This window comes from candidate division Zixibacteria bacterium HGW-Zixibacteria-1 (assembly GCA_002838945.1).
In the GTDB taxonomy this organism is placed as follows: domain Bacteria; phylum Zixibacteria; class MSB-5A5; order GN15; family PGXB01; genus PGXB01.
This window is the reverse complement of record PGXB01000021.1, coordinates 1-56,126: the sequence shown is the minus strand read 5'-3', so window position 1 is coordinate 56,126 and position 56,126 is coordinate 1. Positions and strand designations below refer to the sequence as shown.

Here is a 56,126-nt window from a genome sequence, read left to right as displayed (position 1 = left end):
AGAAAATGTCTGGACTTTCAAACACCGTCTGAAGTATTTTTAGAGCAATTGTTGCACTTCAAATGTGAATCCACCTTCCCGCCTTCGCGGGAATGACAAAAATGGGGCAGATGTGGACATCTGCCGCCCACAGTAATATGAGGCCGGCGGTAGAGTCTGTCGCCCACCGTGGATCACGGGTTTTGCGGGGTTGATAAAAGTTGCGATAAAAAAACCGCCGGGGAGATGCCCGGCGGTTACATAGTGCATTGCAGTATTAGCTCTATTTCTTCGCGGCTGCTTTAGCTTCGTCTTTTTTCTCTTCTTCGCCCGTTTCGAAGGGGATGCCCATAACGTACTTATGAATACCGCGGGCCGCGACTTTGCCGGCGCCCGCTGCCAGAATCACCGTGGCGCCACCGGTTACAATATCGCCTCCGGCGAATAAACCGGGCCGGGAGGTCATCATGGTCTTGGGATCGACCTGGATATTGCCCCACTTGTTGGTCTCCAGACCGGGAGTCGTCTGAGGAATGAGCGGGTTGGAAGAGTTGCCGACCGCTACGACAACCGTATCGACCGGGATGACAAAATTGGAGCCTTCCTTCGGGACCGGGCGGCGGCGTCCGGAGGCATCCGGCTCACCCAGTTCCATCTCGATACACTCCATCGCCTTCACCCAGCCGTTTTCATCGCCGATGTATTTGACCGGGTTGGTGAGGAACTTAAACTGGACACCTTCCTGTTCGGCGTGATGAATCTCATCTTTTCTGGCCGGCATTTCATTGCGGCTGCGGCGATAGATGATATAACCATTTTCGGCGCCGAGACGGAGGGAAGTCCGGACCGAGTCCATGGCGGTGTTACCGCCGCCGAGGACGGCGACATTCTTGCCGGCGAAAATGGGCGTGTCGTGATTCGGAAAATCATAAGCGGCCATCAGGTTGGAGCGCGTCAAAAATTCGTTGGCCGAATAAATGCCGTTGAGATTTTCGCCCTCGATCTTCATGAAGTTGGGCAGACCGGCGCCGGTGCCGATAAAGACGGCATCGAAACCCATCTCGGTCATAAGCTCATCAACCGTGTCGAGTTTGCCGACGACATAGCTGGTCTTGACCTCGACCCCCATTTTCTTGAGATAATCGACCTCGGATGCCACAATCACCTTGGGCAGACGGAATTCGGGAATGCCGTAGATAAGCACGCCGCCCGGTTTGTGGAGCGCTTCGAAAATAGTCACCTTGTGACCCATCAGGGCCAGGTCGGCGGCGACGGTCAGTCCGGCCGGGCCGGAACCGATGACGGCTATTTTCTTGCCGGTTGACGGCGGTAATTTGGGAACCTCAACCGTACCATGCATACGCTCCCAATCTGCGACAAAGCGTTCGAGGTTGCCGATGGCGACCGGTATGTATTTTTTGGTGAGAACGCAAACCTGCTCGCATTGCTCTTCCTGCGGGCAGACACGTCCACAGATGGCGGGCAGGGCATTGGTTTCTTTTATTTTTCGGGCCGCACCGGAGAAGTCACCCTCCATGACCAGTTTTATAAATCCGGGGATATCGACTTCGACCGGGCATCCGGCGACGCAGAGCGGTTTCTTGCAGTCAAGGCAGCGCGAGGCTTCGATCTGGGCCAGCTCCGGCGTCAAGCCATGCGGGACTTCCAGGAAATTTTTGACCCGTTCTTCCGGTTTCTGTTCCGGCATCGGCTGCCGGGAAACAGTCAGCCTTGCCTTTTTTTCCAGTGGCTCTTTCTTTTTATATTCTGACATGATATCATCCAGGTTTATTGCTTCATGGTTTTGACTTGCTTGCCGAGTCGGCATTTTTCTTCATCGAGAAATTTCTCATAAGAAATTTTCTCGAACCGGGCATACATCTTCAACCGCTTGGTCATTTCATCAAAATCGACTTCATGTCCGTCGAAATCCGGCCCGTCAACACAGGCAAACTTGGTTTTGCCGCCAACCGTAACACGGCAGGCGCCGCACATACCGGTACCGTCAACCATAACGGGATTAAGACTAACGAAGGTCTTTATTTTGGGTTCAAGCGTGGTCTTGCAGACCGCTTTCATCATCGGGACCGGCCCGATGGCAATGACCATTTCGATTTTTTCGCCATCATCGATCATTTTCTGAAGAATGGTCGTGACGAAACCATGAGTACCGAAAGAGCCGTCATCAGTGGAAATTTTGAGTTCATGCGAGGCCTCGGTCAGCTCCTTTTCAAAGATGAGAAGGTCCCTGGTGCGGGCACCGATTATGGTAGTTACCTGATTGCCGGCTTCTTTAAGGGTCTGGGCAATGGGGTAAATCGGCGGAATGCCGACACCGCCTCCGATACAGACGCAGTGGCCGAATTTTTCGACATGTGACGGCAACCCCAGCGGGCCGACGACATCGGTAAAATAATCGCCGGTCTTCATGCGATTCATCGCGGCCGAAGTTTTGCCGACTTCCTGAATGACAATAGTCAAAATTCCGTTTTCCCTGTCCAATCCCCCGATTGACATCGGAACCCGTTCGCCCAATTCATCTTTGCGAAGAATCACGAATTGCCCGGCTTTGGCCTTCTTCACAAGATGCGGGGCCTCGATCCTGAACTGGTGGACTTTTTCACACAGTTCCCGTTTGTCAAGAATCTTGAACAATTGTACTCCTTGCTAATTATTAAAACTATTTATTGCTCAGTTTCTCTACAATTTCCTCAGTATCCCGGGCAATAACCAACTCCTCATTAGTAGGAATAACAAGCGTTCTTACTCTTGAGTTCCTCGATGAAATGTCGATTTCTTTCCCTTGGGCGGCGGCATTGACTTCTTCATCCAGTTCAATGCCGAGATATTTAAGCTCCTCACAGGTCATTTTGCGGACGGTGGCCGAATTTTCGCCGACACCGCCGGTGAAAATGACGGCGTCAAGTCCGCCCATGGCGGCCGAATAGGCCCCAATGTATTTACGCAGACGATAGCAGTATATGTCAAGGGCGAGTTTGGCATTGCCCTGACCTTTGACGGCATTGGATTCGATTTCCCGCATATCGGAAGAGATGCCGGAGATTCCGATCAGGCCGGAATGTTTGTTCATAAGAGTATTGGCTTCATGAAGCGTTAATTCCTCACGTCCCATGATATGCAGGATAACGGCCGGATCCATATCGCCGGTGCGGGTGCCCATTAACAGGCCCTCGAGAGGCGTGAAGCCCATCGAGGTGTCGATCGAAATGCCGTTCTTGATGGCGGTTATGGAAGCGCCGTTGCCGAGATGACAGGTGATTAGTTTAAGTTGTTCACGAGGCTTGCCCATCAATTCGGCGCATCTTTCGGAAACATAGCTGTGCGAGGTTCCATGAAAGCCGTAACGGCGAATCGAATATTTTTTGTACATGACGTACGGCAAGCCATAGATATAGGCCATGGGCGGCATCTTGTGATGGAAGGCGGTGTCGAAGACGCTGACCTGCGGGATGCCTGGAAGGTTGGCCATGCAGGCCTTGATGCCGGTGATATTATGGGGATTATGCAGCGGGGCCAGGTCGATCAGGCTGCGCAGCTCCTTCATGACCTCATTGGTAATCAGGGCCGAAGAAGTAAATCTTTCGCCGCCGTGAACCACGCGGTGTCCGACCGCATGAATCTCCGAGACATCCTTGATGACGCCATGATTTTCGGATGTCAAAATTGAAATAACGTATTGAATGGCAATTATATGATCCAGAATTTCGCCGGTAACTTTGACCTCGTCGCGCCCATGAGGGCGGTGAGTCAGAACCGCGCCGGACATGCCTATGCGTTCCACCAGTCCTTTGGCGACCGCCGTTTTTTTGTCCATGTCGAAGAACTGATATTTGACCGACGATGATCCGCAATTTATGACCAGGATGTTCATACTTGACCCCGCTCTGCGTCCACAAAAGGCGTTTCGCCTTTGATGCGATTGCCTTCCTTGTCGTACTTAAAGAAACCCTGTCCTGTCTTTACGCCGAGATAGCCGGCCCGAACCATTTTGCGAAGCAGGGGACAGGGATTGTATTTATGCTCGGAAAGTTCCTCGAGCAGGTTTTCCATCTGGGACATGACCACGTCGAGTCCCATCATATCGGCCAAGGCCAGCGGGCCGACGGTGAAACCGAAGCCGAGCTTCATGGCGGTATCGATGTCCTCGGCAGTGGCGACACCTTCCATCAGCACATGCATGGCTTCGTTCAGCAGGGGCATGATTACGCGCGTCGTAACATAGCCGGGGTATTCATAGACCTGCACCGGGGTTTTGCCGAGATGATCGGCAAACTGGCGCGCAATTTCATAGGTGTTGTCGGATGTCTTCAATCCCCGGACGATTTCTATGACCGGGATTTTCGGGACCGGACTAAGGAAATGCATCCCGATCACACGATCTTCGCGGTTGGTCACGGAAGCCAGTTCGGTGATGGACAGGGTAGAGGTGTTGGTGATGAAAACAGTTTCCTCGGGGCAAAGATCATCGAGCCGCTGGAACAGTTCGCGTTTTTGCCGCAGTTTTTCCGGGATGGCCTCGACAATCAGGTCGGCCAGCTTGGCGACCTGAAGGTCGGTCGAAGGAACGATGCGTGACAGGATAGCTTTCTTATCCGATAACGTGAGCCCCCATTTATCGATCTCATGATCGATATTTTCACCGATTCGCTCGATTCCTTTTTCCGCCAGTTTGGCGGTACGATCGAGCAGAATGACGTCGGTTCCGGTCGTGGCGATAGCCTCGGCAATGCCCTGTCCCATGACTCCCGCTCCGACCACCACTATTCTATTTAAAGCCATATTAAACAACCTTAAAATATGTGAAAAAAGTAACAAACTATTCGCTAAATATATGCAATTGTTGCGGTCAGGCAAGTCTTTTTTGCCCGGATCGTCAAGATAAAACGGCAAAATCAAGATTTTGCCGATCCGTTTATTTCCCTTGACCTTAGCGGTATGCCCCGGTATTATAATCAGGACAATTGTCAAATAAATTCCAAAATCAGAATAATCGATTATTATGGTCGATAAAATCCTGAAATGTTGAGACGGAGGGAGATCATGAACCGAAAAAATCTTGTCATTGGAGGGATAGGGATGCCCGGTCGACCGGTCGTTGTTGGTGAAGGATGAATTGTCAATGCCTGTAAATCAATTGGGGAAACTCCTGGTTATATTCGGCGCGATGGTAATCCTTGCCGGATCAATTCTCCTGTTTTATGACAGAATTCCATTCCTGGGTAAACTTCCGGGTGATTTGCATTTCAAAAAAGGAAACATGCATATCTACTTTCCGATCGTTACCAGTCTTGTTTTGTCGGTAATTCTAACGATTATATTGAACTTATTCGGGCGGGGGAAATAGAAGGCCCCCTTATCTATGATGGCGTGCCTGTAAAATCGGGATGATATACCGGGATCTTATCCTATTCGGGGCAGGTGGGTGCGGGCCCCTGTTTATATAGGTATTTTATCAGATAAGTAATATCGAGCATGTTGAGGCCGGGTCGGCCATCCACATCAGCCGAATTAAACGGGTCCGGTTCGGGTCCCCATTTGTACAGAAAATTTATTACATAAAGGATGTCCAGCAGGTTCAGGGCGCTGCTGTGATCGGAATCGCCGCAGATAAAAAGCCCGGGGTCGGAATCGAGTGTCAATATCGCGGAATGGGCTCCGATGACGCCGGATTCGACAGGAATCAGGACATAGTCATAGTTGGAGATATTATCCACCAGGCTGTCGATATAAAAGCTGTCCGAAACACCTGAATTTAAAAGAGAGCCGGCGGGATCATCGATACGGAAAAAGGAACCGCCCGACGGTGCCGTTCGGCGATAGACACGATAAGAAGTATTTTCCGAGGCTGTCCAGTGCAGATAGACAGTCGAATCGGTCCGGGCCTCGCCGGCGAATCCGGCCGGGGCCGGGGGCCATGAAATAATTTCGAGCTGAATATTTTCCTGCTGAAAGGAATTGTCGGGAATAAGATCGGAAAGACCGGCGGCTTCAAGGTTGGCGATATTAAAGAAGTGATAATTATAGGGATTGCCGGGAGATTCTGTCAGGTAATTCTGAAAATCATCGAACCAATTGCCGGCATCATAACCGGCGCCAATGCAGCTCTCGAGGTGGATTTCATCATCCGTGCCGTCAAGATATCCGATAAACAGAATCTGGCCGCTGTCGGGAACCGATAGATTGGAGCTGGTCACAGTGCCGAAAATCGAACCCTGGCCATGGGCGGAGGGGCATAAAAATAGGGCCGGAAGGGCAATAAGCAGATAAAAGACTGTTTTTGCGCAAATTTTCATAGGTCAGATTTTTTTCCAGTGTCAAACGGCAGTAATCAGTCGGACATATCTTCTCGTTTCAATATAATTCGCTACGACCGTTTCCCCAAATGTTTTATCGGCATTTCCGGCCGCTCTTTATCAAATTACGGTTTCAAATAGCGCGTATATAAGACGCAAAGAGTTTGGCGGCGGCTAATATTTTCCTTGACAGAATCGATAAATATATATATTGTTAAGGCTTGCAAGAATTGCAAAGAGATTGAATAAGACGATAAGGAGAGGGCGATTAGCTCAGTTGGTTAGAGTGCTTGCTTGACATGCAAGAGGTCACTGGTTCGATTCCAGTATCGCCCACCATTTTCTGGCGGGACATAGATCGGAACTAATCCGGTTTATGCCCGCTTATAGTTATTAGATGTATAGACATGAGTGAAGTTAAAATAAAATTTCCGGACGGATCGGAGAAGGCTTTTGCCAGGGGTGTAACCGGCCTTGAGATCGCCAAGTCGATATCGCCGCGCCTGGCCAAGGAGGCTTTGGCGGTGAGGGTCAATGGCCATATGCGCGATCTATCCTGTAAGATCGAGGAGGACGCGCCGATCGAGGTGCTTACTTTCGATTCGCCGGAGGGAAAATTTGTCTTCTGGCATTCCTCGGCTCATATCATGGCCCAGGCAGTGACCGAGCTGTTCCCCAAGGTCAAGCTGGCCATCGGGCCGCCGATCGAGGAAGGTTTCTACTATGATTTTGAGGTGGAAAAACCGTTCTCGCCGGAAGATCTTGAGAAGATAGAGAAGCGTGTCCAGGAAATAATAAAAGAGAATGCCGAATTCGAGCGGGTCGAGACTGATCGGAAGGCGATGCTCGATAAATATAGAAAAGAGCACGAGACCTATAAAGTGGAGATGCTCGAAGAGGATATTCTGGACGACCGGGTGACGGTTTATAAACATTCTTCATTCGAGGACCTTTGCCGCGGGCCGCATATTCCGAATACCGGAATCGTCAAGGCTTTCAAATTGCTGGCGTCATCGGGCGCCTACTGGCGCGGCGATGAGAAGAAAACGATGCTGCAGCGTATTTACGGGGTTTCGTATCCCAAGAAAAGCATGCTGGACGATTTTCTTTATCGCCAGGAGGAAGCCAAAAAGCGCGATCACCGGATGCTTGGCAAGCAGCTGGAATTGTTCCATATCACCAATGAAGTCGGTGCCGGGCTGGTGATGTGGCTTCCCAAAGGGGCGATAATCAGAAACGAAATCGAGAATTTCTGGCGCGAAGAGCATCTGAAAAACGGCTATGAACTGGTTTTTACGCCGCATATAGCGAATCTTGATTTATGGCACCGCTCAGGGCATACCGACCATTATGTCGAAAATATGTATCAGCCGGTTCTCGTTGACGAGGAAAAATACCAGCTCAAGCCGATGAATTGCCCGTTCCATATTATGATGTATAAGTCGCGGCGATGGAGTTACCGCGACCTGCCGTTGCGGTGGGCGGAACTGGGTACGGTTTATCGTTATGAGATGCCGGGCGTGCTGCATGGTTTGATGCGGGTGCGCGGTTTTACGCAGGATGACGCCCACCATTTTGTCTCCCCCGAGGGGATGGAAGACGAATTGGTCTGGCTGATCAAGTTCTGCCTGCATATTCTGGATCCATTCAAATTCCAGGAGTACGATATTTATCTGTCAACCCGGCCGGAAAATGCCATCGGCGACCCGGAGGACTGGGTCAAGGCCGAAAACGGCTTAAGACGGGCCCTTGATATTCTGGGTCTGAAATACGCTGTCGATCAGGGCGGGGGCGCTTTTTACGGGCCCAAGATAGACATAAAGATAAAGGATGCTCTCGGCCGGAGCTGGCAGTGTTCGACGATTCAATTCGATTTCTCTCTGCCGGACAGATTTGAGATGAGCTATGCGGACAAAGACGGTAAATTAAAACGGCCGTTTATGATTCACCGGGCCCTGCTGGGCTCGATTGAGCGCTTTTTCGGTGTTTTGATCGAGCATTATGCGGGCAAATTCCCGCTCTGGCTGGCGCCGGTTCAGGCAAAGATTCTGCCCATAACGGATGATTTCAACGACTACGGGCGGGAGATTCAGGAGATTCTCAAAAAGAGCGGATTTCGGGCGGAATTGGATTCCCGTTCCGAAAAAATTGGACATAAGATTAGAGAATCGGAGTTGCAGAAAATCCCGTATATGCTTATAATAGGGGCCAAGGAAAAAGAAAGCGGCTCCGTTTCGGTCAGACTTCACGGCATCGGGGATAAGGGGACTTTTAAGTTGGAAGCTCTGATTGAATTAATGAAAGCCGAACGAGACGAAAAAGCTTTGCAGTCGAAATTGTTGTAAAGGGAGGATAATATAAAGAAGAAGACAGACCGGGTGCGGGTTAACGAGAGGATTACCTCGACGCCGATCAGAGTCATTGACCAGAACGGTGAACAAATTGGTATATTACCTGTAAATGAAGCGTTGGCCAGGGCCCGTGCCGTGAATCTTGATCTGGTCGAAATAGCTCCTAATGGTCAGCCGCCGGTTTGCCGAATCATGGATTTCGGCAAATTCAAGTACCAGCAGGCCAAGAAGGAGAAGCAGGCCAAGAAGAAGCAGCACACGGTACAGATGAGGGCAATGCGGTATCGCCCCAAGACCGACGAGCATGATTATCAATTTAAGACCCGGCATGTTCGCGAGTTTCTTGAGCAGGGAAGCAAAGTAAAGGTATTTGTCATGTATACCGGGCGCGAGATGGCCCGTATCGAACTGGGAAGAAAGATTTTAGACAGAGTCGTAGAGGACCTGCAGGAAATTTGCACAATTGGCCAGGAACCGAAGTTGGAAGGGCGACGACTGACGATGGTTCTGAACCCAAAACTACAGAATGTGAAAGCAAAACAGAAGAGGACCGAAAATGCCAAAGATCAAGACCAACCGGTCAGCAGCCAAGCGGTTCAAGAAGACGGCGACGGGTAAGATCAAGCGGAAAAAGGCTTATCATTCGCATATTTTGACAAAGAAATCGCCGAAGCGGAAAAGGAATCTTCGCAAGTCGGGTCTGGTGAGCGATGTCGATGCCGGACGCGTGAAGAAAATGATTCCTTATTAAACTGAATGATTAATTATTTGGATCAGGAGTAGAGAAATGCCACGCGCAATGAACAATGTAGCCGCGCATAGAAGACATAAAAAAGTTCTTAAAAAAGCCCGCGGAAATTACGGAGCCAGGTCAAGACTGTATCGGACGGCACTGGAGACGGTTCACAAAGGGATGACATATGCTTATCGGGATCGCAGAAACAAAAAGCGCGAATTCCGCAGTCTCTGGATTGTCCGTATCTCCGCCGCCGTCAAGCAACATGGGATGAATTATTCCATGTTTGTCAGCGGTCTCAAGAAGGCCGGTATCGGTCTGGATCGCAAGGCTTTGGCGGATATCGCCGCTACTGACGGTGCCACTTTCGGCCGCCTGGTGGATATGGCCAAGGCCGGCTGATTCCGAGGCTGGCTATGTCCGGATTAAAAGATCTTGACGCCATAAAAGCCGAGGCCATGGCCGCCATCTCTTCGGCTTCATCTCAAGACGACCTGAATAATATCAATATTAAATATCTCGGTCGTAAAGGCGTCATTACGTCTGTTTTAAAATCCTTAAAAGATCTTCCCATTGACCAGAGAAAAACTATCGGGGCCGAAGCCAATATATTGAAGACGGAGCTTGAACAGCAGATCAAGCAGGCCCTGGATAAATACAGCCTTTCAAAAGTCAAGGCGGGCATCGATCCGACTCTACCAGGGATCGCCCAGCGTCTGGGAGCGATTCATCCGATCACACAGGTCATCGAAGATATGTGCCGCACCTTTCACGGCATGGGCTTTGCCATCGAGCGCGGCCCCGAAATCGAGACCGATTATTATAATTTTGAGGCGCTGAATTTTCCGCCCGATCATCCCGCCCGTGATATGCAGGATACTTTTTACGTTGAGGGAAATAATCTGGTTTTGCGGACGCACACGACCCCGGTTCAGGCGCGGGTCCTGGAGACCTGCACGCCCCCGGTCAAAGTGATTACACCCGGCAAGACTTACCGCAACGAAGAAATATCGACCCGGTCATACTGCGTTTTTCATCAGGTTGACGGTTTTCTGGTCGATGAGGGTGTGACCATGGCCGACCTGAAAGGGGTCCTGGTCGCTTTCTGTCGGGATTTCTTCGGCAAGGGATTAAACCTTCGTTTCCGGCCCAGCTTCTTTCCCTTTACCGAGCCGTCGGTCGAAGTCGATATTTCCTGTTTCCTGTGTCGAGGTGAAGGGTGTCAACTGTGCAAATATACCGGCTGGCTCGAAATACTCGGCGCCGGCATGATTGATCCCAACGTGCTTAAGATAGCCGGAATCGATCCCGAAAAATACAGTGGCTATGCCTTCGGCATCGGTGTCGAACGCATCGCCATGCTTAAATACGGGATCAATGATATCAGGCTGTTTTACGAAAATGACATTCGCTTTATAAGGCAATTCATATAATGCAGGTTCCCTACAGCTGGATTAAAGAGTTGGCCGACATTCCGTGGTCGGCCGAGGAACTGGCCAACAGGCTGACCCTGAGCGGCGCCGAAGCCGAGGTCGAAAGGCTGTTTGGTTCGGAGTTTGATAATATCTGTATTGGAAAAATAGTGGAACTGGAGCCGATCGAGGGAACCGATCACCTGAAGAAGGCGATTGTGGATTCCGGTGACGAGAAGCTTCAGGTCGTCTGCGGCGCGCCCAATGCCGCCAGCGGTCAGAAAGTGGTGCTGGCCAAAATCGGCGCCGTTCTAAAGGAAGGCTTCAAGATAAAGAAGGCCAAGCTGCGTGGTGTCGAATCCAATGGTATGATTTGTTCCGAGCGGGAGCTGGGAATCAGTGATGATCACAACGGTATCATTGTTCTAGATGACGACGCCCCCATCGGTGCGCCGGCGCTCGATTATTTAAACCTGCAGGATCCGGTAATAGAACTCGACTTAACACCCAACCGGCCGGATATGCTGTCGGCCATAGGGGTGGCGCGCGACTGCGCCTGCCTGGCCGGAACGAAATTAAAAAGACCGGAATACACTCTGGAAGAAGCGGCCGAAAAAACGGCTGATTTTATAAAAGTTTCGATAGATGATCCCGATGCCTGTCCGCGCTATGCGGCCAGAGTAATCCGTAATGTCAAAATCGGGCCGTCACCCTGGTGGATTAAGCGAAAATTGATATTGTGCGGTATTCGACCGATTTCGAATGTGGTCGATATCACCAATCTGGTAATGATGGAATACGGCCACCCGCTTCACGCTTTCGATTACAATTTGTTCGACCGGAAGGAAATTCTGGTCAGGCGGGCGCAAGAAGCGGAAGAATTCACGACGCTTGACGGAAAACCGCATGTGCTTGACCCTTACATTCTTTTGATTACTGATGGGGAAAAGGGTGTTGCGGCGGCAGGAGTCATGGGCGGGCTGGAGACGGAGGTATCCGAGAAGACCACCGACATTCTTCTTGAGGCGGCTTATTTCAACCCGATTACGATTCGAAAGAGCCGGATAAAGCTGGGACTGATTTCGGAATCCTCGACCCGATTCGAGAAAGGGGCCGACCCTAATGTGGTTCCGGCCGCGATCAATCGGGCGGCCTATTTGATGAATAAATATGCCGGTGGGGAGGTGCTTGCCGGTATTGTTGATTGTTACGCGAAAAAGATTAACCCGGTTGAGATTGAGCTGCGACCGGAACGCGTCAATGCCTTTCTGGGAACTATGATTCCTGTGGAGCGCATGGTTAAGATATTGCGGGACTTGGAATATACTGTGTCTGGTGAAGAAACACTTAAAGTGCTGGCACCGACTCATGCGACCGATGTAACGCGTGAAGTTGATTTGATTGAAGAGATTATTCGGATCGAGGGTTATGAATCGATTCCGTTTATCGACAGGAATTCGGGGCCGCTGGTGGCCGCGACCCGGATCGATGATTTATTTCGGGCCGGTGTCAGGCATGTTATGACCGGGCAGGGTTTTGATGAGACATATAGCTCGGGATTGGCTGATGCGAGACTTCTGGCCCAGATAACCGGTGATCAGCCCCAATTACAGATTTTAAATCCAATAGCGGAAGATTTATCGGTATTGCAGAATAGTGTTATATATTCGCTCTTGAAATCAATTTCGCATAATTTATCCCGGCGCAATATTGACCTGCGGCTGTTTGAACTCGGCAAGGGCTTTCTGCCCGGGGAGCCGCATCAAGAAATGGAACAATTGGGTATGGCGATAAGTGGGTCAACTTCGGCCGACTGGTATGCCAAGCCCAGACAATATGAGTTTTATGATTTAAAGGGTGCGGTTGACGCCCTGATATTGGGCTGCAGGCTGCCACAATTTGAATTCGTGGCGAACGACAGCGGCCTTTATGTGGAGGGGCTGTCATTCGTGCTGCGGCACAATGAGATAATTCTGGGCCACGCCGGGATGATTCGTCCCGATATTGCGAAGGCCTTTGATATAAAGCAAAATGTTTATACGGCCCTGTTCGAATTCGATAAAATTATGAATTTGCGCGGCGACATAAGCAGTTTCAAGCCGTTGCCACGCTATCCGGCGTCGCCCAAAGATATGGCCATGGTGGTTGACGATGAAATCAGAATGGGCGACATAATGGCGGAGATTCGCAGGGCGGGCGGGCCGTTGCTGGAGGATGTCAGATTGTTTGATCTTTATCGGGGTAAACAGGTTCCCGAAGGCAAAAAATCACTGGCTTTCGCCATGGTTTACCGCTCAGACAAAGGTAATCTTGAGAACAAGGAAGTTATTGACTTGCACAACAAGATTGCCGATCATTTAAAGAAATGCTTTAATGTTGAGATTAGAGAAGGTTAAGGTTAAATGGATACGCTCGAAAAGCTTGAGGAAAAGATTAACAGGGCGGTCACTCTGATTGAGAAGCTGTCCGGCGAGAATAAAAATTTGAAAGAAGAGAACATTCGGCTCAAGACCCAGTTGACGGAATCGGAAACGAAATTGACGGAAATTGAGAAAAATGAGTCTGAGCGGTCTGAAAAAATGAAGAACAAGCTCGGCAATATTCTTGATAAGCTTGGTTCGCTTGAACAATTCTGACCCGTTTAATGTTCTTGACAAAGGAAATTGAGAATTATAAGTTTTGTTTATTAGACGATTTGATATAAATTATTTAGTGATATAAGAAGAAGAGATTTTTAGGACCAGAGGATAATAGTTTAAAATGCCTGATATTTCTAATAAAGAACAGGTTGTAAAAGTGGTCATATTTGGTGAGGAATATCCCATACGCGGTCATGCCGATCCGGATTACATTCTTCGTGTGGCCGAATATGTTGATAGAAATATGCGCGATATCGCGCTTCGCTCAAAGAACCGATCGCCCCAGAAGATAGCGGTTTTGGCGGCCCTGAATTTTGCCGGCGAACTGCTTGAATTAAAGGAAAAAAACAAGGGCGAGTTGGACGAGGCCGAAATCAAGGCGAAAAACCTGCTGGAGTTGCTTGACAGCACCCTGCCGGATTCCGAATAAAATTATTATCCGTCCGTCAATCTATTTCTCCTTCCATATCATTAATTCTTTGCACATAGATGGCTCCTTTTTGTAAGGGGCGAGGAGGACGTATGAATGATATCATTTTGTTAGTACTTGTTGCATTGGTATCAGGACTGGTGGCCTTTGGCGTAGCCTGGATGATCTTGCGCCGTATCGGCGACAAAAAAATTACCGGCGCCGAGGAGACCGCCAAAAAGCTGATTGCCGAGGCCGGCAAGGAAGCAGAGATAAAGAAAAAGGAAGCTCTTCTGGAGGCGAAGGAGGAATGGTACGGCGTCAAATCCAATTATGAGCGGGAGCTTCAGAATAAAAGAAATGAAATTCAGAAAACCGAAAGAAGATTGTCCGATAAAGAGACTTCGGTCGATCGAAGGCTGGAGTCGATTAATAAGAAGGAAAAAGAGGTAACCTATCGCGAGCGGACCATCACCGGCCGCGAAAAGGGCATTACGCTTCGAGAACAGGAACTTGAGAAGATGCTTCAGGCCCAGAATGAGCGGCTGGAGCGGATTGCCGGAATGACTGCTGAAGAGGCCAAGCAGGAGCTGAAGGAAAATTTGATCGGCATCGCCAAAATCGAGGCTGCCGCCAAAATCAAGGAAATAAAAGACAATGCCGAGCGCAATGCCGAGAAGGAAGCCCGCGAAATTATCATCCAGGCCATTTATCGATGCGCCGCTGACCATGCGGTGGAATCGACCGTTTCGGTTGTCAACCTTCCCAATGAGGAAATGAAGGGGCGTATTATTGGGCGCGAGGGCCGCAATATTCGCTCTTTTGAGACCGCCACCGGAATTGATGTTATTGTCGATGATACGCCGGAAGCGGTGATTCTCTCCGGTTATGATCCTATCCGGCGTGAAATAGCGCGGATGTCACTGGAGAAGTTGATTGCCGACGGGCGGATTCATCCCACCCGCATCGAAGAAGTGGTTGCCAAGACCGAAAAAGAGATGGAGATGATTGTCCGTGAGATCGGCGAGCAGGCCTGTTTTGATGTCGGTGTCCAGGGGCTGCATCTCGACATAATCAAGCTTCTGGGCAAGCTCAATTACCGCAGCTCTTACGGCCAGAATGTGCTGCAGCATTCCAAGGAAGTTGCGATATTGGCCGGTCTGATGGCCGCCGAACTGAGCCTTGATCCCAATCTTGCCAAGCGCGCGGCGCTTCTGCACGATATCGGAAAGGCCATCGACCGTGAGACCGAAGGGACGCATACCGAGATCGGCGGCAATTTTCTGAGCCGTTATAATGAAGATCCGGTGGTTATTAACGCCGTGGCGTCGCATCACGGCGACATTATTCAGGAGACAGTGTACTCGGTGCTGGTGCAGGCGGCCGACGCCATCTCAGGGGCCCGTCCCGGCGCCCGGAGAGAACCGCTCGAAGCCTATATCAAGCGTCTGGAAAAACTGGAAGAACTGGCTGATTCGTTTAAGGGTGTGGCGAAGGCGTTTGCTATACAGGCGGGCCGTGAAGTGCGGGTCATCGTGGAATGTGAAACAGTCGACGATCTGGCGGCGTCCATTCTTGCCGGCGATCTGGCCAAGAAAATCGAGCAGGAGATGGAGTATCCCGGTCAGATCAAGGTGACGGTCATCAGAGAATCAAGGGCGACTGAATTTGCCAAATAGGAAGTTATGAAGTCTCATATAAAAATTTTGTTCTTTGCCGACCTGGTCGGCAAACCGGGGCGCTTTGTCGTCTCGCAAATGTGTAGGAATCTTAAGGAGAAATTCGCGGCCGATTTTGTGGTTGCGAATATCGAAAATGCCGCCGGTGGTTTCGGGATTACGCCCGAGATGTCCAGAAAAATTTTTTCGTATGGGGTTGACTGCCAGACATCGGGCAATCATATCTGGGACCGGATGGATATCCTGAAGTATCTGGATGAGCAGCCGAAATTAATTCGCCCGGCTAATTTTCCGGCCGGCTGTCCCGGTTTCGGGCATTATATCGGCGAAGCCGACGGAATTAAGATTGGGGTGCTCAATCTGATGGGACGCACCTATATGAAGGATATCGACTGCCCCTTTCATGTGGCGGATCGCGAATTGAAGATAATCAGGGAATCGACCGACATCATCATCATCGATTTCCATGCTGAAGTCACTTCCGAAAAGCAGGCGCTGGCTTATTATCTCGATGGCCGGGTGTCCGGGATTATCGGAACGCATACACATGTCCAGACCGCCGATGAGTCGGTTTCGGAACGGGGCACCGCTTATATTACCGATGTCGGCATGACCGGGCCTCATGATTCGATTATCGGGATGGCCAAGACGCCGTCGCTGGACAGATTCCTGACCGGGATGCCGAAACGGTTTTCGTGCGCCAAAGACGATGTCAAAATCAGCGGGGTCCTAATTTCGATCAGCACCGCCGATGGGGCGGCCGAGGCAATCGAACGGTTCAAGATCGACTACAGCGGGGCCAATGATTCGGATTTATTAGATGAATGAGGGAGCCATGGAAGCAAAAATCATTGACGGAAAAATAATCTCCAATGAAATAAAGGAAGAATTGAAGCTGCGCGTTGACCGGCTCAGGGATAAGGGTATTACGCCCGGGCTGGCCGCCGTTTTGGTGGGCGAGAACCCGGCGTCGCAGATATATGTCCGCAGCAAGGCCAAAGCCTGTGAAAAGATCGGCATCTTTTCCGAAGTAATGATCCGGCCGGCCGATATCTCTCAGAAAGAGCTGGCCGGTATCGTCGATGACCTGAATCATCGTGACGATATCGACGGCATCCTGGTGCAATTGCCGCTGCCGGGCCATATCGACGAGATGGCGATTACTCTGCGGATAGATCCGGCCAAGGATGTGGACGGTTTTCATCCGCATAATGTCGGCATGATGCTACTGGGGCATCCGACCTTCCTGTCATGCACGCCATATGGTATTGTCGAGTTAATGCGGCGCTATGATATTGATCCGTCGGGCAGGGAAGTGGTTGTTCTCGGCCGGTCGAATATCGTGGGCAAACCGATCGGTGTCATGCTGATGCAAAAGGCAAAAATGGCCAATGCCACCGTGACTTTCTGTCATTCAAGAACGGCCAATCTGGAAGAAGTCTGCCGCCGGGCGGATATTCTGATCGCGGCCATCGGAAAAGCGGAATTTGTCAAGGCGGATATGGTCAAAGAAGGCGCGGTCATCATCGATGTGGGGATTAATCGGGTTGACGATGCTTCTGCCGACAAAGGTTATCGCGTGGTCGGTGATGTCGATTTTGCCGCCTGCAGCAAAAAAGCCTCGCACATAACGCCGGTTCCGGGAGGGGTCGGGCCGATGACGATCACCATGTTATTGACGAATACGGTGCAGTCGGCCGAGGCCAAGGCCGAAAGAATGAGCAAGGCCTGATTGCATATTGTTGCGCAAAAACGGCAACGACATGCACTATAAATTTCATTATTATGTTTTTTTGAAATTCTGCTTTTCGGCGCTTCCACCTTACCTCCGATAAGAAATTATTTCCCATTGTTATGTTGTTGACTATTATTGGCTTGTGAATATTTTTCCGCCCTCGATCAGGCCGGGAAAAATAGATTGAAAATCTTATCCGAAAACCCATTTGGGGCATCCGCTTTGCTTTTTTTAATTCAGTTATAGAAGATTGGTATGAGAACTGATAAACTAACATTTATAGTCCTGTTTCTCCTTTTTTGGGCATTTCCGCTTTCGGGAAATTCGGTCGAAATAGAATTTGGCCTTCCTGATTCACTTCAGGGGCTCAATTTCTGGGACGGCGAAGGCGAATTTGTCGGAGAAAAAGCGACTGTTCTTTGTCCCGATATTCCCCTGATGGTCGTAACCCCGGAATCAGGACTGGTGGACAGCCTCACGGAGTACACTATTGATCTGACCCTGCCGAGTGTCGGTGTTCCCAAACTGGGTGGCGTGGCTTTCGCCTTTCCTATTGGCTTCGGTCTGAATCGAATTGTCGATATTATCTATTCTGATGATTTTGAGGGATACGATCTCGAAATTCGGCGGGCCTATATTTTCGGAAGCAGCATAGTCATATTTTTCAAATGGGGCATTTCGCCTCCCGAAGGTACTGTCATCTCGTTAAAATTTATTTCCATAAAGAATCCAAAGATTGCCGGTTCATATAGAGTGGCCGGGCTTATATTCAACAAATGGTTTCGGGTCGAGGCCGGCCCCGGTTTTTCCGAAATTTTTGAAATATTCCCGGACCAGCCGATCAGCCTAAATATTTATCCGGACAGTGCTCTCACGCTAAAAGCCGGGACCAATCAGCTTTTCGAGGCTGTGGCCATCGACCGTTTCGGCAACAGAATTTGGAATCTTGACTACCAATGGTCATTATCGGATCAATATGATAATATCGGCATCATTTCAAACGGAAATCTGTTTGCGACCACGGTCGGGACCGGTAAAGTTGTGGTAACTTATGAAGAGTTATTTGCCGAATCGGGGCTGATAACAGTCGGGCCGGGCGATCCGGCGCGTCTTGCCGTTACCGAATATCCTCCTATCGTTACAGCCGGTGAGATTTTTCCCTCGCCGGTGATGGTTTTCGTCTATGACGCCTTCAATAATATCAAGAGCGACTATGTCGGTCAGGTATATTTTACATCAAGCGATCCGATGGCGCAATTCACGTATGATGAGACCAATCGTTATCAGTTCACTATCATTGATGCCGGGCAGCATACTTTCCCCGGAAGCCGCTTTCAGTTGATGACGGCCGGGCAGCAGACCCTGGCTGTTACCGACGGAACCATCAGCAGCCAGCCGGTCATGATCCTGGTGGGCGGCGGGACGATTGCTTCGTTTGATCTCGAGTATGATGCCTCCGTTATGGCGGGCAAACCGTTTGTGGTGAGAGCGGTCAATGCTGTCGATCAGAACGGTGACCCGGCAAACGGGTTGATTATGATGACGTTAATCGAAGGCGGCTCCTCACCGGACGGCTTCGAGCCGGTTGTAAATCCGATCGTGGTTCAGAACGGGTCGGGTGAGTCGAACCAGTATTTGTACAGGACCGGCGCGGCTATTTTAAAAGCGACCTTCGGGTCAATCGAAAAAGAAATAACCTTTGACGTTTTGCCCGCTAATCTGGGTGATCTGGCACTGGATATAAGCGAAACGCAGTTTGTCGGCAATCCGCTTATTGGCGTTGCGGAAATTACCGCGTTTGATAAATATGGCAATATCAAGACTGATTTCGATGTCTCGCAGTCACCGGTGACTTTGATGGTCGATGAGGGGGAATTGAATCCGAGCATTCTGGAAAGTGTTGATGACTTTATTGGCGGCATTGCAAATCTTATAGAGAGAAATATAGTATATTCCGGGCCTGCCGGCGATATAAGCATGTCATGTTTCTCCGGTGATGTAACTTCGAATATTGCATTATGTGTATTTAACGGAATAACTTTCCATCCGGTTGGTGGTTTTCCCTCCCGGATATATATTCACCAAGGTGTCCCCATCGTTTTCAGCGCCCTCGCTCTCAACGATGGGAATCTGGCGCCACAGGAGCCGATAATTTACACCTCTTATTTTGCCTCATGCCTGGAGCCCTGCCTGAAAGAACAGAACCTGGAGACCATAATACCCGGAGATTCGACCAGCTTCGCAGCCCATTTAATTACGGATGGACTTGGAGCGCTCAGTACAGATACCATAATTATTGTCATGGAGGCGCAATATCTCTATGACGGCGACGCTATAACAGTGCGCACTATTGTAACAAGCCCGGTTGATGTAATCGGGCAACTGGATATCGAATATATAGAAAACTCCCTGACGGTCGATTCGCTTCTGGCGCCATCGATTCTCGGTTCATTGTCATTAAAGCTTCGTTTGCCTGAGTGTCCAGATTATTCATCATCCTGGTTCAAGGTGGAATTATTGGTCGAATCGGAAGATGTCTGGCGGATGCTGTTTCCCGATGAGAGCGGCTATTCACTTGACGGGAATATTCTCACCGTCAGCTTATACGGATTGGATGTCCCGGATTATCGCTGGTGGGACAATATGCCGGACGGCTACCGTAATTTGAGGATCGAAGGCTATATACACACGGGGGAGACATCCTATTCAATAAGGCCGCTCGATAATTTTGACTCTGTCTTTGTCGCTTATCCATCCGTTGTCTCGTACCAGTCGGGGACATTATCCCCGGTTATTGCCGGTGCGGGAGCGGGACAGATATTTGAATTTAATATCGGTCTGGATGGTTTTACGACAATATTGCTGGATCCCTGCCAATCCCGATTTGAATTATATATTGACGATATATTCATCGCCGATGCCTGTCTTTTAAATGCATATCCGTTGGTTCCGGGAATCACGCATATCATGACCCGCGAGGTTTATATTCCCGACAGCCTGATGAACATGACCCTGGCACCCGCTCTTGTACTGAAGGGCAAAGAGATTTATTATCCCAGAACGGACCGGCTTTCTTTCGAGGGCGAGACGATTCATGTCACCGATATGCCCCGGATAAAGGTGGCATCGGCCGATCTTATCACCGTTAATCCGCCTTATGTTAATCAGAATCAAGCCTTTTCGATTTCGGTCGGGGTGGAGAATTTATCGGAGACGGAAATATCGGGCGTTTCGGTTATTATCAAATCGGAGGACGGGTCGGAGACATATGCCCGGTCGGATGATTTGCACCTTCTCCCGAATGCCACGTCCGAGTTTGTTCTTGATCTGACGGCCCCGGCACAGGCGACACCGATCAAGATATATAAAGCGGTCCTTGTGGCCGGCGGGGCGGCGATATTGCTGGCGGAGGATAATACCGTGGCGGTGGTAGTCCAGAAACCGGCCGAGATATCGCTAATGTTCGAATTGCATGATGCGTACAACGGTATTGTCGATTTTGATCAGCCGTTTTATATCATTGCCAGGATGAAAAATCTCGGCGAAGCCAAGGCCGGATCAGGCGAGGTTTCGCTCTTGACGGACGGGGTTGATTTTGGCATTCCCGATTCATCAGCCATCCGAATCGAAACCGACAGCTCGGGCATATTCAGACTGACGGCACCTTCGGAAGCAATCGAGGCTGACATGAGGCTGAAGATTACCGATCCCCCTATAGATTTAAACACCGGCCAGCCGGCGCTGATAAAAACGGGAGCGACAACGTTCACCATAAAAGTGGAGCCGAGTTTTGCCGAGCTGGTTGTCAACGGAGTGGTCGGGCGCTCGCCGCTAATTGTCGAAGGAAGCAGCCGCGAACTGTTCCGGCTGGAGCTATTCAATAATACCGAAAATCCGGTCAATGCGGTCGGCATCAGGTCGATCATTATCCGGTTGACTGACCGCGACGGGCAGGCCCTTTCGCCGGATCAATTACTTTCGCCCGAAGAATCCGGTTTTTATCTGGATAATGAAATGATATCGGCCGGTGTTGCCGATGAGAATCTTCTGAGGGTCGTCTTCGACGACGATTATGTCATATATCCCGGCGAGGAGGATACAATCACCTTCCGCGCCCGGTTCAACGAAGATATTTCGGTCAGTGGTTTCAGCATGTCAATCGACAGCCGCGATATCCGGGCCGTTTTTATAGCCGGGCCCAGGGCGAACCAATCGGTGCCGGTCCGCGGGAAACTAACCGACAGCTTCAGGATCGGCGGTAATTTCGCCATTACCGTTCCGGGGCTGGAAAATTCGCTGACGACACGCAACAACCCGTTTAATCCCAAGGAAGGTCCGGCCGAAGTGGCCTATATCCTCGAACGGAGCACCGATGTTGTATTGACAATCTATACCCTTACCGGCGAAAAAGTTTATGAAAAGATGATGCCGTCGGGATCGAGCGGTGCGGCCGAGGGACAGAATTATATCAGTTGGGATGGGACCAATGATGAAGGGAAGATGGTGGTCAACGGTATTTACATCATGCTATTCAAACCGGCCGACAGTGATAAAACGGTCAAACTGAAAGTCGCCGTATTGAAATGAAGTATCTGATGCGGACATATTTGCCGGCAGTCTTGCTGGCCGTGATGATCGTCGTACCGGTCTTTGCGGGTGATGCCGGGCATGAGTCCCAATTTTCAATCGGGTCGGGCGTCCGCGCGCTTGGCATGGGGGGCGGTTATGTCGGTCTCGCGGATGATGCTTCGGCCGTTTTCTGGAACCAGGCGGCGCTGGCGCTTTTGAATGAGCAGGAATTCAATTTCATGCATGCGGCGCTTTTTGAAGGGACCATGTATGATGTCGCCGGTTATGTTTATCCGCACCCTCGACTGGGCGGTTTCGGTGTCTCTCTGATGCGGCTCGGGACCGAGGACATCGTCAAACGGGTTGACTGGAATGAGAGCGGCGATTTCGGATATTATATTGCCCAGATGATGCTGGCATATGGCCGAAAAATGGGCGGGAATATTTATCTCGGATCGGCACTGAAGATTGTCAACCAGTCGATGGATAATAATTCCACGTACGGGGTCGGACTGGATATATCATTGTACATGCCCGTTTACAGGGAATTGACGGCCGGATTACTGTTTCAGGACATTATCTCTCCGAGGCTTCGGCTGCAGAATGATCAGGAAACGCAACCGCGAAATGTTATCGCAGGGATCGGATATCGGAATTTGTCACTGGTTAAGGATTTCAAACACAGTATTAATATCGGCTTGGAGATACCGGAGGAAAGATCTGCAAAGTTGCATGCCGGCATGGAGACAAATTACGCGGACCGCATGGATTTCAGGATGGGTTATGACCGCGACAATCTGTCGTTCGGGCTGGGGATCATTCTTGGCCGGGCCAGATTTGATTATGCTTACAAGATTATGGACGGCATTACCGACTCACACCGGATCGGCCTGTCGCTCAAATTCGGAATGTCGGTCGAGGAGAAGTTGGAGCGTGAAATCGACCTGCAGAATGCACGCGGCAGTTATCTTGTTATGGATGATCGCCGCAAACAGTACGAGTACTACAAGGACCGCGGCGACTGGTATCTGAAGCGTGACAATCAGGATTCAGCTTTTGTATTTTATAACAAGGCTCTGGCATATCGTGAAGGCGACCACTATGTATTGGAAAAAATTGATGAAATCAAGAGCCTTCGCCTCAAGCTGGTGGAACAGGAAACGCCGGTTGTTACCGAGGAAATGCTCAAGCGGTCGATCCTCGACGGTTACTATGTTCAGGCCGGGGAAATGTTGACCAACAAGGAATATCTTGCCGCAATGAATATCGTCCGGCTGGCCCGGGAACTGGATGATACCGATCGAAGATTCGCCGGACTTGAACGGCGTCTTTTGGCCGACATCGACAGCAGTATCGTCAAGCTGCTTAACGAGGCCGAATCGGCGGAGAAAGCGGGCCGTCTGACCGATGCCATTTCGGCTTACGACAAAATACTTCTGTTGTCCCCTGATGATGTTGCGGTCAAGGAGCTTAAAGGGCGGGTCGGCAAGGCGGTCAATATGGCGCGACTGATCAGCGATGGAGTCGAATCTTTTTATCTGGGCCGTCTGACGGCAGCCGAACAGAATTTCAATAATGTCCTGAAGCTCTCGCCGGGGAATATCGTCGCCAATGAGTATCTCAATAGAATCAGCGGCTTGCGCCAGAAACCTTCCAGCCAGACCGAGCTTGAAAAGGATGAACATGTCTGGAAGATATACCTCAATGCGCTGGAATATTATCGCAGCGGCGAATATGAGAACGCGATCGAACTCTGGCAGGAGGTCCTTAAATATTATCCCGGAAACGAGCAAACCCTGAATAATATTACTCAGGCCAGACTTCGCCTGCAGTCCAAAGAATAATTACTTCTTATTTTTACCGGGGCAATTTTTGTTGTTATTACCCGCTAAAAGATTAATATTAATACCATGTTCCGGAAACCGGTCAGAGAAATAAACGGCGAATACCAGGCCAGCGAGAAATCATTGCCGGTCATTCAGGATATGGTCAGGGAAACCTGTATCAATGCCGGCATGTTGCGCAAGAATGTCAACGCCGTCATTTTGGCCATTGAGGAAGGCATCACCAATATAATCCGTCATGCCTATTTATATGAGCCCGGGACAATTCGAATCCGAATAGTTGTTTTCAAGCGACGGGTCATATTTTCCCTGATCGATCATGGCCGCTCATTTCAGCCCGACAGCGCCGGACGCCTCGATTTGAAGAAGCTGGTGGAATCGGGCCGCAAGGGCGGGCTCGGGTTTTACATGATCAATAAGATTATGGATTCGGTCGAATACCTGTCCACGCCCGGTTTCAACGAACTGCGCATGACCAAGCTGATTTCGCATCAGCCGGAAAAGACCCGGTTGTTTATGGGCCGGATGTTTACCATCAGGGTCAAATTTTCGGTCTATACTTTCCTGATTATGTTGACAATTATCGCCGGGGCCTATCTTTTTATCGACAATCGAACCACCAAGAATATTCATCAACATCTGACCGATAAGGTTTCATCGCTGTCCAAAACCATCGCCGACCAGGCCGGCGGGTATATTCTTAACCGGCGGTCCGATGTCGAATTCGATGAACTTGTCAGAAGTTATGTGCGGGCGAATCCCGAGCTGAATATGGTAATTCTGGTTGATACCCTCGGCGATATCCTGGCCGACTCGCGCGATATCAGGAATCTTCATCAGGAATATATTAGGCCGCCCGCCATTTCGGTGGGCGAGGTGGGCATCCCTCAGGTCTATCAGACGGAGCAAGGCAAGCTGATTCATTTGAGCCATAACATTGTCAACGGCGGCCGAAGGATCGGCATGGTTCATATTGCCTACACCGACCGGAGGCTGGCCGAACAGATAAATGTCGAACGCCGCAAGATTATTATTTTGACCATCATCGGTCTGGCTTTCGGCGTGGGCGGAATTTATCTGCTGTCCAATTATTTTGTCAGCCCGATTGTCCGCATAGTCGAAAGGGTTCGCAAGTTTAGTTCGGGTGATATCGAAACCGAACTGCCGCTGGAGGGAGTCGAGGAATACTTCGAAATTTCCAAGGCGCTTAATGAGATGATGAGTCGTCTGCGCCGGGATCGGAAAAACATTATCGAGAGAGAGCGGGTAGCCAAGGAAATCGAAGTGGCGGGGCAGATTCAGAAAACACTTTTGCCGAAAGAGCTGCCGAATATTCCGGGCTTGAGCCTGGACGCATTCTATCGCGCCGCTTCCCGGATAAGCGGGGATCTTTATGATGTCTTTCGCATTGATGACACGCATTTTTGTCTGGTCGTGGCTGATGTGGCCGGCAAGGGCATTCCGGCCTCGCTGGTGATGTCGGTGCTTCGAACCGTCATCAGAATCCTGGCCAAAGGAAAAAGATCATCAAAGGACATTCTCACCGCGGTTGATGGTTATATCAAGGATGATATACCGCCCGGTATATTTATAACCATATTTATGGCGGTATATTGTATCGATTCAAGGAAGCTGAACTTTGTTTCGGCGGGTCACAACCCGTTGATATACCTGACTCCGAAAAAAGGCGAGGTCATGCTTTTGAACCCACCCGGCGTCCCGCTTGGTTTGCCGCTTTCGGGTGAAAATGCCTTTGCTGACAGACTGGACGAGCACATGATAAAAATTAATGCGGGCGATAAATTGTTTATATATTCCGACGGCATAACAGAGGCGATGAACCGAACCTCGGAGAAATACGGGCTGGAAAGATTGATTGCCATTTTTAACAGCCAGGTTCACAACGGCAACTACGCCGATCCCAAAGAGATCACGCGGCTTATACTGAGCGATATCGACCGGCACTGCGGACAGGCCACACAAACCGATGATATCACTTTTATTACGATATGTTCCGATGAATTTAAGGAAAAGGGCGCTTCCGAGATCGAAACCCGTCAGATAAATTGAATATCCTTCAAAAATAAATAAACAGTCTCAAAAATAGCTTGCCAGAAGGGCGTTTATTATTCATTTTGCAATATTATTTGGTTTTTAAGATATGGAAAATATTAAATTATCTGTTTCCGAAAGCGGACGTGACGACAACATATCGGTGGTAAGGGTAGACGGTGTTATCGACACCTTAACTGCCACGGAGCTGGAAGAGGTTCTGGACAAGCTGGTAAAACGGGGTCGTTACGGAATCATTCTCGATCTGGCCGGAGTCGATTATATATCCTCGGCCGGATGGGGCATTTTTATATCCCGAATTAAGGAGATACGGGATAACAGCGGCGACATAAAACTGGTTAATATGGTTCCCAATGTTATGGAGATTTATGAGTTGCTCGAATTCGATAACATTCTGAGCGCATACGACAGCATTGGCGCCGCCAGAACCGCTTTTGGAACTCCTCCCGATCCCGCGGGGCTAAAAAAAAAAGCCCCGATAAATAGCGATCGGACGACAATCGAAGAATTGCCGGCTTATATCCCCGCCGATTCTTCGCCTGTTCCGGCTGCCGGGCGCGATGTCGTCAAGGGTGGAGTGGCCGGAACAATGGCGGAAAAGATTATCTTGAACGCCATTGTCGAAGATCCCTTTTATACCATTTCCGAACTAAAGCTGGTTCTGGAAGAGTCGTTATTTGATTCCAGAATCAAGTGGTGGGGTGTTTTCAGAATTTTATGGAAAAACAACCTGGTTTCCCGCCGTGCACGGTTCAGATATGCCCGCCGTATGCATAAAAGGTCATAATATTTTAATTGACAGCATCTTTCATAAAAGCTAAAATACAATAGATTGGTCGCATTTAAGTATATGATAGAAATAATCTTAATAGTAGTCCTTACGATTCTTGTAATCGTGTTGGCGATAATTGCCTTTACCGGTGCCGGAAAAAAGGGAAGCGCCGTGCAGCTCAACGAAACGGCGGTGAACGATTTGCTTGCGGCCGTAGGCAGTATTTCGGGCGAGGGGCGGATCCCGGAAGTCGCCGCCAGTGTCTCGAATATCCTGAAAAAGCATTTACATTGCGACAAAATCATATTTTTGAGATATTATCGGTCCAACCTGGAGGTCAATTATTTCTCGGGAGTGACAAATTTCAGCAAACATTCGCTGAGAATAAAACTGAAGCCGTCACTTATGGAGAGTCTCAAGTCATTCCACCGCGTAACACCAATCGGGCAACTGGAATCAGCGCTTTCCAAAGGTTATCTTAAGCAGCTCGAAGCGCTGCATCTAAGTTATTTTTTCCCGGTTTTTCTGAGAGACAGATTATACGGCATTTATTTGATCAGCACCAAGTTACCGCCGGATAATCCCACGCTGAATCTGCTGGCGACGACGCTCGCATTTAATCTTTCGACCGCGTATCACATCGGATTGCAGGAACAAAAAATCGCCCGGTACGAAAGCAAGATACATTCGCTGGAGGAAAGAAAATTCGGGGCGCCGGCCGGTGATCAGGCGGCCGATTCCGCCTTGGAGACATTGAGATTACTAAAAATACGCAACAGCCAGCAGTTGGTGCCCGAATTGCTGAAACTGCTCCGGAAGGACTGTAATTTTTCCAAACTGGGACTGTATTTGAAATCAGGCGGCCAGGATTCGCCGATGCTTTCGGTGAGCTGGAATATGAGCAAAGAGGCCGATAAGATTATCGAGGAAAATTTTGAGACCATCGTAAAAAAGATGGAAATGGACAAGCCGGTCAATCTGAAAATGCAAAAAGAAATCGATCAGGTTCTTGAAAGCAGCTTCAAGGATTTGAACGGCAAAAGTGTTAATTATATGATGTCCATCCCCTGGGCGTATCGAAGAAAAGCGGTTCTCGCCTGGAGCAGCGACAGCAGAAACTCCGAAGTCCTGGAGCGGATCGAAAGATTTAAAAAAGAGGCGCTTCCGCTGGCGGAAAATATCAGCCGCTATGAAAGGGCGGAAGAGCTTTCATATACCGATGGATTGACCGGCATATATAATTTCCGGTATTTTAAAAAGAGAATAAATGAAGAAGTCAAACGGGCCAAACGATTTAATCATCACCTGGCTCTTATGTTGTTCGATGTTGATGACTTGAAATTTATAAATGACAAATATGGCCATCAGGCGGGGGATGAGCTGATAAAATCATTTGCCGGCATGCTCCAGGAAGCGGTCCGGGAGAATGATGTTCTATCCCGTTACGGCGGCGATGAATTCTGCCTTCTGATGCCGGAGACCAACCGGGCGGAAACGCTGCAATTCATGGAACGAATCGGAAAACGTCTTTCGTCGTCGGGGGCATTTATCGAATGGACGGAACTCAGGCTGGATTATACGGTATCAATTGGAGGCGCCGTTTATCCCGATGATTCGGGATCGGTCGAAGAACTGATTCATGCCGCCGATATGGCCCTGCTTCGAGCCAAGGAGGAAGGACGGAATTGCGCCAGGCTTTATCAGCCCGAATATGAGCGCAAGGCCTAGTCGAGCGGGTTGATTCCCGCCAAGCGAATTAAAATTTAATTTTATCGGCATTATGCTAAATCAGGGTTGCATGAAGGCCGATTTTAAGGAATAGGCGCTATGGAAGGCAAAAAAAGGATTTTAATATGGAGTTGATCACATTATGAAAATAAATAATCCGTTAAAGATAGCAGGGTCTTTATTGCTGGTTTTTCTGTTGCCGCTGATCGCGGCCGGAGAGTATATAATCGGGCCGGAAGATGTTCTCGAAATCAAATTCTGGCAGGATAACACTCTTGATGCCAATGTGAAAGTCAGACAGGACGGAAAGATTTCGCTGGATATTATCGGCGAGTTGCAGGCGTCGGGATTGACGACAAGCGATCTGGAACGGGAAATAGTCCGCCAGATGTCGCGTTATAATAAGGCCATTTCGCAGACGGTCGTCAGGGTAACGGAATATGGTTTCCAGAAGGTATGGATTACCGGGCAGATCCTTAATCCGGGCAAGTATACTTTTGAAGAGATTCCGGATCTATGGACGGTAATAAATGAGGCCGGAGGAATAACGGAAACCGGCGACCTGACACGCGTCTTAATAATACGAAGCGGCGAGCAGGCGGGTCAGGTGGAGGTTGTCAACGTGGCCGATATGGTAGTCACGGGCAATGTCAATAATTTGCCGCGTCTTCGGGCCGGAGACACTATCGAGATTTCACGCGCCCCGGCGGGACTGCCGGCCAGGACACTCAGTGACCGCCCGGTGGTAAAAAATATTTTTTACGTTATCGGCTCGGTCAATGAGCCGGGGGCGGTGACGCTGGAAAGCAATATCGATATTCTCGATGCCTTGGCGCTGGCCGGCGGGCCGACGGAAAATGCTAATCTCAAGACGGTGACGGTTGTCTCCAAGGACGGCCTTAATACGCAGATGGTCAAAATAAATCTGGAACAATATATCAATGCCGGAGTCACCGGAAGGTACATGGTTCGTCCGGAGGATAATATTATTGTCGGCCGGAGCGGCGGCGGCTTCCTGGGACTGAATTCCGTGGCCGAGTTTGCGGCACTAATCGGATCGATTTCGACGGCGATTCTGCTATATGATGCCTTGAAAACCAGTCCATAAAGGCAAAGCATAAGATATTAAGTCCAGGATAAATTCAGGAAGGTGACAGGAAATCCGCGCGGAAGGAGAAAAATAAAAATGGAATCCTATTGTCTTAACAGCCGGATAGTCGAGGATGACAAGGAATTTTTAATACAGACTACCAATGACATAAAACTCGGCGTCATCAAGGCCAATCTCTTTGTGGATGGGGAATTGCTTGATGCCAGCATTCTTCCGCACGCCGAGGATGTCAGTGAAGAGGAGGTCCTCAGCCTTGTAAAATCGGCTCATTCCGAGAAAAAATCGGAACTCGAATATTTGCTTAAGAGTTATAAGGAGATTCTCGAAAAAGGTCGTCCGGAACAGATGTATCATCTGGGGACGGCGCTGTTCTGTAAGAGGATGTATAACGAGGCGCGGCGGTTGTTCCGGGCCGCGACCAAGATTCGACATGATTATCATGAGGCCTTTTTCTTTCTTTGCCAGGCTGAGAATGCTCTCGGGCATCCCGATGACGGCATCAATGCCGGCACCCGGGCGGTCGAGTTGAAGCCGGCTTATGCGGATTACCGCAATGCTCTGGGAGAGGCTTATCTCGAGGCCAATTCATGCAAGCGGGCCCTGATCGAATTCGAAGAAGCCATCAAAAAAAATGTGTACTATGCCGATGCCTATTTCAACCTGGCGCTCGCCTATATTCTTAATGCGGTGAGAAAGGAAGATTTCAACATGTCGGCCGATTTGATCAATCGCTGTCTTGACCTTTTCAAGAAGGCGGTGCTGATCAATCCCGATTACCAGACGGGCGGCTATAATGAGGCCATGTCGGCGCTTTCGCGTAACGATCTCAAACGCTGCTATTATCTATTCAAGGGTGTGCGCGAAGAGAAGAAGGAACGGCAGCGTCAGGAAAAAGCGGCCTATTTCAACCGTTTTCTTATTTTTACGGATTGGCTCTCGGAAACGGACATCGAAGAACGTATCAATTTCCTTGAACGCGAAATTGACAAAAATCCTGATTTTGTCGACCTTTATCATGAACTTGGAGTATGTTATTTGCACCGGTCCAGATTCGCATGGCAAAAGGGTATGGACTATTTCCGGCAGGCTCTTGGCATTAACAAGGATCTGAAAAAGGCTCAGAGAGCCCTGGAGCTTTCGAAAGAATATAATGTAAAGCTGGCTGATGCCGTGTCGGATATTGTCGGCAAAAGCTCTTTTTAGGAGTTGAATTTGACCAGTAAAAGCACGAACCTGTCCATTATCGAGTATTTTGATCCCGAATCGGCGGAATCGACCGAATTTCGACGCGTCCTGTATAATTTAAACGGGATACAATCCGGCGGAAACAAGAAAGCGGTTTTAATCACGTCGGCCATGCTGTCGGAGGGAAAATCAATAATTTCAGCCTACCTGGCGATGACATCGGCGCGATTTAAAAATCGTAAGACCTTATTGGTGGATTTTGATCTGCGCCGCCCGATGGTTCATAAGCTTTTTGACGTGCCGCTGGAAAACGGTATTTCGGATATACTGGCCAAGGGCATTGCGTCCAGGAATGTGATCAAAAAAACGGCCATTGATAATCTCGATTTGTTGACGGCGGGGAAAATTATGCCCAACCCATCGGAATTGTTCAACGGTCCGTCGATTCATCGTATCATAGAAGAAATGAAGTTTTATTATGAATTGATACTGGTTGATTCGCCGCCGCTGCTGCCGGTGATGGATCCGATGCTTCTGCTGGAGGAGCTTGACGGCGTTATCCTTGTCATCAAGGCGGGCTCGACACAAAAAGAGATTGTGGCCAGGGCCCGCGATCTGCTGGCCTCGCAAAAAAATAAGGTGGCCGGTGTGGTTATTAATAATCTGGATCAGACCTTGCCGTATCATTATAACTATGACTATTACGGTTATCATTACCGACCCGTCACTAAGAAATAGCCGCTTATCATAAAAGGTTCTCTTTAGTCATGAAAAATATTCTGACAGTTGATCTTGAAGATTGGTTTGTCGTTGAAAATCTTAAGGCGAATATAAAATTCGAAGAGTGGGATGAACTGTCGGATCGGGTCGTTGATAATACCAATCGACTGCTCGAGCTCTTTGATTATTACGGGGTCAGCGCCACCTTTTTTGTTCTCGGCTGGATCGCGGAAAAGCATCCCCGCCTGATCTACAATGTTAACTCGAGGGGTCATGAAGTCGCGTGCCACAGCTATCGGCATGGCCGGGTGGATAATCTGACCGAAGAACAATTCCGGGAAGATACACTGAAGGCGATAAAGGCCATTGAGGAGGCCTGCGGCGTGACGCCCGTGGGCTATCGGGCCCCGAGCTGGTCGATTAATTCCAAGGTGCCGTGGGCCTATGAAGTTCTGGCCGATATGGGATTCCTGTATGATTCTTCGATGTATCCGATAAAGCATGACATATACGGCGAACCGGACGGCCCCAAGCGGATAGTCAAGATCATCCTGGAAAGCGGCCAGCGTATTTATGAAGTGCCGGCTTCGACCGTCAATGTCCTGGGGCATAATTTCCCCGTCGGCGGCGGCGGGTACCTGAGACATTCGCCCTTCTGGTTCACCAAAAAAATGATAAAGAAACTGAATCGGGACAATCATCCCGCTGTCATATATATCCATCCCTGGGAAATAGACAGCCATCAGCCGCGTCTGGAGGGGTTGACGGCGCTGCAGCGGTATCGGCAATATGGTTCTATTCCGACCATCGAAAAGAAAATGGAGCTGCTTCTTCAGGCATTTGATTTCTGTACGATTAAGGATTATATTAAAAGACTTGTAAAGAAACCGATAGGATTTGGCAGATAAATGTCGCGAAGCCAAGTAGCCGTATTAAGAACCGATTCCCGGAATATTCTGCTGGATTATCGCCGTCTCCTGGAACTGGTTCAGTACCGGTCTATTCTGGATTTCAATAAAGAGACCTTAATAAAACTAAATCTCTCCTGGACCAAATATTTCCCGGCCTGCTCATCACAGCCCTGGCAGCTTGAAGGGGTCGTCAAAACACTGATAGAAGACGGCTTCCCGCGTGATAAGCTTATTCCAATCGAAAATAAAACGGTGGTTACCAATCCGCATAAGGGAGCGCGGAATAATCTCTGGATGCCGGTTCTTGAAAAATATGGACTCGGCTTTACCGCTTTGCCGGAAGTTGAGTGGGAGGTTTATCAATTCAAGCAGCCGCTTCTTAAACTGCCACAAATTTTTCCCGAAGGTATCGAAATACCCAGCATGTATAAAGGGCGGCAGATAATTCATCTGCCGACCGTGAAGACGCATGGTCATTCCACCACCACCGGGGCGATCAAGAATGCTTTCGGGGGGCTCCTTAAAGAGGTCCGCCATTATGCCCATAAGTATATTCATGAGGTTCTGGTTGACCTGGTCATGATGCAGCAGGAACTGCATCCGGCCATATTTGCCGTGATGGACGGGACGGTCGCAGGCGACGGGGCCGGGCCGAGAACGATGATTCCCCATGGAAAGAATATTATTCTGGCCTCAGCCGATTCGGTGGCCATTGATGCCGTAGCAGCCAGGCTTATGGGTTTCGATCCCCTGAATATACCCTATCTCAGGATGTGTCATGAACGGGGCCTGGGCACCGCCGACGTGAATGAAATCGAGATTCTCGGTATTGATATAACCGGTATAGACTTCGGCTTTAAAGCCAAGAAATCTTTTGTAATCTGGGGCGATCAGATGCTCCGCAAGGGGGCGCTGAGGTTTCTGGAAAAAATCGCTCTTCATTCTCCGCTTGTTTTCTGGGCCCCAGCGGCCAGCAATATTTATCACGACTGGATCTGGTATCCCACTATCGGCAAGTCAATTATAAGAAAGTTCTCGCGGACCGAATGGGGACAATTATTTCAGCAATATAAGAAAAAATAGGCAATTGGGACGGACTGGGCGGGTTTGCCGGGAATGTTGCCATCAGGATTTCGCCCGGATTTTTTGAATATTTTGTTGACTACGAAGTGTATAATATATAAATAGTTAGTGAAAATATTCAATAAGAACGGCAGGAGGAAATATGAAAAGGTTAGTTATTGCGTTGTTGGCAGTCGGTCTGGTCTTTAATATTGCCCTGGCAAAAAAGAAGGATAAGGCGGGCCGTCTTGAAAATGGCGTTTATATCGACGACAGTTACAATTTCTCACTACCTATTTCCGAAGACGTCTGGAATATTTCGATTAAAAAGGACAAAAGCCCGATCCGGCTTATTTTGACGAAGAAAGTATTCGATGTCCCGATAGTCTATACCCAGGACCCCGGTTATACCAAAACACCTAAAGTAACCGTCTATGTGGACACGACCAGCTGGTCGGCCCAGTTGTTCGTGGATTCTCTGCTGAATGACCAATTCAAGTCGAAGCAGAAAAAAGAGATTCTGCAGAATTGCGAGATTCTTTATGGAGATTATAAGCCTAAACGTAAGTCAAAATATCAGTTCGGCGATGTTCCGGGTGTTTTAATTTCGGGTGAGTTGCAGTATACCAAGCAGATTCCCGACGTTATAACCGATTATTACGGCGGGGCGATCTTTTTCGCCAAACAGGATAATAATCTATATATCTTCCATTTGATCAGCGAAAACAAATATTTCAGCACCGAATATGAAGATTTCGTGACCCTGCTGAACGGCTTGAAGTTCGGCGACGGGAAGGTGGAAAAAGAATAAGCAGATCTGGCCGGTATTTTAACCGGCTATATTTTGTTGACTCAAAGAGTTGTCTTTATTATTATCCACAAATAAATCATTATTTAATCTTCCAAGGAGGAAGTATGTGGGTACTCAGGTCAATCCTGGTTCTGATAATAATTGCGGTAATAGTCGGCTTCGCCCTCTATAACAGCGGGCCGGATCAGTCCGTTGATATTGATTTGATTTGGGCTCAGCGCTATGATGTGCCGGTAATTACGATTGTTTTCTGGGCTTTCGTGATCGGCGCGCTGGTTTCATGGCTGCTGTTTATATCCGTATATTTAAAGCAGTCGAATCAGATCAGGGAGGCAAACCGCGCTGTCAAGGGATTGCAGACAGAGGTTACGGCATTGCGCAACAGGCCGATCGAGGAGTCCAAGGATTTGCTGAAAAATAAGACCGACCTGCGGGAGTAAAGTATGGACACAATTATAATAATATTTTTGCTGGCGGTAGTCGCCCTGATTTTTATTTACGTTTACTACGATCGCTACAAAAGGGAGAAAAAAGGAAAAGATCCGACCCGGTATATCGAGGGTCTCCAGGCACTGCTGAACGGTCAGGAAGAACTGGCTTTCAGCCGGTTTCGTGACGTTATTGCCGAAGACAGCGAGAATATCGATGCCTATATCAGGATCGGAAACATCCTTCGCAAGTACGGCAAGGCTGATAAGGCGCTGCAGGTTCACAAGGATTTGACCCTGAGGCATGGTCTTTCGGGTAATGATAAGAAGATGATTTTGCAGGCCATGGCCGAGGATTTTATCGGCCTTAAGGATACCGAATCGGCGGGCTCCGCTCTCCGGGAGCTTCTGGCCGGTGACGGCCATAATCGCTGGGCCGCGGAAAAACTTCTGGATGTGTATTCTCAGATTGAGGACTGGGAGAGGGCCTATGAGGTCAAGGAGATATTGCTCCGACTCAATGGCAGTAAATCAAAGACGGGGCTGGCCATATATAAGTATTTGCAGGGCGTCAAGCTGTTCGATGACCGGGAATTTCATAAATCCCGACTGCTTTTCAAGGAGGCCATCAATCTGGACAGTACCTGTACTCCCGCCTATGTCTATATCGGCGATTCATATCTTGCCGAAAACCGTCTTGATGATGCCGCGGCCATCTGGCGCCGCATGACCAAGACGATTCCCAATGAGTCCCATCATGTCCTGGGCCGGTTAAAAAAGGTCCTTTTTGATCTGGGATATTTCGGAGAGATCGAGACGGTCTGCAATGAAATTCTGTTAGCATCGCCAAAAAATATCGATGCCCGCCTGACACTGGCCGATTATTTTTTCAAAAAGGGTGAATACGGCGAAGCCGCCGAGCATCTGGGAATCGCTATCGATGAACATCCGGATTCTTTCCTGCCCGTGCTGGAACTGGCCAAAGTATATCTGGTGACCGGCGAGAAGAAAAAACTGAGCGAATTGCTTCACAAGCTGGAAGGTCAGCGGGATGCCATCGAAAATCAGTATCATTGTTCGCGCTGCGGACATAAAGTCAAAACCAAAAAATGGCTCTGTCCTTCATGCAAGGCAGTCGATAGTTTCGTGATGTAAAATGCGCCCGTTAATTCTGATATCATTTTTGTGGCTTGTTTTTTACAATGTATCGTCCGCCGAAATAATCGATCTGATAAAACAGGGCCGACTTGATGAAGCGCGGCAGGAAGTCGCCGCCGCTTCCACCGCCTCACGGCGCGACGGGACTCTCTTGTATTATCAGGCTATTCTGGAGCAGGACGGGATTAAATCATTTCAATTTCTTGAGGCGGCCTTCAAGGCCGAAGTCGCCCCTCGCTTTCTTGAGGATGATATTTACCTGATGGCGCTGTATTATCTGGCTGATGGAAATTTGTCGAAAGTGGCTTCGACGGCCGAGGCATACCTGCAGCGCTGGGAATCGGGTCGGTTCCGCTCGGAGATGCAGCGTCTGGCGGCGGCCGCTTATGCCCGGCTGGACCGGGAGGAGTCGGCCAAAAAACTTCTCAACCGGCTGATTAATGAAAATGAGGGCAAGCAGTTCGGTTATGCAGGGAAACTGGATCTGGCCTATCAGGCCTACCGGAAGAAAAATTATGTCGAGGCGCAGAATATATGCCGCAAACTAAGACAGGTCGAATTCGATGATGTCGCGGCCCCGGCTCTATACCTGCTGTCATCTTATTCCATCGAGCAGAAGAGAATCGATGACGCCATTCTTTATTATAATATTTTGCGCGAGGGCTTTCCACATGCCGTCGGCCGCGATGATTTAATCGATCGGTTCGGCAACTTCGAGAGTGTCGGCAGCGACCGGCAGGCCGAGGAAATGACCGGGACCGTTTATTCGGTACAGGTCGGTGTTTTTTCTCTCAAAGAAAATGCCAAAAAGCTTGCCGATCGCATGAAGCAGTACGGGGAAAAGGTCGAGATAAGCGATAAAATTGTCTCCGAAAAGAAATATTATGTGGTTTACGTGGGACGTTTCGGGTCTTCGCAGGATGCCATGTCCTTCAAATCCCGCCTTGAAATATCGGAAAACGAAGCCTTTCAAGTTGTAGCGCGATGAAATCATCATCTTCATCCGGCGGCTCCATCACGCCGCTAATGCGTCAGTACAATAAAATCAAGGCCCAATATCCGGATAAAATACTCTTTTTCCGGATGGGTGATTTCTATGAGATGTTCGGTGACGATGCTGTCAAAGCGGCCCCGATTCTCAATATCGCCCTGACGTCGCGCGGGCATATCAACGGTGAGAAAATTCCTCTGGCCGGGGTCCCGCATCACAGTGCCGATAAATACCTGGCCCGGCTCCTGGAGGCCGGGGAGAAGGTTGTTATTGTCGAACAGACCGAAGACCCCAGGCAGGCCAAGGGGGTGGTCAAGCGCGAGGTGGTTGAAATCCTGACGCCGGGTACGGCGACAATAGAAGGAGTGGTCGATGAAACCGATCATCTTTATCTGCTGTCGCTGTATCCGAACGGGAGCGATGCCGGGCTGGCATATGTCGATCTTTTGAGCGGAAGATTTCTGCTCGAAGAGGGCCGGTATGAAAATATTTTTGAGAAAATAAGGGTTTTGTCGCCACAGGAGGTCATCTACCCGCAGGTTGGTGAAGAGGACGATTTAATAGCGAAACTTAGGAAAGACAGTTCGGTCCGGCTGACCGGTTATGAGGAGTGGAATTTTGAGTACAAGACGGCGGTCCGAGAATTGTGCGAGTTTTTTGACGTCAGCACGCTGGATGGGTTCGGCGTCGCCGACAAAAAGCTGGGATTGACCGCCGCCGGCGCCATATACCGATACCTCAGGGAAAACAATCGAACGCGGCTGGATCATATCAGACGCCTTACCGAGGCGCAGTCGGATGATTACATGACGCTCGATTACAACACCATCCGGAACCTGGAGCTGGTCAGAAACCTGTCCGAAAACAGTGAGCGTGATTCGCTTTTTCATGCCGTGAACCGGACTTCAACGGCAGGCGGCGCCCGGCGCTTGAAGGAAAATATTCTGCGCCCGTACAAAAAGCTTGGGCCGATTTTGCACCGCCAGCAGGGAGTAAAGGAATTATATCATGCCCGCGATCTGGCCCTGGATTTATCATTAATGCTGAAGAGGCTGCCCGATCTGGAGCGGCTGGCCGGACGCCTGGGCATGAGGAAAATCAATCCGCGGCAATTGGCCTCCATAAAGGATGGGTTGTCTATCGGAACCGAGATCCTGGCCAGAATGAAGGAACTGAGGACGGAGGTTTTCAGCAATATTGTTTCCACTTATCCGGCCTCGGATGATCTTATCAGGCTCATTGTTGAGGCGCTGGTTGATGAACCGCCGCTGACCGCCAACAAGGGGAGTATCTTAAGGCGCGGATTTTCGGAGGAACTGGACGGCCTGAAGGATTCAATCCGCGACGCCCGGGATTATATTGCATCCCTCCAGAAAACGGAACGGGAAAGAACCGGAATAACCTCATTGAAGGTCGGGTTCAATAAGGTTTTCGGTTATTATATCGAAGTCACCCGAACCCATCAGGATAAGGTTCCTTCCGATTATATCCGCAAACAGACGCTGGTCAATGCCGAGCGGTTCATTACGCAGAAATTAAAGGAAAAAGAAGAATTGATTCTTGCCGCTGAGGAAAAAATATTCAGTCTTGAAGAGAGACTGTACAATGAACTGACCGACCGTGTGGCCGAATGGATGGGAAATATTCTTATGGCGGCCGATTACCTTTCCGAAATTGATCTGGTGGCTTCGCTAAGTAATCTGGCGGCGGAGAAGATGTATTGTTGTCCCGAATTGAAGGAAGACGGCGCGCTGGAAATAATTGAGGGGCGTCATCCGGTCATTGAGGATCTTTTGCCGCCCGGCAGCTTTATTGCCAATGATGTGAATCTGGCGGTCGATGACGACCGCATCATGGTTTTGACCGGTCCGAATATGTCGGGCAAATCGACCTATCTGCGCCAGAACGGCCTGATTGTCATCCTGGCCCAGATCGGTTCATTTGTCCCCGCCGAGTCGGCCGTGATCGGGCTGGTCGATCGTGTTTTTACCCGGGTTGGTGCCATAGATAATCTGGCCCGAGGGCAGTCGACTTTTCTGGTGGAGATGATCGAATCATCGAATATTCTCCACAACGCCACCGAACGGTCGCTGATTTTGCTTGATGAAGTCGGACGGGGAACGTCGACTTTTGACGGGTTGTCGATCGCCTGGTCGGTGGTGGAATATATCAATGAAAATATCAGGGCCCGGACCATTTTCGCGACGCATTATCATGAGTTGACCGGCATGGCGGACATTTATGAGCGGATATTCAACTGCCAGGTGGCGGTCAAACGATGGGAAGATCAGATTATCTTTTTGCATAAAATCATTCCCGGCGGTTGTGATGATTCATATGGTATCGAGGTGGCCCGTCTGGCGGGAATTCCACGCAAGGCAATTACCCGTTCCAAGGAGCTTCTCAAGCTGCTCGAGTCGGGCAAATTCTCGCAATCACAACTGGCAAAAGGAATTCATAAGACCATCAATCAAAGATCACTTTTCGATATAACTCCGTCACCGGTGGAGGAAGAATTGAAAAAGATAGATCTTAATAATACAACGCCGATAGACGCCCTGCGTATATTGAATAAATTGAAAGAGATTTTGGGTGATGAGTAATCGGGCACAAACGGACAAGCGCTGGATAAGACCGCTTCCGGAGCGGCTGATAAACAAGATAGCCGCCGGTGAAGTCATTGAACGGCCGTCGGCCGTTCTCAAGGAACTGGTGGAAAATTCTTTCGACGCCGGCGCATCGAGAATCGATGTCATCATCGAGAAGTCGGGAACGAAACTTATATCGGTCATCGACAACGGCTGCGGGATAAGCGCCGAGCAGGTGGAAATTGCTTTCTCGCGTCATGCGACCAGCAAGATTTCGAATTTCGATGATCTGGAGAACCTTCGCAGTTTTGGTTTTCGGGGCGAAGCGTTGCCGTCGATCGGCTCGGTTGCCAAGGTGCGGATGATTACGCGGACGGCGGATTCCGATGTCGGCACGGAAATTATAATAGAAGGCGGCGTGGTCCAGAGTGTCAAGCCGGCGGCGGCGCCGATCGGAACAAAAGTGGAGGTGGCGGATCTGTTCTTCAATACCCCGGCAAGACGGAAGTTCCTTAAGGCGGAAAACACCGAGGCCCGACATCTGACCCGCAATGCCATGGCGCTGGCGTTGAGCGCCCCCGACGTTATTTTCACTTATCGCCTCAACGGACGCCCGGTTTTTTCGCTCGATGAAAATTATTCGAATTTGAAAGCGCGGGTAGCCAAGCTTTTATTGAGTCAAAATGACGACCGCCTGATTGAAATCGAAGCCGAGACCGAAATTATGAATGTTGACGGGTATCTCGGCTATCCGGAAAGTGTCCGGCAGAATCAGTATGGATTGTTCATTTTTATCAATAATCGGTATATCAGGTCACAAACGATGGTGCATGCCGTGACCGCCGGGTATGGGGAAATGCTTCCCCGCGGGAATTATCCGGTCGGAGCGATTTTTCTGCATATTGATCCGGCCAGAGTCGATGTCAATGTTCACCCGACCAAAGCGGAAGTGCGCCTGTCCGAAGAACGGCAGGTTCATGATATTCTGTATCATGCGGTGAAACGATCCTTGCACCAAACTGAAGGTGTCAATGCTCCGGGAATTTCGATGGAGACTTTATCACCGGGACGGGCAATTTCGAAGGGTGAGGCTTTCCGCCGTGCCAGCGCCTTTGAGCCGCAAAGGCAAACGGAGCCGTCGGAAGCGATTCTCAGGAAATTATACGGTCATCATGATATTATGCCGGTGGCTTCGGATGACGGCCCCCCGGTTCAAAGCGATAAATCCGCGGCTCCGGGAGTAGCGCTGAAGGCTGATGATATTGAATCGGGTAATATTGTCTTTATGGGAAGTCTGACCGATTTGTACCTGATTTTCAAGGCGGGCGATCAGCTTTTCATTGTCGATCAGCACACGGCGCACGAAAGAGTTTTGTATGAAGAACATTTGAAGGCCATCGATTCGGGCGGAACGGTCTCGCAGAATCTTCTTTTCCCCGTCAATATCGAACTCTCGCCCGACCGGTATCTGCTTTATGAGGAATCATCCGAGCTTCTGAATAAAGCCGGTTTTGTGGCGGAACCGTTCGGAAGCAATACAGTGATGCTGTCGGGGGTACCGGGAGCACTGTCAAAAAAATCTCCGGAAAGGATATTTAATGGCATTCTCGAGGATATCGAAGAATTGCGAAAAGCAGGCCAGGAATTGAAAAAGGCGGTAGTTCAGTCAATCGCCTGCCGCGGCGCGATCATGTCCGGCGATCGTCTCGGCAGCCAGGAGGCCCTGACGCTGCTGAAAAGGCTGCTGATGACCGAAAACCAGCATTCCTGCCCGCATGGCCGACCGACCATTCTGAAGATCACCAAAGACGAGCTTGATGTCAAATTCAAGAGAAAATAAGCCGGTCATTCCTGTCATCACCGGCCCGACCGCGTCAGGGAAGACCGGTGTTGCCCTTCGACTTCTGGAACAATTCTCCGATATCCCGATAATTTCAGCCGATTCGAGGCAAATTTACAAATATCTCAATATCGGGACCGACAAGCCCGAAGTTTCCCTGCTGCAGAAATATGAATTTCACCTGGTCGATTTCGTTGAGCCGGGAGATCGTTATACCGCGTTTGATTTTGCCGATGACGCCCGGCGATTGATCGGAAGCGCCCTGGCAGGAAATAAGATTCCTTTGATATGCGGCGGGACCGGGCTGTATCTCAGGGCGCTGACCGAGGGCATCGTGGAAATACCGGATGATGATCTGAGCATCAGGACAAGATTGGAAGAGGACGCAGTCGAAAAGGGGCCGGAGTATCTGTTTGAAAGACTGCGGGCCGTTGATCCCCTCGAGGCGCGCAAGACCCATCCTCATAATATCAAGCGGATTATTCGGGCGCTGGAGATATTTGAGCTGACCGGGCGCTCAAAATCGGCGATAATTGCCGCCGGGAATAAAAAATATGATGATTATTTATATCGAATTTTATGTCTTTTGCCACCAAGAGAGGTGTTATATAGTAAAATAAATAAGCGGGTGGATGAGATGATTGCGGGGGGACTGGTTGAGGAAGTCGAAGATTTGATCAAAATGGGGCGGCGCCCAAATGTGGAGAAAGTTAATGTTATCGGCTACGCGGAGCTTTTCAGGTATTTTGATAATGAACTTTCTCTTGATTCGGCCGTCAATCTTATTAAGCAAAACAGCCGGCGATTTGCCAAAAGGCAGATTACCTGGTTTCGGGGAATGGACGATATAGAGTATATGTCCGGAGCCGATGAAACGTATGAGGTTGTAAAGGCTATTTTTGAAAACAGGGAAAAATAAACTTGACATAGATTTCCTTATTTTCATATATATATCAATAAGTTAGGTGGGCGACCAGTTAAGTCTGACGGTAAATAGGACGATAATTATTGTCATGGAAGACCAAAAACACTTGGGGTAAAAGTTATGTCTAAATCTTTGTCTGCATCTTTGATTTTCATTTTTCTGGGAATTCTGTTGATTTCCTGCACAAATCCAAACCTTAAAAATCCCCAGATCGACGGAAATAAAATTCCTGACAAAATGAATACTGATGAAATCGAATATGGGAATGTCACCGACGTCGAAAATGAGATCGTGCTGGATCGCATTGGCGACAATCCGTTCGTGACGGATGATTCGACTGGTGTCGCCGCAGAAGATATGACGGTTGCGGTTGATGATTATATCTGGAGAGAATTAACAATCGCCAACGAATATTACACGATGGGATTGACGGCCAATCAGGAAACAGCATGGGAAGAGGCGCAATATTATTTCGAAAAAAGTTTATCCATTCTCGGTCAGCTCGATATCGACGCCGAATCCGACACGTTATCACCGGAATCGGTCAAATACAACCGTCTTCTGGCCGACATCGTAACCAACTACAGGACGACTTTATTATCGCTTGGGCATCTTCCGGGCGATATATCTCCCGATGTCCTGATTGCGCGGTTTTCGGAAATTAACAATATCAAGATAGATTCATCGGAGTTCAAACGGCTCGAGCAGTACGCCGAGGAGAAGATATCTTACAACGTGCCGGTTGTTCTCAACGATCGGGTAAAAAAGAGTATTCTTTATTATCAAACCGTCGCTCGCGACGCCATCGAGAGATATCTGTCCCGTTCGACCAAATATCTCCCGATGATTGACAGTGTTTTTACCGAGTACGGAATACCCACTGACCTGAAGTACCTGGCGATGGTGGAATCGGGGTACAATCCTCATGCATATTCATGGGCAAGGGCCATGGGTCTCTGGCAGTTTATAGCCTCGACCGGCCGTCTCTATAATATGAATCGTAGCTGGTGGTATGATGAGCGCAAGGACCCGATCAAGGCAACCGAATCTGCGGCGCGGTTTTTGAAAGATCTCTATAAGCAATTCGGAAGCTGGGAACTGGCCCTGGCCGCTTATAATGGCGGACCCGGGCGGGTCAGCCGAACTATTAAAAAACAGAATACCAACGATTTCTGGAAGTTGAACCTGCGAAAACAAACGGAAGACTATGTGCCGTTTTTTATGGCGGCGACCATGATCAGCAAGGACCCTGAAAAGTTCGGCTTTTCCGATATCGATTATGCCGATAGATGGGAGTATGAAGAAGTCCTTATCGACCGTTGTCTTGATCTTAAGACCATTGCCGAGGCTATCGGCTGTTCGATAGAGGAAATCCAGGAACACAACCCGGAGCTTCTTCGCCGTTTCACACCTCCGAATAAGAACAAATATAATCTGCGTCTGCCGAAAGGCTACAAGAATAAATTCCTCGCTGTCTATGACAAGATACCATCATCGAAAGAAACAAGTTTTGTCCGTCACGAGATAAGGAAGGGCGAGACTATTTCGACAATTGCCAGCAAATACGGCGTTTCGCAATACGCCATACTGGAAGCCAACAATCTCAGCAACAGATCGAAAATTTATGCGGGCAAGAGTCTGATTGTACCGATCCCGAACGACCGCGAATACGCCCGCCAGAGCAAGAATGATTATGATGCCCAAGGCAACGTTTATGCGGTTCGTTCCGGCGATACGGTTTGGGATATTGCCCGGGCCTTCGGAACCACCCCCGAAAAGATCAGGCGACTGAACGGCCTGGATCGAAACTCCAGAATCTATGTCGGTCAGAAATTAGCGATTTTTGAAGGCAGCGGATCGAATACTTATTCGCAAAAAAATAATAATTCCGGGTCCGGAACATACACGGTCAAAAAGGGTGATACCTTGTGGGAAATTGCCCGCAAATATGGTATGACAACCGGTGAGCTGAGATCCCTCAACAGTATGGGTAAGAACAGCCAGATTTATCCCGGCCAGAAACTGGTTGTGAGAGAAGGTGCTTCCGGCGGCGGTTATACGCTTTATACGGTAAAAAGGGGTGATACCCTTTCCGGAATAGCCACCCTTTTCAATACTACCGTATCGAGGATAATGGCTTGGAACGATGTCTCCAGTCCGGAGAAACTGAGAGCCGGGATCAAGCTAAAAATCTATTCTAATTAAGGGAATAATTATGGCACGCAAAAGGGATGTTGTTATAGCCGTAATCATTATCTTCACTTTTGTTATAGCGATCGGTTTTTTCGGCTTGATGTTCCTCGGGGCATATTATGCCGATGACGGCGTCGATCTGGGAGGATTCAGGGAAAAGATTGCAGTAGTAGAAGTTTACGGCGGGATATATGAATCAGCCTCGATTATTCGTCAGCTGAAAAAATGGGGCGAATCCAACAGCATCAGGGCAATCATTCTTCACATAGATTCTCCGGGAGGCGCGGTCGCGCCGTCACAGGAAATTTATGAGGAGATTTTGCGGGTCAGAAATGAAGATAGCAAGCCGGTGATTGTGGCGATGTCGTCGGTGGCCGCCTCGGGCGGCTATTTAATAGCCTGCGCGGCCGATAAAATCATGGCCAATCCGGGCACAATGACCGGATCGATCGGCGTTATCATTCAATTTCCGACGATCGGTAAACTTCTTGATAAGATCGGTGTCAGCTATGAAACGGTCAAATCGGGCGAACTCAAAGATGTCGGGGCCTTTAACAAAGCCATGACAGAGAATGAACGAAAAATGCTGACTTCCATGATTACCGATACTTATGAGCAGTTTGTCGATGTGGTCAGTGAGGGCCGCGGGATAGAGCGGGAAGAGGTCTATAAAATAGCCGATGGTTCGATTTTCAGCGGCCGTCAGGCGCTGGCTCTCAAGCTGGTCGACACTCTTGGTGGCTTTGAGGATGCGGTTCGGCTGGCAGCCGATATGGCCGGAATCGAGGGAAAACCCAGACTGGTCAGGGAAGTCAAGCCAAAGCCGGGCTTTTTCGATATTCTGGGCTCCCTGGCGGGAAATGTTCGGGAATATGCCGCGGGCGAGGTCGGCGGCCCCCGCGTAATGTATTTATATTAAATTAATAAAAACTATTGACTTACGAATAATCATTTTGTAATTTCAGTATCAGCTCCTAGTTAGCTTAAGTAAAAATAAACAATCGGGGACGGGGGAACTGAAGTGCTGGGTTGGAGAAAATAGTTGTTAAAAATAAACCAGCAAGAGAAGAGGGAGGATAAAAGATGACCAAGGCAGATCTGGTGGAAAAGGTTGCCGAAAGAACCGGGCTGACCCGGACAGATGTTGCCGTTGTCGTTGATGCTTTCCTGGATACCGTCAAAAAGTCGATGGAGACCGGAAACAATATCGAAATCCGCGGCTTTGGGACTTTCAAGGTTAAACTGAGAAAAGAACGTAAGGCGAGAAATCCACGGACAGGCGATGTAGTTCCTGTTCCCGGAAGAAAAGTGCCGGTGTTTAAACCGTCAAATGAATTCAAAAACATGATTGTGAAATTGCCCGTATAGCTTGTATGCTCATGCTGTTATGGAGGTTTAATGCCAAGCGGTAAGAAGAGAAAACGTCAGAAAATTAAAACGCACAAACGGAAAAAACGCAGAAGAGCCGATCGTCATAAAAAGAAAAAAAGATAATTGACTCTTAAGGTTTCTACGCCTGACATTAAGTATAGTGAGGAAAACAGTTCCGGTAGATTTGGAACTGTTTTCCTTGTTTAATTCAGGTTCGTAAAAAAAATCCCCGCACAGTTTCCGGCCCGCATCAAATCTCATTGATATTCAATGGATTAAAGCAGGCAAATTCCTTTTGTTAAAGGGGCGGTTAAGGGCATCGATATTGCTATTATGTTTATCGATGAAAAGCCGCCGTATGTACATAATTATATTTGTAATCGTCATCGTCCTGCACCTTGCCTCAGGAAAGGCCGCCGGCGCCGACCTGTACGACATTAAGCTCAATGATGATAACACGATCAGCGACCAATATCAGCCGCGTATCGCTTCGGGGCGCAATGGAGACATGGTTGTCGTCTGGACCGATAAGAGAAACGGCGAATCGGATATTTATTATCAAATAATAGATACCTCCGGAATAAAAGACGGCGCCAATCGGAAACTGAATGATGACATAAATTCCTCGATACAGATGGAGCCGGCTGTCGCGGCCTTTTCTTCGGGTCATTATTTATCGGTCTGGAAGGATTATCGCAACGGCGAATATCCCTTTGGCCCCAATATATATGCGTCAATTATGGATAGTTCAGGTTTTGAAAATAACTTTAATGTCACCACCGAACTTACCAATGTTATTTGTGAATCCCCCGATGCGGCGGTCCTGAAGAGCGGCTCAGCGGTTGTCGTCTGGGCCGATTATCGCAATAATAACTGGGATATATATGGCCGTCGAATTTCTTCGGCCGGCGCGCCGATCGGCAGCAGTTTTAAAATCAACAGCGAAACAATCGTCTCCCAGCAGCATTCACCGCATGTAGCGGCGCTTGGCGGCGGCGGTTTTGTGGTGGTCTGGTATGATAACAGACTGGGCAATGATGATATATTTTTCCAGCGATTCGATTCGCTGGCCGCAGCGGTCGGCGGGAATATCAGGGCTGGCGATGACCTGACCGGCGCCAAGCAGGCATTTCCCGATGTCGCGGCGGACGGGCGCGGACGCTTTTATGTCGGCTGGATCGACTGGCGAAACGGCGTTTATCCGGCCAATCCGGATGTCTATCTAAGACGATTCGATTCGACCGGAACCGCTCTGGCGCTTTCCAGAAAAGTCAACGGCAATGACAACGGCCGAACGCAGCGCGACGTTGCCCTCTGCGCCGATTATTTGGGAAATGTGGCGGTGGTCTGGGCCGATTCGGTATCGGGTCAGTATGATATCATGGCACAAATTATCGATCATAATGGATTATCCAGCGGCAGTAATTTCCTTGTCCATGAAAACATCGACGGCCGTCAGCTTCAACCCGATGTGGCCACGGATGGATATAAGCTGCTGTTTACGTGGGCCGATTACCGTGCCGGTAATTTCGACGTATATCTCACCATCAAAAATTTTAATAATCCGGGATTGATTCCCGTGCCGGCGAGCCTTGCTTTCGTCATGGAGGAGGGGGGAAGCCTGCCCGCTTCACAGACCGCCACTCTGAGCAACAACGGGCTGGGAACCATTAACTGGTCGGCGGTCGCCGAAACGGATTGGCTGAGTGTCACACCATCAACAGGCATAACACCGGCCAATATCGAAATATCAATTGCCGCCGACACCTTGTCATACGGTACTTATACCGGTGAAATAAAGCTTATTGATAATGATGCAGGCGACTCCTCACGGGCCGTTTCGGTCGCGCTGACGGTCACCGCGCCGTTGCTGGAATTAAGTCCTGATACGGTACGATTCAGAATACTCCAGAAGCTTGGTGATCCCGAACCGCAGCCGATTGTTATCGACAATTCCGGAAGCGGTGTTTTGACCTGGAACGCGTCCGAAAGTGTCTCGTGGATGTCACTTGATGCCACCAACGGAACACAAGGTGAAACACTTTTTGTCAATATCAGCACCGCTGATTTAATACCGGGAGATAATTCGGCGGCGGTGGAATTTATATCTTCGGAGGCGGCCAATTCTCCCGAGACGGTCTGGGTATATGCCGAGCTTTTGGACGGCTTATCCTGTATTGATCCGGTTCCCGATTCATTTATATTTAATGCCACGGCGGGCGCAACGCTCAATGGGCTGACCCGGATTCAAAACTCCGGCGATGGAAGTCTTGGCTGGACAGCTATTCCGGCTGACAACTGGATCGATATTGACCGGGCAAGCGGCAGTGATAATGACACCATAAATATTACAATCGAAACTTCAACGCTCGCAACCGGTTATCATCACTCCGGTTTAAGCATTATCGACAGTGCTTCATTCAATGTGGAAGTATTTATACCGATCGATATTTTCCTGTCCTCTTCGGACACGGTACAATTCATGAATACCAATGTCATGCCCGGCCTGACCGGCCTGGTACCGGTATATTTGACACTGAGTTCGGCGGCCAGGGGCGGCTATGTGCCGTTCGGATACGACAGCAGTACCGCCGCTTTGGATTCAATTGTTATTAATGAATCCAACCTGCCGGATTTCGTTACCTATTACACCTCGGTGCAAACAGGCGGAACCGGGGAATTCGGCTTTCGTGTCGCCGACTCGGTTCTGAATGACAGTACCATCCCGGCCGGCACCTACCATATTGCCGATATATTTTTTACGGCCGGCGAAAGCGATGCCTTCAATGTTATCGACACCGTTTATTCGGACAGTTCCGGCAGTTATATTCTTGGTGAATCATCAATCAAGCAGGTTCCGAAAGTCATTTCGGGAACCATGATGATCGGCAATCCGACCGATGTGCCGGATGATCACGATGCCGTTCTTCCGAGGCAAATATCGCTTGGACAAAATTATCCCAACCCGTTCAATCTGAGGACCGTTATTGAAATAAGTCTGCCAAGAACCGAGCATGTTGAAATAAACGTCTATAATATTCTTGGTCAGGAAGTGGTGGTTCTCCATAATGATGTCCTGTCAGCCGGAAGGCACAAACTGGTCTGGGATGGCTCGCTTAAAGGGGGCGAAACGGCGCCGAGCGGAATTTATTTTTACAAAATGACCGCGAGCGAGTCTTCACAAGTGCGCAAAATGGCTCTGATCAAGTAGAATCAGGGTCATTTAATTTCCTCGATTTCCGAATGCGAATTTCCCCGGACTTGACTGATTCTCAGTCGGGATCCTTTTTCCGCTCCGAAGAAACTCAATATAATCCCGTATCATGCAACTTTTTTGGCTTAATCCCGTCAGATAAAGTAAAGGAACTCTATTACTAATCAATAGGAGTAAGCGGCATGAAAACCGTAGTAATTTCCCTGGGCGCTTTAATGGGGTTGTTGATACTGTCCGCAGTGGCCATGGCCGACGAAGGGCAGCTTTACGGCAAAATTTATACGGTTGATGATGAGGTTCTGGAAGGTTTCATTCGCTGGGACAAGAATGAGGCATCCTGGTGTGATCTCCTTGATGGAACCAAAGAGCTGGAGGGCAAGAAATACCGGAAATATCGCCGGCGTGATAATGACCGGAGGGATAGGTCGGTAAAGATATTCGGTATGACCATTTACAGCGAAGGTGACAATATCTGGAGTTTCACCAGCGCTGAAGCTGGTATCAGAATGGGCCATATCGCCAAATTGTCTCCGGCCGGGGACAACACCGTCATGCTTGAATTGAAATCGGGTGAGGAAGTGGAACTGAGCGGCGGTTCCGGCGATATCGGCGAAGACAACCGGGAAATACTTATTGATGATCTCAAAGAGGGTATTATCGAGATATACTGGGATGAGATCGATCATATCGAGTTTATGAACGCCCCCAAAAAAGAGTCGGCATTCGGAAAAAGACTTTACGGCACCCTGACCACCCGGCGGGGAGAGACATTCAGCGGCTATATCGGCTGGGATATGGATGAAACCTTCGACGGCGATATTCTCGACGGGCGGGAAGGCCGCCGCAAAAGAAAAATCGAATTCAGTAATATTGCTTCTATCGAGAGAAGGTCATCGAGTTCAGCGGAAGTGACACTGAAAAACGGCAAGACGATGGAGATGGATGACTCGAATGATATCGACAGCGGCAATCGCGGGATTGTTATTTCCGATTTAAAATTGGGATCGGTGAGAGTCAACTGGGACGGGTTTGACAGGCTGGATTTTTCGGAACCTCCGGGCAATATGACCTATAATGATTTCGACGGCGGCAAGAAGCTGCATGGCACGGTTATTACCGAGGGCGGCGAGAAGTACGCCGGTAATATTGTCTGGGATTCCGACGAAGAATTTACCTGGGAGATTCTGAACGGCGATATGCGCGATGTGGAATTCGACATCGAATTCGGCATGATTAAAGCGATCGAAAAGATGTCGTCGCGGACAAGTATGGTGACACTCAAGGACGGCCGGACCTTTAAGCTGAGAGGCTCCAACGATGTTGACAGCGACAATAAAGGCATCATTGTCATGGACGGTCGTGATGAAATAGTTGTCGACTGGGATGATTTTGAATCGGTTGAATTCGATCAGTAGAATCTTATTCGTCCGATAAAAAAGGGGCAGAAAAATTTAGAGAGTTTTCTTTGGCTGGATCCAGAGGGGATTAAGTTGGACCCAGGGATCTCAAAGAAGAACTCTCTTTTTCATTATCATAATAAATTAGATACTTCGAGTTGTCAAGAAAAAGTCGAGTGTCCCGGCATATTTTTGCTTCTTTTTGAAGCAGTCATCCTTATTTCCTTTACTCCCGGGCTGTCGACTATATTTTTAGTGTTGGCTATTGTTAATAGCTTATTTAACAATGTATTAACATATGTTACATCAAATTATGGTTTAAAGCAAAAGAGCCGGTGTGTTACCTGCAATAAAAAAGCCCGCCATAAGGCGGGCTTTTTAAATTGCTGCAGAGAAATTATAATTTAGAGGCCGCTTCCTCTTCGTAATGTGTCTTCAATTCGTTCAGATCAACCAGATGCTCTTCAGCGCCGCCGACAATCAATTTTGCTTTCGGGTTAGTTTTGGCAACTTTGACAAACTTGGCCCAGTTGGCAATGACCTGATCGATTTTATCCTTGTCCTCCTGATATTCGGTCTCATATGAGATAGCCATGTTATAAAGAGTGAGATAATTATCCGGGCTGATATTGGCCGCTTTCTGGAACATTTTGTAAGCATCAAGATTCTTGTTCTGATTCTGATAGATCTGTCCGAGGCTGTTATAGGCATTGAAATAGTCAGGCTTCAGGCTGATGGTTTGATTATAGGCCGCAATGGCATCGGGATACTTCTTGAGATTCTGGTAGCCCTTTCCAAGCAGATATAACGAAAGATAATCGTCCTTAACACTTTCAGTGTACTTGGCCATATTTTCCACCAGCGCCGGCCAGTTACTTTGTTTGTGATAGATCAATCCCAAATCCTTATAGACCTCGACGTAATCGCTTTTGATTTCGAGGGCTTTTTTGTAAGCCTGTTCGCTCTCGAGATATTTTTTCTGTTTGTAATAGGTCCTGCCCAGATTGGCCCAGGCGTCAGGATTGCCGGGGGCAACTTCGGTAGCCTTCTTGAATTGGGTCACGGCTTCGTTGAGATTATTACCTCCAAAATAGATCGAGCCCAGATTGATGTAGGCATCGATAAACTGGGGGTCCTCTTTGATGGCCTGCTTATACTCGTTGACGGCCAGCGAGTCATTACCTTCTTTTTGCAGGGTCAAAGCGGAATTAAAGAAACTCTTGGCTTTTTCCGGGTCACCGGAGAAAGCAGATGAAGCCAGCAATGTCAGGCCGAAAACGACTGCAAGGAAAAGAAATAAATATTTTTTTCCAGACCGGGCATGTGCATTCATCAAACAACTCCTTTCCTATTTATTATATTCTACAATTATTCGCTCATAAGTTTGCAGGAAATTCCAACAAGCCTAAGACGACTGATCAGAGCTTTCCGTTTATCTCGGGATATTTCACGGCCAATATTCGCGCTGCCAGAACTGCCGCGTTTTTGGCTCCCGCCTTGCCGATTCCCATGGTCGCCACCGGCACTCCGGATGGCATCTGTGCTATCGCCAGGAGGGCATCCAGTCCGTCGAGTGAGGCCGGAAGCGGCACCCCGATAACCGGCAGCCTGGTCCGGGCGGCAACCACACCGGGCAGGGCGGCGGCCATTCCGGCCATACATATGACAACTTCAAAGCCGTTGGCGGCGGCGTTCTTAGCCAGATCATCCGTCTTGTCCGGTTCGCGATGCGCCGATGATATTTCCAGGCTGTTTTCGATTCCGTAGCCATCCAGCATTTTCTGACATTCTTCGGCGTACACCATATCAGATTTGGAACCGATTAAAATCAAAACCTTTGGCATAACTTATATCCCTACATTGACATGTGTATGTGCCCGGAAACCAATATCACTCCTGAAATACATTCCATCAAATTTGATTCTTTCGATCAGACCGTAAGCTTTCGAAAGCGCCGCCGGGAGATCTTTGTCAACCGCGGTAACTCCCATAACGCGTCCGCCTTCAGTAACCCAATTTTTCCCTTCTCTTCTGGTTCCGGCATGGAACAGATAGCATTTCCTGTCGCTGTAATTCCTTAAACCAAAAATTCGCTTCTGAGTTTCATATTTTCCGGGATAACCTTTGGAAGCGAGCACGACGCAGACTGCCGCGCCGGGCACCCAGTCCAGATCGTCGATTATGGATAGGTTTCCATCGGCGATGGCGATAAAGATGTCGGCCAGGTCCGAATTGAGCAGCGGCAGGACCGCCTGTGTTTCCGGATCGCCGAAACGGCAGTTGAATTCGATAACTTTCGGGCCGGATTCGGTCAGCATCAAACCGGCGTATAAAACACCCTTGTAATTCCGCCCTTCTTTTTCGAGGCCGGAAATGGTTCGTTCGAGGATATGTTCTTTGATCATGGTCAAAATGGTATCCTCGACAAACGGAACCGGGCAATAAGCGCCCATGCCGCCCGTATTGGGGCCGGTATCGCCTTCGCCGATTTGCTTATGATCCTGTGACGTAAGCATCATTTTAATATTTTTGCCGTCGGTGAAGGCCATGACCGAAAGTTCCTGCCCTTTGAGGAAAGTCTCCACGACAACTTTATTTCCGGCTTCGCCAAAAATCTTTTTTACCATCATCTTATCGATGGTCTCGGCCGCTTCGTCATGACTGTGAACGACCACGGCGCCTTTTCCGGCCGCCAGGCCGCTGGCCTTGATTACGACCGGCATCGCTGCCGAGCGGATAAATGAGATGGCTTCGGAAGCTTCGGTAAAAATCTGAAAAGGGGCGGTTGGGATATGATATTTTCTCATAAACTCCTTGGCAAAAGCCTTGGAGCCTTCGATTTCGGCCGCCAGTTGCGACGGGCCGAAAATGCGCAGGCCGCGTTTTTGAAATTCATCGACAATGCCAAGGGTAAGAGGAAGTTCCGGGCCGACGACGGTTAAGTCGATATGGTGATTTTCAGCAAAATTGGCCAGGCCTTTGATATCATCAGCCTTGATATTGATCGAATTGGCGAGCAGGCTGATACCGGCATTGCCGGGAGCGGCGTAGATTTTTCCCACCAATCGGGATTGTTTTAGTTTCCAGACGAGCGTATGTTCCCGCCCGCCGGAACCAACGACAAGTATTTTCATCATAGTAATTTAATCCTTAAAATCTTATAAACCAGAATTATAACAAATATTTTCTTTTTTTCAATACTTTTTTAAATATGGGATGAAAGTAGATGTCGGGCAGAACCAATATCACATATCAAGGAAACAGGGGCGTTTCCGATAAATTAACTTGACATCTGAACAAATGTGCAGTAGCTTTTGTTTGGAGAAATTAAGTTGAAATCAGTGGTTTTCAAATACAAGGAGTCAATATGGTCAGAGAATCATTGACCCGAAGGCAGCGGGAGATTCTGGAGTATATCGAAAATATGATCGGTGAGGTCGGCAAATCGCCGACTATCCGGGAAATCGGGCTGAAGTTCAATATCAGTTCCACGAACGGTGTCCGGGCGCATTTGGAAGCTTTGATAAAGAAGGGGTATATCCGTCGGCAGGAATTGATTTCGCGCGGAATCGAGCTGGTGCGGGCCTTGTCCGGGCCGGTCCGGAAAGTGCCGCTGGTAGGTGCTGTTCCGGCCGGTAATCCGATTGATGCGATCGAGAATGTCGAAGGGGAATTTGCCGTCGATACCAGTTTTCTGCCGTCCGGTGAAACATTCACTCTACGGGTTCAGGGCGATTCGATGAAAAATGCCGGAATTTTCGACGGTGATTATGTTCTGGTCAAGAAGCAGAAGGATGCCGAGCCGGGTGATATCGTGGTGGCTATAATCGGCGAAGAGGCGACGGTCAAACGGTATCAGCCGAAGAGCGGGCGGATTATTCTCAAACCGGAAAACGATGCTTATGAGCCGATCGTGGTGGACCGCAATTCGCCGCAGTTCCAGATTGCCGGGAAAGTGGTCGGATTGATGCGGAGGCTGCCATGAGGCGGGCGATGGTCTGGATGTTTTTGATCTTGCTGATGCCGATCAGTTTCGACACGGTAGTGGGTCTGATCATGCGGATGGTGTGAGGGTGATTTGGAATAAGTTATTAAATATGATAAAATAACAATGAATCTCAAACCAAAGTTATATTCAATAGGGAATACGGTTGTGTCTGACACCTGTATTTGGTGTGGCGAGAAAAGTAATTTGAGTAAGTCCCACCTTATCCCTCAATTCTTGGGAGGATGGTTTCAACCGAAAATTTCGTGTGATCAATGTAACAATTTTTTAGGGAGTAAAATAGAAGTAAGGGCAAAAGATAATGCTTTTATAACTGCAGCTATGGTAAGGCTTGGGTTAGCAAATGAAGAAGTTGCGTATAGGAATTTAAAGAAAATTGATGCGGAGAATGAAGTAGAAGTTGACTTTAAAGGAAGTGTAGCTATTCCTAGAATTAAATGGTTGGATGAAAAAACCTTAATAGCTTCCAATATGAAATCAAAACAAATAAGAATTGGCAAAATTAAAAAAAATATCCGGATATTCCAACAAAACCACTCGAGGATTTTTTTAATGATACGGATAAAACTGAATTTAGATATGATAATATTGTAATTTCCAAAAGAGATTACTTAACAAAAAAGACTATAATTAAAATGGAAGGAACTCGAGATCCAGACTTTAAATTTATCTTTAAAATGTTATATGAATTTATGTGTTTGCGTAATTTTTTATTGATTCCAAGTCTGAGAAATTCGTTAAGAAGATTTATTTCTGTCGATAATAGTAGCACGGAAAATCGCATAAAAATCGATGATGAATTGAAAAATTATATTTTTTCCAATACAGCTAATAATTTTAGATTTTGTGAAAAACTTGAAGACATTCCTTTTGATAAGTGTCATTATTTCATACTGAGATTATCTTGTGATAATATTCTATACATAGAAGTCACTTTATTTGGTCTAATAAGGAATTTTTTTATTATTGATAAATGGAAAGATGAATATGATTTTTATTCAAGTCTGCTTGATCGTGTTTTTTTATTTACCATGGATAGGCATGAATTGCAACCATTTATGTATCCCAATCTAAATTCAAAGGATCACCTTTTATGGGTAGATGGAATGGTGAAGGTAAAGTGGTATAAAAGCAAGTAAGTGTAGGTCAGGAGTCTTGCACTCCTGACATTGTTAAAAAAATTGGAGACAGATATTAAGGTCCTGATATGTCAAAATTACACCGTTATTATGAAAAAGGACATACTTATTTCGTAACTTGCGTTACTTATGAGCGCATACCGATTCTTGTTGAAAACGAAAATGAATTATGGCGAGCTTTTGATTTTATAAAAAATCAAATGGCGTTTGAATTAAAAGCCTGGGTTATAATTCCCGACCATTTCCATTTGATCATCCGACCTATTGAACATAATCTCTCTGAGATTATGAAAGGAATAAAGTTGAAATTTGCCGGGGCTTATAGATCTATCAATGGACTGAAATGCGGTCGGGTTTGGCAGAATCGTTTTTGGGATCATATTATTCGTGATCAGAGAGATATGAATAGCCATATTGATTATATACATTATAACCCGGTTAAACATGGTTTGGTGAAAAGCCCATTTGATTACAAAAGTACATCGATACAAAAATATTTGGAGGAAGGGTTTTACCAGGCAGACTGGGGTACGAGAGGGCCTGTTGATATTCAAGGAGAATTTGGGGAGTAGTGGATGTCAGGTTTTGAAAGTAAATTGAGGATATAAAAGATGTCAGGAGTGCAAGACTCCTGACCTACAAATTTTCTGATGCAAATGTAGATTTTAAATGGTTGAGAATGAAAAATTAAATATTGTCAGGAGCGCCCTTCGTCTCTCAGGGTCATCGACAAGGCTCTGATCTTGCCCTGTTTTATTGGACAATTAAATAAGGTTGTTGGTTTAACCGTTCGAAGTCAACCGGGCTGAGATAATTCAGCGTAGAATGACGACGAA

The 56,126-nt window shown here is 48.6% G+C and carries 46 protein-coding genes and 1 tRNA gene; 39 read left to right on the top strand and 8 right to left on the bottom strand.

Going from position 1 to position 56,126, the window contains the following annotated elements:
* Nucleotides 1-262 precede the first annotated feature (262 nt).
* The 4 genes from gltA to CVT49_09415 are packed head-to-tail and all read right to left on the bottom strand — an operon-like array spanning nt 263 to nt 4,779.
* Nucleotides 263-1,753 carry a glutamate synthase (NADPH), homotetrameric gene (gene gltA / locus CVT49_09430; protein PKK83308.1) on the bottom strand — a complete coding sequence of 497 codons (1,491 nt, stop codon included), beginning with the start codon at nt 1,751-1,753 and terminating at the stop codon, nt 263-265.
* Between the two features lie 14 nt (nt 1,754-1,767).
* Nucleotides 1,768-2,634, bottom strand: coding sequence for a ferredoxin-NADP reductase (locus CVT49_09425; GenBank protein ID PKK83307.1), 867 nt, complete (start codon nt 2,632-2,634; stop codon nt 1,768-1,770).
* A 25-nt stretch (nt 2,635-2,659) separates the two neighbouring features.
* Nucleotides 2,660-3,871: an acetate kinase gene (locus tag CVT49_09420; GenBank protein ID PKK83306.1), complete on the bottom strand. Its 1,212-nt coding sequence runs from the start codon at nt 3,869-3,871 to the stop codon at nt 2,660-2,662.
* Nucleotides 3,868-4,779, bottom strand: coding sequence for a 3-hydroxybutyryl-CoA dehydrogenase (locus tag CVT49_09415; GenBank protein PKK83311.1), 912 nt, complete (start codon nt 4,777-4,779; stop codon nt 3,868-3,870). Before CVT49_09415 ends, CVT49_09420 begins: the two co-directional genes overlap by 4 nt.
* Before the next feature lie 340 nt (nt 4,780-5,119).
* Between CVT49_09415 and CVT49_09410 the strand changes: the two genes are divergently transcribed.
* Nucleotides 5,120-5,344, top strand: a complete 225-nt coding sequence (locus CVT49_09410) for a DUF2905 domain-containing protein (GenBank protein ID PKK83305.1) — start codon at nt 5,120-5,122, stop codon at nt 5,342-5,344.
* 61 nt (nt 5,345-5,405) lie between these two features.
* On the opposite strand, the gene CVT49_09405 is transcribed toward CVT49_09410, so the two are convergent.
* A complete protein-coding gene (locus CVT49_09405; GenBank protein ID PKK83304.1) occupies nt 5,406-6,293 on the bottom strand; it encodes a hypothetical protein in 888 nt (295 codons plus the stop codon).
* Between the two features lie 262 nt (nt 6,294-6,555).
* Here CVT49_09405 and CVT49_09400 point away from each other — a divergent pair.
* From CVT49_09400 to CVT49_09235, 34 genes are all read left to right on the top strand, one after another.
* A tRNA-Val gene (locus tag CVT49_09400) sits at nt 6,556-6,632 on the top strand.
* Between the two features lie 68 nt (nt 6,633-6,700).
* Nucleotides 6,701-8,638 (top strand): threonine--tRNA ligase, encoded by a 1,938-nt coding sequence (locus CVT49_09395; protein PKK83303.1) that lies wholly within the window; start codon nt 6,701-6,703, stop codon nt 8,636-8,638.
* Nucleotides 8,639-8,650: 12 nt separating this feature from the next.
* Nucleotides 8,651-9,262: a translation initiation factor IF-3 gene (locus CVT49_09390; protein PKK83302.1), complete on the top strand. Its 612-nt coding sequence runs from the start codon at nt 8,651-8,653 to the stop codon at nt 9,260-9,262.
* Nucleotides 9,201-9,395 carry a 50S ribosomal protein L35 gene (locus tag CVT49_09385; protein PKK83301.1) on the top strand — a complete coding sequence of 65 codons (195 nt, stop codon included), beginning with the start codon at nt 9,201-9,203 and terminating at the stop codon, nt 9,393-9,395. The genes CVT49_09390 and CVT49_09385 overlap by 62 nt, the downstream gene beginning before the upstream one ends.
* 36 nt (nt 9,396-9,431) lie before the next feature.
* Nucleotides 9,432-9,782: a 50S ribosomal protein L20 gene (locus tag CVT49_09380; protein PKK83300.1), complete on the top strand. Its 351-nt coding sequence runs from the start codon at nt 9,432-9,434 to the stop codon at nt 9,780-9,782.
* A 14-nt stretch (nt 9,783-9,796) separates the two neighbouring features.
* Nucleotides 9,797-10,813, top strand: a complete 1,017-nt coding sequence (locus CVT49_09375) for a phenylalanine--tRNA ligase subunit alpha (protein PKK83299.1) — start codon at nt 9,797-9,799, stop codon at nt 10,811-10,813.
* Entirely contained in the window at nt 10,813-13,188 is a 2,376-nt protein-coding gene (locus CVT49_09370; GenBank protein PKK83298.1) for a phenylalanine--tRNA ligase subunit beta, read from the top strand. Before CVT49_09375 ends, CVT49_09370 begins: the two co-directional genes overlap by 1 nt.
* Before the next feature lie 6 nt (nt 13,189-13,194).
* Entirely contained in the window at nt 13,195-13,428 is a 234-nt protein-coding gene (locus CVT49_09365) for a hypothetical protein (GenBank protein PKK83297.1), read from the top strand.
* A 124-nt stretch (nt 13,429-13,552) separates the two neighbouring features.
* On the top strand, nt 13,553-13,861 hold the full coding sequence (locus CVT49_09360) for a cell division protein ZapA (GenBank protein PKK83296.1): 309 nt from the start codon (nt 13,553-13,555) through the stop codon (nt 13,859-13,861).
* Nucleotides 13,862-13,953: 92 nt separating this feature from the next.
* The gene (rny, locus tag CVT49_09355; protein PKK83295.1) at nt 13,954-15,519 is read left to right on the top strand and encodes a ribonuclease Y; all 1,566 of its coding nucleotides are present in this window, start codon (nt 13,954-13,956) and stop codon (nt 15,517-15,519) included.
* A 6-nt stretch (nt 15,520-15,525) separates the two neighbouring features.
* Nucleotides 15,526-16,347: a TIGR00282 family metallophosphoesterase gene (locus CVT49_09350; GenBank protein PKK83294.1), complete on the top strand. Its 822-nt coding sequence runs from the start codon at nt 15,526-15,528 to the stop codon at nt 16,345-16,347.
* Between the two features lie 7 nt (nt 16,348-16,354).
* Nucleotides 16,355-17,251: a bifunctional methylenetetrahydrofolate dehydrogenase/methenyltetrahydrofolate cyclohydrolase FolD gene (locus tag CVT49_09345; GenBank protein ID PKK83310.1), complete on the top strand. Its 897-nt coding sequence runs from the start codon at nt 16,355-16,357 to the stop codon at nt 17,249-17,251.
* Nucleotides 17,252-17,509: 258 nt separating this feature from the next.
* Nucleotides 17,510-21,841 carry a hypothetical protein gene (locus tag CVT49_09340; GenBank protein PKK83293.1) on the top strand — a complete coding sequence of 1,444 codons (4,332 nt, stop codon included), beginning with the start codon at nt 17,510-17,512 and terminating at the stop codon, nt 21,839-21,841.
* Nucleotides 21,838-23,667, top strand: coding sequence for a hypothetical protein (locus tag CVT49_09335; GenBank protein PKK83292.1), 1,830 nt, complete (start codon nt 21,838-21,840; stop codon nt 23,665-23,667). The genes CVT49_09340 and CVT49_09335 overlap by 4 nt, the downstream gene beginning before the upstream one ends.
* A gap of 66 nt (nt 23,668-23,733) precedes the next feature.
* Entirely contained in the window at nt 23,734-25,737 is a 2,004-nt protein-coding gene (locus CVT49_09330; GenBank protein ID PKK83291.1) for a hypothetical protein, read from the top strand.
* A gap of 91 nt (nt 25,738-25,828) precedes the next feature.
* Nucleotides 25,829-26,527 carry a hypothetical protein gene (locus CVT49_09325; protein PKK83290.1) on the top strand — a complete coding sequence of 233 codons (699 nt, stop codon included), beginning with the start codon at nt 25,829-25,831 and terminating at the stop codon, nt 26,525-26,527.
* 45 nt (nt 26,528-26,572) lie between these two features.
* Nucleotides 26,573-28,240, top strand: coding sequence for a hypothetical protein (locus CVT49_09320; GenBank protein PKK83289.1), 1,668 nt, complete (start codon nt 26,573-26,575; stop codon nt 28,238-28,240).
* Between the two features lie 142 nt (nt 28,241-28,382).
* Nucleotides 28,383-29,348: a hypothetical protein gene (locus CVT49_09315; protein ID PKK83288.1), complete on the top strand. Its 966-nt coding sequence runs from the start codon at nt 28,383-28,385 to the stop codon at nt 29,346-29,348.
* Nucleotides 29,349-29,426: 78 nt separating this feature from the next.
* Complete coding sequence (locus CVT49_09310; GenBank protein PKK83287.1) at nt 29,427-30,554, top strand: hypothetical protein; 1,128 nt, start codon at nt 29,427-29,429, stop codon at nt 30,552-30,554.
* Nucleotides 30,555-30,563: 9 nt separating this feature from the next.
* Entirely contained in the window at nt 30,564-31,274 is a 711-nt protein-coding gene (locus CVT49_09305) for a hypothetical protein (GenBank protein PKK83286.1), read from the top strand.
* A 29-nt stretch (nt 31,275-31,303) separates the two neighbouring features.
* Nucleotides 31,304-32,164 carry a polysaccharide deacetylase gene (locus CVT49_09300; GenBank protein ID PKK83285.1) on the top strand — a complete coding sequence of 287 codons (861 nt, stop codon included), beginning with the start codon at nt 31,304-31,306 and terminating at the stop codon, nt 32,162-32,164.
* Complete coding sequence (locus CVT49_09295; protein ID PKK83284.1) at nt 32,165-33,250, top strand: iron-sulfur cluster-binding protein; 1,086 nt, start codon at nt 32,165-32,167, stop codon at nt 33,248-33,250.
* Nucleotides 33,251-33,392: 142 nt separating this feature from the next.
* On the top strand, nt 33,393-34,040 hold the full coding sequence (locus CVT49_09290; GenBank protein ID PKK83283.1) for a hypothetical protein: 648 nt from the start codon (nt 33,393-33,395) through the stop codon (nt 34,038-34,040).
* Nucleotides 34,041-34,144: 104 nt separating this feature from the next.
* Nucleotides 34,145-34,480 (top strand): hypothetical protein, encoded by a 336-nt coding sequence (locus CVT49_09285; protein PKK83282.1) that lies wholly within the window; start codon nt 34,145-34,147, stop codon nt 34,478-34,480.
* A 3-nt stretch (nt 34,481-34,483) separates the two neighbouring features.
* The gene (locus CVT49_09280; protein ID PKK83281.1) at nt 34,484-35,623 is read left to right on the top strand and encodes a hypothetical protein; all 1,140 of its coding nucleotides are present in this window, start codon (nt 34,484-34,486) and stop codon (nt 35,621-35,623) included.
* 1 nt (nt 35,624) lies between these two features.
* Nucleotides 35,625-36,614: a hypothetical protein gene (locus CVT49_09275; GenBank protein ID PKK83280.1), complete on the top strand. Its 990-nt coding sequence runs from the start codon at nt 35,625-35,627 to the stop codon at nt 36,612-36,614.
* Nucleotides 36,611-39,220 carry a DNA mismatch repair protein MutS gene (locus CVT49_09270; GenBank protein ID PKK83279.1) on the top strand — a complete coding sequence of 870 codons (2,610 nt, stop codon included), beginning with the start codon at nt 36,611-36,613 and terminating at the stop codon, nt 39,218-39,220. The genes CVT49_09275 and CVT49_09270 overlap by 4 nt, the downstream gene beginning before the upstream one ends.
* Nucleotides 39,213-41,045 (top strand): hypothetical protein, encoded by a 1,833-nt coding sequence (locus tag CVT49_09265; protein PKK83278.1) that lies wholly within the window; start codon nt 39,213-39,215, stop codon nt 41,043-41,045. Before CVT49_09270 ends, CVT49_09265 begins: the two co-directional genes overlap by 8 nt.
* Nucleotides 41,023-41,964: a tRNA (adenosine(37)-N6)-dimethylallyltransferase MiaA gene (locus tag CVT49_09260; protein PKK83277.1), complete on the top strand. Its 942-nt coding sequence runs from the start codon at nt 41,023-41,025 to the stop codon at nt 41,962-41,964. The genes CVT49_09265 and CVT49_09260 overlap by 23 nt, the downstream gene beginning before the upstream one ends.
* Nucleotides 41,965-42,090: 126 nt before the next feature.
* Nucleotides 42,091-44,175 (top strand): hypothetical protein, encoded by a 2,085-nt coding sequence (locus tag CVT49_09255; protein PKK83276.1) that lies wholly within the window; start codon nt 42,091-42,093, stop codon nt 44,173-44,175.
* Between the two features lie 10 nt (nt 44,176-44,185).
* A complete protein-coding gene (gene sppA, locus CVT49_09250) occupies nt 44,186-45,082 on the top strand; it encodes a signal peptide peptidase SppA (protein ID PKK83275.1) in 897 nt (298 codons plus the stop codon).
* 164 nt (nt 45,083-45,246) lie between these two features.
* Entirely contained in the window at nt 45,247-45,531 is a 285-nt protein-coding gene (locus CVT49_09245) for an integration host factor subunit beta (GenBank protein PKK83274.1), read from the top strand.
* Between the two features lie 346 nt (nt 45,532-45,877).
* Entirely contained in the window at nt 45,878-48,745 is a 2,868-nt protein-coding gene (locus CVT49_09240; protein ID PKK83273.1) for a hypothetical protein, read from the top strand.
* A 185-nt stretch (nt 48,746-48,930) separates the two neighbouring features.
* Nucleotides 48,931-50,163 carry a hypothetical protein gene (locus CVT49_09235; protein ID PKK83272.1) on the top strand — a complete coding sequence of 411 codons (1,233 nt, stop codon included), beginning with the start codon at nt 48,931-48,933 and terminating at the stop codon, nt 50,161-50,163.
* A 379-nt stretch (nt 50,164-50,542) separates the two neighbouring features.
* On the opposite strand, the gene CVT49_09230 is transcribed toward CVT49_09235, so the two are convergent.
* The 3 genes from CVT49_09230 to CVT49_09220 form a co-directional block, all read right to left on the bottom strand.
* Nucleotides 50,543-51,478, bottom strand: coding sequence for a hypothetical protein (locus CVT49_09230; GenBank protein ID PKK83271.1), 936 nt, complete (start codon nt 51,476-51,478; stop codon nt 50,543-50,545).
* Nucleotides 51,479-51,563: 85 nt separating this feature from the next.
* Nucleotides 51,564-51,989, bottom strand: a complete 426-nt coding sequence (gene purE / locus CVT49_09225) for a 5-(carboxyamino)imidazole ribonucleotide mutase (protein ID PKK83270.1) — start codon at nt 51,987-51,989, stop codon at nt 51,564-51,566.
* 3 nt (nt 51,990-51,992) lie between these two features.
* Nucleotides 51,993-53,279, bottom strand: coding sequence for a phosphoribosylamine--glycine ligase (locus CVT49_09220; GenBank protein PKK83309.1), 1,287 nt, complete (start codon nt 53,277-53,279; stop codon nt 51,993-51,995).
* Between the two features lie 233 nt (nt 53,280-53,512).
* On the opposite strand from CVT49_09220, the gene CVT49_09215 reads away from it, so the two are divergent.
* The 4 genes from CVT49_09215 (at nt 53,513) to CVT49_09200 (ending at nt 55,862) form a co-directional block, all read left to right on the top strand.
* Nucleotides 53,513-54,130: a hypothetical protein gene (locus CVT49_09215; protein PKK83269.1), complete on the top strand. Its 618-nt coding sequence runs from the start codon at nt 53,513-53,515 to the stop codon at nt 54,128-54,130.
* A gap of 126 nt (nt 54,131-54,256) precedes the next feature.
* Nucleotides 54,257-54,745, top strand: coding sequence for a hypothetical protein (locus CVT49_09210; protein ID PKK83268.1), 489 nt, complete (start codon nt 54,257-54,259; stop codon nt 54,743-54,745).
* 41 nt (nt 54,746-54,786) lie between these two features.
* Nucleotides 54,787-55,290: a hypothetical protein gene (locus tag CVT49_09205; GenBank protein ID PKK83267.1), complete on the top strand. Its 504-nt coding sequence runs from the start codon at nt 54,787-54,789 to the stop codon at nt 55,288-55,290.
* Between the two features lie 68 nt (nt 55,291-55,358).
* Nucleotides 55,359-55,862 carry a transposase gene (locus CVT49_09200; protein ID PKK83266.1) on the top strand — a complete coding sequence of 168 codons (504 nt, stop codon included), beginning with the start codon at nt 55,359-55,361 and terminating at the stop codon, nt 55,860-55,862.
* Nucleotides 55,863-56,126 lie beyond the last annotated feature (264 nt).

Excerpts from the sequence above, each read along its gene's own strand:
- gltA (PKK83308.1), bottom strand. The coding sequence starts at position 1,753 with ATGTCAGAATATAAAAAGAAAGAGCCACTGGAAAAAAAGGCAAGGCTG.
- CVT49_09420 (PKK83306.1), bottom strand. The coding sequence starts at position 3,871 with ATGAACATCCTGGTCATAAATTGCGGATCATCGTCGGTCAAATATCAG.
- CVT49_09415 (PKK83311.1), bottom strand. The coding sequence starts at position 4,779 with ATGGCTTTAAATAGAATAGTGGTGGTCGGAGCGGGAGTCATGGGACAG.
- CVT49_09410 (PKK83305.1), top strand. The coding sequence starts at position 5,120 with ATGCCTGTAAATCAATTGGGGAAACTCCTGGTTATATTCGGCGCGATG.
- CVT49_09405 (PKK83304.1), bottom strand. The coding sequence starts at position 6,293 with ATGAAAATTTGCGCAAAAACAGTCTTTTATCTGCTTATTGCCCTTCCG.
- CVT49_09395 (PKK83303.1), top strand. The coding sequence starts at position 6,701 with ATGAGTGAAGTTAAAATAAAATTTCCGGACGGATCGGAGAAGGCTTTT.
- CVT49_09385 (PKK83301.1), top strand. The coding sequence starts at position 9,201 with ATGCCAAAGATCAAGACCAACCGGTCAGCAGCCAAGCGGTTCAAGAAG.
- CVT49_09380 (PKK83300.1), top strand. The coding sequence starts at position 9,432 with ATGCCACGCGCAATGAACAATGTAGCCGCGCATAGAAGACATAAAAAA.
- CVT49_09375 (PKK83299.1), top strand. The coding sequence starts at position 9,797 with ATGTCCGGATTAAAAGATCTTGACGCCATAAAAGCCGAGGCCATGGCC.
- CVT49_09370 (PKK83298.1), top strand. The coding sequence starts at position 10,813 with ATGCAGGTTCCCTACAGCTGGATTAAAGAGTTGGCCGACATTCCGTGG.
- CVT49_09365 (PKK83297.1), top strand. The coding sequence starts at position 13,195 with ATGGATACGCTCGAAAAGCTTGAGGAAAAGATTAACAGGGCGGTCACT.
- CVT49_09360 (PKK83296.1), top strand. The coding sequence starts at position 13,553 with ATGCCTGATATTTCTAATAAAGAACAGGTTGTAAAAGTGGTCATATTT.
- rny (PKK83295.1), top strand. The coding sequence starts at position 13,954 with ATGAATGATATCATTTTGTTAGTACTTGTTGCATTGGTATCAGGACTG.
- CVT49_09350 (PKK83294.1), top strand. The coding sequence starts at position 15,526 with ATGAAGTCTCATATAAAAATTTTGTTCTTTGCCGACCTGGTCGGCAAA.
- CVT49_09345 (PKK83310.1), top strand. The coding sequence starts at position 16,355 with ATGGAAGCAAAAATCATTGACGGAAAAATAATCTCCAATGAAATAAAG.
- CVT49_09340 (PKK83293.1), top strand. The coding sequence starts at position 17,510 with ATGAGAACTGATAAACTAACATTTATAGTCCTGTTTCTCCTTTTTTGG.
- CVT49_09335 (PKK83292.1), top strand. The coding sequence starts at position 21,838 with ATGAAGTATCTGATGCGGACATATTTGCCGGCAGTCTTGCTGGCCGTG.
- CVT49_09330 (PKK83291.1), top strand. The coding sequence starts at position 23,734 with ATGTTCCGGAAACCGGTCAGAGAAATAAACGGCGAATACCAGGCCAGC.
- CVT49_09325 (PKK83290.1), top strand. The coding sequence starts at position 25,829 with ATGGAAAATATTAAATTATCTGTTTCCGAAAGCGGACGTGACGACAAC.
- CVT49_09315 (PKK83288.1), top strand. The coding sequence starts at position 28,383 with ATGAAAATAAATAATCCGTTAAAGATAGCAGGGTCTTTATTGCTGGTT.
- CVT49_09310 (PKK83287.1), top strand. The coding sequence starts at position 29,427 with ATGGAATCCTATTGTCTTAACAGCCGGATAGTCGAGGATGACAAGGAA.
- CVT49_09300 (PKK83285.1), top strand. The coding sequence starts at position 31,304 with ATGAAAAATATTCTGACAGTTGATCTTGAAGATTGGTTTGTCGTTGAA.
- CVT49_09295 (PKK83284.1), top strand. The coding sequence starts at position 32,165 with ATGTCGCGAAGCCAAGTAGCCGTATTAAGAACCGATTCCCGGAATATT.
- CVT49_09290 (PKK83283.1), top strand. The coding sequence starts at position 33,393 with ATGAAAAGGTTAGTTATTGCGTTGTTGGCAGTCGGTCTGGTCTTTAAT.
- CVT49_09285 (PKK83282.1), top strand. The coding sequence starts at position 34,145 with ATGTGGGTACTCAGGTCAATCCTGGTTCTGATAATAATTGCGGTAATA.
- CVT49_09280 (PKK83281.1), top strand. The coding sequence starts at position 34,484 with ATGGACACAATTATAATAATATTTTTGCTGGCGGTAGTCGCCCTGATT.
- CVT49_09275 (PKK83280.1), top strand. The coding sequence starts at position 35,625 with ATGCGCCCGTTAATTCTGATATCATTTTTGTGGCTTGTTTTTTACAAT.
- CVT49_09270 (PKK83279.1), top strand. The coding sequence starts at position 36,611 with ATGAAATCATCATCTTCATCCGGCGGCTCCATCACGCCGCTAATGCGT.
- CVT49_09265 (PKK83278.1), top strand. The coding sequence starts at position 39,213 with ATGAGTAATCGGGCACAAACGGACAAGCGCTGGATAAGACCGCTTCCG.
- CVT49_09260 (PKK83277.1), top strand. The coding sequence starts at position 41,023 with ATGTCAAATTCAAGAGAAAATAAGCCGGTCATTCCTGTCATCACCGGC.
- CVT49_09255 (PKK83276.1), top strand. The coding sequence starts at position 42,091 with ATGTCTAAATCTTTGTCTGCATCTTTGATTTTCATTTTTCTGGGAATT.
- sppA (PKK83275.1), top strand. The coding sequence starts at position 44,186 with ATGGCACGCAAAAGGGATGTTGTTATAGCCGTAATCATTATCTTCACT.
- CVT49_09245 (PKK83274.1), top strand. The coding sequence starts at position 45,247 with ATGACCAAGGCAGATCTGGTGGAAAAGGTTGCCGAAAGAACCGGGCTG.
- CVT49_09240 (PKK83273.1), top strand. The coding sequence starts at position 45,878 with ATGAAAAGCCGCCGTATGTACATAATTATATTTGTAATCGTCATCGTC.
- CVT49_09235 (PKK83272.1), top strand. The coding sequence starts at position 48,931 with ATGAAAACCGTAGTAATTTCCCTGGGCGCTTTAATGGGGTTGTTGATA.
- CVT49_09230 (PKK83271.1), bottom strand. The coding sequence starts at position 51,478 with ATGAATGCACATGCCCGGTCTGGAAAAAAATATTTATTTCTTTTCCTT.
- purE (PKK83270.1), bottom strand. The coding sequence starts at position 51,989 with ATGCCAAAGGTTTTGATTTTAATCGGTTCCAAATCTGATATGGTGTAC.
- CVT49_09220 (PKK83309.1), bottom strand. The coding sequence starts at position 53,279 with ATGAAAATACTTGTCGTTGGTTCCGGCGGGCGGGAACATACGCTCGTC.
- CVT49_09215 (PKK83269.1), top strand. The coding sequence starts at position 53,513 with ATGGTCAGAGAATCATTGACCCGAAGGCAGCGGGAGATTCTGGAGTAT.
- CVT49_09210 (PKK83268.1), top strand. The coding sequence starts at position 54,257 with ATGAATCTCAAACCAAAGTTATATTCAATAGGGAATACGGTTGTGTCT.
- CVT49_09205 (PKK83267.1), top strand. The coding sequence starts at position 54,787 with ATGGAAGGAACTCGAGATCCAGACTTTAAATTTATCTTTAAAATGTTA.
- CVT49_09200 (PKK83266.1), top strand. The coding sequence starts at position 55,359 with ATGTCAAAATTACACCGTTATTATGAAAAAGGACATACTTATTTCGTA.